We start from the raw sequence: 57,671 nt of genomic DNA, 5'->3' as shown, positions 1-57,671 counted from the left end.
AATATGAATCTCAAATTAAGGTTATTAATACTGGAGGATCAATTCAAGATAAAGAAGATAGAATAAGTGTTGAAAATGCAGATGAAATAACAATAATAATGAGTGCAGGAACAGATTATATAAATGAATATCCAACTTATAAAGGAGAAGACCCACATTCAGCAGTAACTGAAAGAATTAATAATGCTGTAAATTTAGGATATGATGAATTAAAGAGTAGGCACATAGAAGATTATAAAAATTTATTTGATAGAGTAAATTTAAATTTAGGAGAACTTAAATTAGATAAGCCTACTGATGAAATGCTTAATGAATATAAAACAAATCAATCCAATAGCTTAGAAACTTTATTTTTCCAATATGGTAGATATTTGCTTATTTCCTCTTCAAGGGAAGGAAGTTTGCCAGCTAATTTACAAGGAGTTTGGAATAATTCTAATAATCCACCTTGGAGTTCGGATTATCATTTTAATGTAAACATACAGATGAATTATTGGCCAGCAGAGGTTGCTAATTTATCTGAAACTGCCATTCCATTAGTTGAATATATAGAGAGTTTAAGAGAACCAGGAAGAAAGACGGCAGAAATGCATTGTGGAATAGAAGGGGCAATGGAAAATAAAAATGGATGGACAGTAAATACAATGAATAATCCTTTCGGCTTTACAGCTATGGGATGGGAATTTGATTGGGGATGGGCTCCTACTTCTAATGCTTGGATAAGCCAAAATCTTTGGGAGCATTATAATTTTACTGATGATAAGGATTATTTAAGAGAAAATATATATCCTATTATGAAAGAAGCTGCACAGTTTTGGACTCAATTTTTAGTTGAATATACTCATAGTGATGGAAAAACCTATTTAGTTTCTTCACCAAGTTATTCTCCAGAACATGGTCCTAGAACTGTAGGAACAACTTTTGACCAAGAACTTATTTGGCAATTGTTCACAGATACTATAAAAGCTAGTGAAACTTTAGGAATAGATGAAGAGTTTAGAGCAGAACTTGAAAATAAGAGGGAGAGATTATTAAAACCTCAAATAGGTAAACATGGACAAGTTCAAGAATGGAAAGATGATATAGATGATCCAAATAATAATCATAGACATATTTCTCATCTTGTAGGACTTTATCCAGGAACTCAAATAAATCAAAAAGATACTCCTGAACTATATGAAGCAGCTAAGGTTACTATGAATCATAGAGGGGATGGAGGAACAGGATGGTCTAAAGCTAATAAAATAAATCTCTGGGCTAGATTATTAGATGGAGATAGAGCCCATAGATTATTAGAAAATCAATTAACAACAAGCACTTTAGAAAACTTATTTGATACTCATCCACCTTTCCAAATTGATGGTAATATGGGAGCTGTTTCTGGAATGGCTGAAATGCTTGTACAAAGTCATTTAGGAACAATAAATCCATTGCCAGCATTACCAACAGCATGGGAAGATGGAAGCTTTGATGGATTAAAGGCTAGAGGAAATTTTGAGATTTCAGCTAACTGGAATAATAATTCATTAAATCTCCTAAAAATAAAATCTGGTTCAGGAAATGATTGTTATTTAGAATATCCAGGAATAACAGAAGCTATTATAACTGATGCTAATGGAAATAAAATAACTCCAGAGGTTGTTTCAGAAAATGTAGTTAAGTTCCCAACAGAAGTTAATGGAGAATATAAGGTTGAAGGAATGCCTATGGAGAAACCAGAAAAGGTTAATGGATTAAAAGCTTTAAGAAATGGAGATAACTCTGTTTCATTAAAATGGAATAAAACAAAATTTGCAGAAGGTTATGATGTTTATAGAAAAGGTGAAGGGGACTTTGAATTAATAGCTGAAGATGTAAAAACAGAAGAGTTTATTGATGAAAATGCTCCGTTAAATGATAGTTATAGTTATTTATATTATGTAGTGGCAAAGAATTCAGAGGGACTAGGAGAGGCATCAGAAAAGGTTGCAGTTGAAACCAGTGTTTATTTAAGTGAATTAGAATGGAAAAGTGCATCTACTGGATATGGAGAAATACAAAAAGATGCTAGTTGTGATGGAAATACAATAACTTTAAAAGGTGAAAATGGAGAGAAGGTTTCTTATGATAAAGGAATAGGAACCCATGCTCATTCAGAGATAGTATATAGTTTAGAAGGATTAGATTACTATGATTATTTTGAAACCTTTGTTGGGGTAGATCAAGAAATGGCTGGTACTGTAGCATCTATATCCTTTGAAGTTTATTTAGATAATGAGAAAGTTTTTGATAGTGGATTAATGACAGGAGATACTACACAAAAACATGTTAAAGTGCCTATAGCAGGTAAGAATACACTTAAATTAGTTGTAAAAGATGGGGGAGACAGTATAGGCTCAGACCATGGAAGTTTTGGAGACGCTAAGTTAACAAAAGTTCATGCTGCTAGTAATGCAGATCTTAAATCTCTAAATATTAATGGAAATCCTCTAGAAGAATTTAATGGAAGTAAATATGAATATTCTTATGATCTTAAAAAGGGAGAAAACTTACAAAATTTAAATGTTGAAGCAGAAGCTTTTACTTCAGAGGCTAAGATTGAAATTACAAAACCAGAAGAACTCCCAGGGGAGGCAGTAGTAAGAGTTACATCTAAGGATGAAACTATGCATAAAGAATACAGAGTTTTAATAAATCCATATGTAATTGTGGAAGAAAGCATAATTGCTTATTATAACTTTGAAAATTCTTCTAACTTAGGAGAAGATAGTTCTAAAAATAGTTTTCATGGAGAAGTAAATGGTACAGTTACTCAAGGAGAGTCAAAGGATGGAAAAGCTGCTAATTTTGGTGATGGATATATAAGTGTTGAAAGCAATGATTCATTAAAATTAGATGATAATTTAGTTATAGAAACTGAAGTTTATTTAGATGAATACACTAATTATTGGCAAAAGATAGCTCAAAAAATAAATAATGGGACAGGAAAAGGTGGATTCTTAATAGATGTATCTCCTGAAGGAAAATTAAGATTCCATGCTGAAGGGTCAATAACTCAATTTATATCTAATAAAGCAATTCCTTTAAATGAATGGACAAATATAAAAGTTATTTTTGAACATTCAAAGGGTGAAGCATCTATTTATATAAATGGAGAGTTAGATAAGACAGTAAAGCCAAGTTCACCTTTAGAAGTTAGTGATTTACCACTTATTATAGGTGCTGATTCTAATGGCAGTGATAAATTGAAAGGGAAAATGAATAATTTAACTATTTCTTCAATAGAGCGTAGAGTAGCTAGTAGCAATGTTAGTTTAAGTGATATTTCTATTAATGGTGAAACTATGGAAGGTTTTAAAAAGGATGTGTTTGACTATGAAATAGATTTAGAAGAAGGAACAAATATTGTCCCAGAAATAACAGCTACATCAGAAGATTCAAATGCCACTATTGAAATTAAAAATGCTGAAATTTTACCAGGAGTTAGTAAAATCAAAGTTATAGCAGAAGATGGTACAGAAAGTATCTACACAATTAACTTAAATATTAAAGTGAAAAATCCTTTAAAAGCAGATTTTAACAAGAATGGAGAAATAGATTTAGGGGATTTATCTATGGTATCAAAATACTTTGGATCAAATAATAGTGACTTTGATCTAGATGGAGATGGTTTAGTTGGAGAATATGAAATAAACTTTGTATCTAGTGAACTTCTAAAATAAAAATAGAAATAAAATTAATTTAAGGGGGTCTTTATCAAAATTTATTTTGAGAAAGTCCTCTTTATTTATATAAGACATTAAAGTTTATGAATAATAAAATGAATTTTGGAGATAATACTTAAAAGGAGGGATGATGATGGAAAATTTACAAGTAAATCAAAGAGAAAAAAAGACTAGACATTCAAGTAGACAGTGCAGAAGAAAGGGATTAGTTCCTGGAGTTATATACGGAAAAGGAATTAATAATTTCTTATTTGAAATAGGAGAATTAGAACTTAATCATGCTCTTTCTGTAACTGGTGAACATGGACTTTTAAGCATAAATTCACAAGAGGGTTCTTTAAATACTCTTATAAAAGAAGTTCAAAGAGATCCTGTAACTAGAAGGGTATTACATATAGATTTAGAAAAAGTTGAAGGTAATGAAGAAATAGAAACAGCTGTTCCTATAAATTACGTTGGAGAAGAATACATAAATAAATTAGATGCAGTGTTACAAAAGAATCTAGATAGCATAAAGGTAAAGTGCTCTCCATCTAATATTCCAAAGGGAGTAAATTTAAATGTGGGAAGAGCTAAGCCAGGAGATCAATTTAAGATTGCAGATGTAGAATTTGGAAATGAAATAACAGTAGTTGATGATTTAAATTCTATAGTAGCTTCTGTAAGTTATGATCAAAAGATAATAACTCAAGAGGTAGTGGATCAAGAAGTAGCTGAAAATAGAGCTAAAAAGGAAAGTTAATATAAGCTTAATATAAATTAGAGTAAAAATGGGATTATTTTGTTTACAGTTCCATTTTTACTTTTTTTTGTTTTCAAATTTCAAAATATTGTAGTATAATATCTGTGAAAATAAAATATAAAATCCTTATAGAGATTTAAAGGGGAGATAGTGCAGTGTATAGAGAAAAATATGAAGAATGGCTAAATTCTGATATTATTTCTGAGGAAATAAAGGCGGAATTAAGAGACGTAAAAGAAGATAAGGAAATAGAAGATAGATTTTATAAGGAATTAGATTTTGGTACTGGTGGATTAAGAGGTATTATTGGTGCTGGGACTAATAGAATGAATATCTATACTGTAGGAAAAGCTACTCAAGGATTTGCAGATTATTTAAATGATAATTATGCGGGGGAAAAATCTGTTGCAATAGCTTATGACTCAAGAAATATGTCTAAGGAGTTTGCAAAAGCGGCTGCTTTAACTCTTTGTGCAAATGGAATAAAGGTTAATCTTTTTGAATCTTTAAGACCGACTCCAATGTTATCCTTTGCAGTAAGAGAATTAAATTGTAAGGGTGGTATTGTTATAACAGCATCACATAATCCAAAACAATACAATGGATATAAAGTTTATGGAGATGATGGATGTCAATTAACAGATGCTCCTGCAAAAGCTGTTATTGGATATGTTAACAAAGTTACAGATTACGCAAACATAAAGACAATGAGTGAAGAAAAGGCTTTAGAAGAAGGACTTTTAGTTTATATTGGTGAAGAAATAGATAAAAAATATATAGATGATTTAAAAACTTTAACTATAAGAGAAGATTTAGTTAAGAAGCATGCTAAAGATTTAAAAATAATTTATACTCCAATTCATGGTTCAGGAAATGTTCCTGTAAGAAGAATATTAAAAGAGTTAGGATATGAGAATGTGTTTGTTGTTAAAGAACAAGAAATGCCAGATGGAAATTTCCCAACAGCTCCATATCCAAATCCAGAAGATCCAAAGGTATTTAAATTAGCTTTAGACATGGCTAAAGAAATTCAACCTGATATAATATTTGGAACAGATCCAGACTGTGATAGAATAGGTGTTGTTGTTAAAGACAATAATGGAGAGTACCAAGTATTAAGTGGTAACCAAACAGGAATGTTACTAACTAACTATATATTAAGTTCATTAAAGGAAATGAATAAATTACCTGAAAATGGTGCAGTTATAAAAACTATAGTTACTACAGAGTCAGTAAGAAAAATGACTGAGGAATATGGGGTAACTTTAATAGATACATTAACAGGATTTAAATATATAGGTGAAAAGATAAGAGAATTTGAAGAATCAGGTTCAAATGAATATTTATTTGGTTTTGAAGAAAGCTATGGTTACTTAGCTGGAACTTTTGCTAGAGATAAGGATGCTGTTGTAGCTTCAATGTTAATAGCTGAAATGACTTTATATTATAAAGAACAAGGAAAAACTCTTTATGATGGTTTAATAGAGCTTTATAATAAATATGGTTACTTCAAAGAAAGCTTAGTATCAATAGAACTTGCTGGAAAAGAAGGACAAGAACAAATAGCTAAGTGCATAGATGGCTTAAGAAATGATGCCCTAAAAGAAATGAATGGAGTTAAAGTTATTACATCTTTCGATTATAAGTTAAGCAAAGAAGTAAATAACTTAACTGATGAAGAAAAAGAAATAAAACTTCCAAAATCAAATGTTTTAAAATATGTTTTAGAAGATGATTCTTGGTTTGTTGTAAGACCATCAGGTACAGAGCCTAAGATGAAAATTTACTTATCAGTAAAAGGTTCAAGTTTAGAAGATTCAAAAGAAAAAACTGAAAACTTTAAAAATGCAATAATGGAAGTAATTAATGCTAAATTAAAATAGTTTAAGTTAAACAAAGAGCTATGTTAATATAACTTATATAAAACTTATAAGTTATAAATATAGCTCTTTTTATATTTTTAGAGCTTAATTCACAAAAGAGTTAATTAAAGTGTTATAATATATAACTAAAATAAGTGTTATAAGTTATAACTAAATACTAAGATGAACTAATTTTTATTTTGTGATAAAATAAAGTTCGAAATTTATGATATATAATAAAATTTAGGTTTATAAATTTTATTTTTAGATAGAATTAAAATAGTTAGTAAAAGTAGTTAAGGAGATAGATATATGAGTTTTAATACATTTGCAAAAGAAAAATTATCACAACTTTTATTTTTAGAAATAGATGGAGATGGATTTGTTAAAAGCTTAGGAAAAGATCCAAAAGAGGTTAATATAAATGAAGTTTATATCCCAATAGATCCAAAACATTTATCACAGGATGTGAAAAGTGGATATAAATTAGAATCTTTACCAATAAACTATTTAGTTGAAGGAATGTTTTTTGCTTTAGGTGGAGACAAGGATTTTAAATTTAATAAGGAGTATAAAAAATTAATTCCACTAATAGAGGATGCTATTCCATGTGTTAAAAAGATAGTAGCTGATAAGGTTAAAGAAGAAAATATGGTTGAAGCATTTATGCTTTTAAAGGGATTAACTGAAATATCAGATGAAACTGAGGTTTACGAAAATCTTCTTTTAATATGTGAATCTTTAAGAGAAAGAAATAAAGCTTACAATGAAACTCAACTAGAAATTTGTGATAAATGTAAAGCAAATAGAAGTGATTTAGCTCTTCCATATCTTTATTCAGCAATAGCTTACAATGACATGGGACAATATGATAAAGCTTATGTTGATATAAATGAATATTTAGCTAAGGGTGGAGAAAGAAATGAAATAGTTGAGGTTTTATATAATGAGATAAAAGACTCAGCTGATTATGAAGAAGGAAAAGAAGATTTAATAGAAGAACCAGAGGATGCTTTAAAAAGACTTCTTCCTTTAGCAGATAAATTCCAAGATAATGCTATTTTAAGATATTATATTGCAACAGCTTATAGAAGACTTGGAAATTTTGAAAAGGCAGTTTATTACTTAAATGAATGTTTATCAATTGATGATAGTATAGTTGAAGCAGTAAATGAAATGGGAATAAATTATGCATCTTTAGGAATATATGATGAAGCTGTTAAATATTTAAGAAAAGCCTTTGAAAGTACAAGAGATATAGAGGTTTGTACTAACTTAATAGTTTGTTATTTAAATGCAGGAAAAATAGAAGAGGCAAAGCAGCATTTAGATATAGCAAAGGCTATAAACAAGGATGATGAAATAGTAAAAGAAATAGAAACATTTATGAAAAATAATAATATTAAATAGCCTTAGGAGCGGAATATGTATAAGGAGTTATTAGGATATAAAATATTTTCAGATAATAAAGAGGAACTTTTAAAAGAGATTGAAAATAAAAAAAGAGTTAACATAATATCTGGAAATCCAGAGGTTTTATATAATGGTATAAAGAATGAATTTTTAAGAAATAGCTTTACTAAAGAGGATGCTTTAATAATTCCAGATGGAGTAGGAACTTTGCTTGCAGCTAAGATTAATGGAATAGATATTACAGAAAAAATAGCTGGAATTGAAGTTATGAATATGCTTTTAGAGGAAGCTAGAGATAAGAATTTAAAAGTGTTTTTATTAGGAGCTAAGGAAGAGACACTAATTAAATGCAAGGAAAAAATAAAAGAAAGCTATGATGGAATTAATATAGTTGGAAGTAATAATGGCTTTTTTGATTTAGACAATTGTGATGATTTAATAGAAAAAATTAATGAAAGCAAGGCTGATATACTTTTTGTTGCCATGGGAGCGCCTAGACAAGAAGTCTTTATAGAAAAATATAAGGATAAACTTTGTTGTAAGATTTTTATGGGTGTTGGTGGAAGTTTTGATGTGTTTGCTGGAAATGTAAATAGAGCACCACAATTTATGATTAACATAGGTATGGAGTGGCTTTATAGAGTAGCTAAAGAGCCTTGGAGAATAAAAAGATTAGGTAGCATACCAAAGTTCTTAGTTTTATCACTTAAGGAAAGAGGTAAAAGATAATGAAAATTTTATTTATAGCTTGTTATTCTCCTATGATAAATAATTCAGCATCAATTGAAACTCTTATGTACTTAAATAATTTATGTAATATAGAGAATAATGATGTGCATCTTTTAACTGTAGACTTTCCTAAAAACTCTATCTACTATGATGAGGAAATATTAAAGCTTTTAGATAGTAAAGTAAAGGTTCATGCTATTGAAGGTGGAAAATTATTTAATAAGATTATGCCAAAAAAATCTATAGAGGTTAAGGAAGATGAGAAGTCTTCTAACACGAAATCTAGTGGTAAAATTAAGCTTATGAGAAAAATTAAAAATAAAATAATTTTTCCTGATATGTATTATAACTGGAGTTTTAAAGCTTCAAAGTATGGCATAGAACTTATGAATAAAGAAAAGTTTGATGTTATATTTTCTATGCATGAGCCACCATCTAGTCACCTTTGTGCTTTAAGAATAAAAAAGCACTTTAAGGAGATTCCTTGGGTTTTATATTGGAGTGATCCTTGGCTTAAGGATCCCTCAAGAGAGGATATTGGCTTTATAAGAAAATTCATAGAAGGTAGACAAGAAAAATCAGTAGTATTAAATGGGGATAGACATATCTTTGTAACTGAAGAGAATAAAAAAGATTTTATGGAAAAATATAATGTAAAAGAAGATAAAATGTTTATCGTAACTAGGGGGTACAATAAAGCCATATATGAAGAAATTGAAAGGGCAGAAAAGCCAGAACTTTTAAAGGATAATAAGATAAACTTAATTTATGCTGGAGAAATTTTCAGTAAAATTAGGGATTTAAAACCTTTTATAAAAGCTTTAAAAGAATTAGAGAAAAGAGATCAGGAGCTATTTAATAGATTAAACATAATATTTTTTGGAAACATAGATGATGAAAATATTAAAGAAGAATTAAAAAAGTTTTCTAATGTTAGTGTTAATGGAAGAATTGACTATAAGGAAGCTTTAAGATACATGATACATGGAGATGTTCTTCTTGTTTTAGGAAACAAAAATTCTAAGCAAATACCTGCTAAAATATATGACTATTTAGGAACAAAGAATCTTATTATGGTTATATTAGGAGATGAAAATGATCCTATTAAGAATGTTGCACTTAATAAAGAAAAGTGTATAGTTAGTGAAAATAATTATGAGGCTATAATAGATGACTTAAATAAATGTAGGGATTTAATAGATTCAGGTAAGAAATTTAAGGCAAATGAAGAATATGAATGGAGTAGTATAGGTAAGAAGCTAAATAATATACTAAAATTAAAATAGGCAATAAGACATGACGGAGGGGTACACAATGAAAAACGAAAAGATTAAAGACTTTATAGAAGATTTAGGTTCAAGTTCATCAGCACCTGGTGGTGGGGCAGCAGCAGGGATTGTTGGAGCAGTAGGAGTTGCATTAACATCAATGGTTTATAGCTTAACTGTTGGTAAAAAAGCTTACGAAGCATTAAGTGAAGAAAATAAAAAGAAATTAGATGAAAATCTTGAAAATGCAAAAAAATCTTATAATGAAATGTTAGATTTCATGAACAAAGATGAGGAAGCTTTTACTGCGTTAATGGATTGCTATAAGTTACCTAAGGAAACTTGTGAAGAGAAAAGCTTAAGAAGTGAAAAAATAGATGAATGTACTTTAGGGGCAATGATGGTTCCATTAGAATTAAGCAGAAAAGCCTTAAAGTTTTTTGATAATGTAAAATTTGCTTCTAAGTATGGAAATAAAAATTTAATTTCAGATGCTGTAGTAAGTGCTATAATGCTTAGTGCTTGTATAGATAGTTCCATAGTTAATGTAGAAATAAACTTAGGATTTTTAAAAGATAAAAACTTAGTTAATAGTGTAAAAGAAGAAATTTTACATATAAGAAATGAAAGCAATAAATTAAAAGAAGAGATTTTAAAAGAAAGTGGTTTTCTTCAAAATTAAGTAAAAATAGAATAAAAATTATTAGATAAATAATAAGGGGTCTATATCAAAATGTAATAAAAAACTTATAAACATATTTCGAGAATTAATAGATTAAGCTAAATTTAGAGATTCTCTTCATACAATTTGTAAGTTTTATAAAAGTTATTTTGATATGGGCCCCATAATTGATTTAGTATTATTCTTTTTTAGGAGTTAAATCATTTAAGGATTTAAATTCATAACCATTAGATTTTAACTCTTTTAAAATTTCATCTAAAATAGCAGTATTAGTATCTGATACGGCATGAAGCAGAGCTATTTCACCATTATGAACTTTATCTAATATTTTTTTCTTAGCAGCTTCTTTAGAAGGTTGCTCATCAACTAACCAATCTTTATAAGCAAAACTCCAAAAAACAGAGGTATAACCAAGTTCTTCAGTGTAAGCTAAGGATTGTTCACTGTATTTACCCATTGGAGGTCTAAAGAATTTAGGCATTTCTTTTCCAGTAACTTTAGAGTATTCCTCTTCAACTTCAGTAAATTCCTTTGTAAATTTTTCTTTATCAAGTATTTTAGCCATAGATGGATGATGAGAAGTGTGATTACATACAAGATGGCCCTCTTCATCCATTCTTTTTATAAGGTCTGGATAGTCTTTTATATATGGTCTTGTTACAAAGAAGGCAGCAGGAACTTGATTTTCTTTTAATATATCAAGTATTTTTGCTGTATTACCATTTTCATATCCTTCATCAAAAGTAAGAAAAATTTCTTTCTTTGATGTGTCTCCACAATATACAACTTTATGATTGCTTATATAAGGAGTTTCTTTTGGCCCATGAGGAACACCTTCCTCTTTACTAAAAGAATAATACCAGTTAAATTCTTTTGTACAAGGGCTATTAAATTCTTTTGCACTTACTTTTGTGTTTAAAGTAATAGATAGAATCATCATTATTGAAAATAATAATGAAAAAACTTTCTTAATCATAAAATATCACCTCAAATTTAGTATGTGTTATATATTAGGATTAATTTGTATTTTTAAGTGGATAATTAGGAAACATAATACAGTTGTTGAAATATATATTAAGCTAGAGTATAATCATTAAGTATGAAATTAAATATAAGAAAGGGACGTGTACATAGATGAAATTAGGAATGGTTGGATTACCAAATGTTGGTAAAAGTACATTATTCAATGCTATTACAAAAGCAGGAGCTGAATCAGCAAACTATCCTTTCTGTACAATAGAACCAAACGTAGGTGTTGTAAGTGTACCAGATAAGAGATTAGATGTTTTAGAAAAAATATATAATACAAAGAAAAAAGTATATACTGCAATAGAGTTTTATGATATAGCAGGATTAGTTAAAGGTGCTAGTAAAGGTGAAGGATTAGGAAATAAATTCTTATCACACATAAGAGAAGTTGCAGCTATCGTTCATGTTGTAAGATGCTTTGACGATGAGAATGTTGTTCACGTAGAAGGTTCTGTAGATCCAATAAGAGATATAGAAACTATAAACTTAGAACTTATCTTTGCAGACTTAGATGTTCTTGAAAGAAGAATGGAAAAGACTATGAAGTTAGTAAGATCAGGTGATAAAACTGCTAAGTTTGAGTATGATGTAATGGAAAGATTAAAAGCTCACTTAGAAGCAAATAAACCAGCTAGAACTTTAGAAGCTACTGAAGATGAAGAAGCTTTCGTAAAAAGCTTATTCTTAATAACTTCAAAACCAGTTTTATATGCTTGTAACATATCAGAAGATGATATGATGGAAGGAAACTTAGATAATGAATATGTTCAAAAAGTTAGAGCATATGCTGAAACTGAGAATTCAGGAATCATGGTTGTTTGCGCTAAACTTGAAGAGGAATTATCAGGATTAGATGAAGAAGAAAAAGCTGAAATGTTATCTGAGTATGGATTAGAAGAATCAGGTCTTGATAAACTTATACAAGCAAGTTACAAATTATTAGGATTAATGAGTTACTTAACTGCAGGGGTACAAGAAGTTAGAGCTTGGACAATAAAACAAGGAACTAAAGCTCCACAAGCAGCAGGTAAAATTCACTCTGATATAGAAAGAGGATTCATAAGAGCTGAGGTTGTTTCTTATGATGATTTAGTAGAATGTGGTTCAGAAGCAGCTGCTAAAGAAAAAGGTGTTTACAGATTAGAAGGTAAAGAATACGTAATGAAAGATGGAGATATAGTTAACTTCAGATTCAACGTATAATATAAAAGAAAAAAATTATCATCAAATTTAAACAGTATTTTTAGACAAAAAAAGAGCTATTTGAAGTTTTCTTCAGATAGCTCTTTTTCTTTATGGCGGGAATATGTGGGAATCGAACCCACCCATGATGGTATTAGCACCATAACTAGGTTTTGAAGACCTGTAGAGACACCAGCCCCTATCTATTCCCATAATATTTTAAAATTTTACATCAAAATAAGTATAATGTCAAATTTTTTTCTAAGAATATTTTAATTATATAAACTTATAAATCCTGAATATTGAAAGGAATTTTTAATTTTTTATAGAATAATGTATAATAAAATATAATATATAATGGGAAAATGGTTGCAATAGCATTGTATTGTAGTGTAAATTAGTAAGAGGCATAATAATTTACATAATGTTTATAATAAATACGTTTAAAAATGTTTATTAATAAAATTAAGCATGATAAATTAAAGCTATTAAGCTATATTATACAGTATATAATATGATTGAGAAAATCAAATGATGATAAGTAATTAAAAATTTAAGGAGTATTTATATGGAATTTAAACACGTTTCGGTTTTGCTAGATGAGTGCATAAATGCTTTAAATATAAAAGAAGATGGTATATATGTAGACTGCACATTAGGTGGTGCAGGTCATTCAAGTGAAATAGTAAAAAGACTATCAAGTGATGGTAGATTAATAGGATTCGATCAAGACAAAGATGCTTTAAAAGCTGCTGGAGAAAGATTGAAAGACTATAAAAATGTTACATATGTTCATAGTAATTTCTATGCTATATATGATGTATTAACAGATTTAGGCATAGATGGAGTAGATGGTATCCTTATGGACTTAGGAGTTTCTTCTTATCAATTAGATAATGGAGAAAGAGGATTTAGTTATATGCAAGATGCTCCTTTAGATATGAGAATGAATAGAGAAAATGAATTCTCAGCATATGAAATAGTTAATACATATTCAGAAGAGGAATTATATAGAATAATCAAAGAATATGGAGAAGAAAAATTTGCTAAAAGAATAGCGAGTTTCATAGTTAAAAATAGAGAAGAGAAAAATATAGAAACTACTTTGGAATTAGTTGAGATAATTAAAGCCGCAATTCCAGCAAAGGCTAGAAGAGAAGGACCACATCCAGCTAAAAGAACATTCCAAGCTATAAGAATAGAAGTTAACAAGGAACTTGAAATTATAAGTAAGACTATTTTAGATGGAGTTAAGAAACTTAATAAAGGTGGAAGAATGGCAATAATAACATTCCACTCATTAGAAGATAGAATTGTTAAAAATACATTTAAAGAATTGGCTAATCCATGCACATGTCCAAGTGAGTTTCCTGTATGTGTTTGTAATAGAAAACCAGAAGTTAAGCTTATAAGCAGAAAACCTATTGAAGCTAGCAAGGAAGAGCTAGAATTTAATCCAAGAAGTAGAAGTGCTAAGTTAAGAATAATAGAAAAATTATAAGATGATATATTTAGATAGCTTTATTAGATTTTTAAGTAAGGGGAATAAAAATAATTGGAGAGGGATTGTAGATGATTGTAAAAGAGTTTGATTATAATGGTAGTTCAGCGCTTAAACCACAGAGAAAAGAACAAACTATACCAAGTAAAGAAACCTATGACAAGAAAAAGAAAAAAATCGAACAACAAAGAAGAAAAAAGCAAAAAGATAAAAAAATAAAAAAAAGTGTATATCAAATAGTACTTCTAATATTAGTTGTTGGTGGGATAACAATAAGTAGAGATGTAAAAGTTTATAAAACTCAGCAACAATTGGACTCATTAAATAAAGAAATAAATTCTGTTATAACGGAAAATGAAGCTTTGAAGGTTCAAATATTAAAGGCAAGTTCTTTAGACAAAATAGAGGAAACTGCTAAAAATAAATTAAAAATGATATTACCAACTAAGGAAAATATGATTAAGTTAGGCGAAAGCCAAGCTACTGAAGGTAAGCAATAGGGGAATAAATTAGGATGTACTTTTATTATTATTTTAAGAGTACATCCATAATTTTTTATAAGGGCTACAATTTTATAAATTTAATTTTAATTAGATAATATGATAAATTTAGTAGAACTTTAAAGTTTCATAAAGTGAATTTCAAAGAGGGAACTCAGTTTATTTAACTTACTACGGAGGGCTAAGGGTGAAAAAGAAGAAAAACAAAGGATTTAAAGATTATAAAATAACAAAATCGCTTAGATTTGGAAGAACATATTGGACCATGATAGTAGTATGGGGATTACTAGGAGTATTAACCTTAAGATTATCATACGTAATGATTTTTAAGCATAAAGAATATGGTTCAATGGCAGAAGAACAATGGAAAAATGAAATAAAGATAGGTGCTAAAAGAGGAGAAATACTAGATAGAAATGGAGCTCAATTAGCTGTTAGCGCTAATGTTTATAGAGTGGATTTAGATCTTAAAACTTTAAGAGAAGATACATTTACTAAAGATGATACAGATGATACAAAAAAAGAAAAGCTTAATAAAATTGCAGGGGAGCTAGGTACTGTTTTAGATATGCCTAAAGAAGAGGTATATGATAAGATAAATAGCACTTTACCATCAGGATTGCCAGCTACTTCTGTTACTTTAATTAGAAAGATAGAAAAAGATAAAGCTGATAGTGCTAAGAATTTAAAGATAAGAGGAGTAATAGTTTCACAGGATACAAAGAGATATTACCCAGATAATAATTTCTTAGCTCAAGTATTAGGAAGAGTTGATGCAGATGGTATAGGTCAAGGTGGTATAGAGCGTGAATATAATGTGGAGTTATCAGGTTTACCAGGAATGAGAATATCAGAAGTTGCAAGAAATAGTAGTGGAATACCTTATTCAAATTCTGAATTTGCAAAGCCTGTGGATGGTAAAGATGTCACACTAACCGTTGATGAAACTATACAATATTTTGCAGAAAAAGTTGCAGAAGAAGGAAAAAAAGAATATAAAGCAGATGGGGTTAGTATAATAGTTATGAATCCTAAAAATGGAGAAATATTAGCTATGGCTAATAAACCAGATTATAATCCTAATGAACCTTATAAAGGGTATGAAAATTTCCCTGGTAAAGATAAAACTGAAAAGATGGAAAATATGTGGAAAAATGATGCCGTATCAAATTCATTTGAGCCAGGATCTATATTTAAAATGGTAACATCTTCAGCTGCCGTACAAGAAGGGATAGCAGGTGGAAATGAAACATATTTTTGTCCAGGTGGAAAAAATGTATCTGGAACTTATATAAAATGTTGGAAGCCAGATGGGCATGGAACTGAAACTTTTGACCAGATATTAGAAAACTCTTGTAACGTTGGGTTTATGGACATAGGTCAAAAACTTGGAAAAGAAAAATTAAATGAATATATAGAAAAGTTTGGATTTGGTAAGCAGACAGGAATAGATTTACCTGGAGAAACAACAGGTATAGTATTGCCAAATGATAAAATAGGTCCAGTAGAACTTGCAACCATATCATTTGGTCAAACAGATAGTGCTAGTTCAGTTCAAATGATGGCAGCTATGAACACAATTGCTAATGGAGGAACATGGATACAACCTCATATAATGAAGGAAATAAGCCATGAAGATACAAGTGGAGCAAGAGTAGTGGATAAAACTTTTGTACCTAAAAAGATTGATAATATAATAGATCAAAAAACAGCTATGAGAGTTTCAGAGGCTCTAGAAAAAACTGTTCATTTTGGATCTCCTAAGAGAGCTTATATAGAGGGATATGGAATTGCAGGTAAAACTGGTACAGCTGAAAAGGTTAAGGCTAGTGGAGGATATGGTGCAGGGTATGTAGCGTCCTTTGCTGGATTTGCTCCATATAATGATCCACAAGTTTCAGTTTTAATATCTGTAGATAATCCAAAGGGGGAATACTTTGGAGGATTAGTAGCGGCACCATTAGCTCATGATTTATTTAGTGATATATTTAACTATATGGAATTAGATAGTTCAAAGATAGACAAAAATAAATCAAAAGAAGAGATTCTGCCAGAAGTTAGAGGTATGAGTTTAGATAAGGCTAAAGCTATTTTAGATAAAGATAATATAAAATATTCTGTAGAAGATGGTGGGAATTCTGTAGTTGATATGAATCCTAAGCCGGGATATACAATCAAAGAGGGAGATGAAATTAAACTTTACACTAAAACTACTTCAAATTATAATAAAGATGTTGTAGTACCAGATTTTAATGGACTTTCCATGGAAAAAGCAAAGGAAATTTTAAACAAAATTGGCTTAAAGGGTACTTTTGCAGGAGAGGGAGTTATTAAGGAACAAAGTGTAGCTCAAGGTGATGTAGTTAAAAGTGGTACATCAATAGAATTTAAATTAGATAAGAAATAATGATAGTTAAAAACTAGCATGTGAGTAATTTCACATGCTAGTATTTTGTGAATTTAACGCTTGTTTATTGCATAGTATTTAAGGAGTGAGAAAAATGATTCTTAAAAGTTTATTAAAGGGCTTAGATTATGAAGTTATAAAAGGTAATGAAGAGTCAAAAGTACAAAATATAAGATATGATAACAGAAAAATAGAACAAGGGGATGCCTTTGTTTGTGTAAAAGGCTTTAAAGTAGATGGACATTCCTTTATTGGTGATGCTATTAAAAAAGGAGCTAAGACATTAATAGTTCAAGAAGATGTAAGTGTTCAAGAAGACATAACAATAATAAAGGTTAGAGACACTAGAAAAGCCTTAGCAATAATGTCTTCAAATTATTTTGGAAATCCAAAGGATAAACTTAAAATAATAGGAATAACAGGAACTAACGGTAAAACCACTTCTGCTTTTATTATTAAATCTATCTTAGAAAAGGCAGGATTTATGACAGGTTTAATAGGAACCATAGCAAACTATATAGGAAATAAAAAAGTAGACGCAGTAAGAACTACACCAGAATCTTACGAACTTCATGAGCTATTTAAAAATATGGTTGATGCTGGAGTAGAATATTGCGTTATGGAAGTTTCATCCCACTCTCTAGAGTTAGATAGAGTATATGGAATTCAATTTGAAGAAGGAATTTTCACTAATTTAACTAGAGATCATTTAGATTTTCATAAAACCTTTGAAAACTATTATAATGCTAAATTTAAGCTTTTTGAAAGAAGTAATCATAGTATCATAAACTTAGATGATCCATATGGAGCTAATATAGTTAAGGATATAGAAGAAAGAGGATTAAAGACTAAGGTTTCTGCTTTTTCAATTGAAAAAGAGTCAGACTTTAAGGCTTTTGAGATTAAAAGTCACTCAAATGGTTCAGAATTTAAGGTGAATTTAGAAAGTATAGAAGAATTTTCTATAAACATTCCTGGAGAATATAATATATATAACTCATTAGGTTGTATAATATGTGCATATAACTTAAATATTCCAATGGATAAAATTAAAGAAGGATTAAGTGATGTGGTTATACCAGGAAGATGTGAGTTAGTAGCAAAGGAGAAAAATTTACCTTATAGCATAATAATAGATTATGCACACACACCAGATGGATTAGAAAATATTTTAAGTACAGTAAAGGCCTTTACTAAAAATAGAATGATTTCTGTATTTGGTTGTGGAGGAGATAGAGATAAGGTTAAGCGTCCTCAAATGGGTAAAATAGGATGTGAATTATCAGATATTGCAATAATTACTTCAGATAATCCAAGAAGTGAGGAGCCTATGGATATAATTAATGACATAGTAAAACCACTTAATTATGATAACTTTGTTATTGAAGTTAATAGAAAAGAAGCTATAAGAAAAGCAATGAATATGGCTTTAGAGGGAGATGTTATTGTTATAGCTGGTAAAGGACATGAAACATATCAAATACTAAAGGATGAAACAATACACTTTGATGAAAGAGAAGTTGTATATGATATTTTAGAAGGCAAGTAGAGGTGTTAAAAAATGCTAGAGTTAAATTTACAAGAGATTGTAAAAGCTACTAAGGGAGCTTTATTAAAAGAAGCTGATGTAAAAGAAATAAAGGCTGTATCAACAGATACAAGAAAAATTGAAGAAGGAACTATGTTTATTGCCTTAAAAGGTGAAAATTTTAATGGAAATAACTATGTTTTAGATGCATTTAATAAAGGTGCTAAAATTGCTATAGTTGATGAAGTTAAATGTGACTTAAATGAGTTAAAAGAGGATGTGGCTTTAATTAAGGTTCAAAATACTGGAAGAGCCTTAATGGATTTAGCTAAGTTTTATAGAGAAAAATTAGGATTAAAGGTTGTTGGTATTACTGGTTCAGCGGGAAAGACTTCTACTAAGGATTTAGTGGCTGCTGTTTTAAGTTATAAATATAAGGTTTTTAAAACAAAGGGAAACTTTAATAACGAAATAGGATTACCTCTAATGATATTAGAATTAGATAGCACATATGATGTGGCTATTTTAGAAATGGGAATGAGAGGTCTTGGACAAATTAAAGAGCTTGCAGAAATAGCATCACCTGATTTAGGTATTATAACTAATATAGGTATTTCTCACATAGAAATATTAAAAACTAGAGAAAACATATTAAAAGCTAAGATGGAAATAGCAACTTTCTTTGATAAAAACAATACCCTTGTTGTTTGTGGAAATGATGACTTTTTAGGAGCCTTACCTGAGGCTGAATATAAAATAGTTAAAACTGGAGTTGGAGAAAATTTTAAGATAGGAGCTAAAAATATAGCTTTAGAAGAACTTTCATCTAAATTTACAGTTTATGATGGAGAAAAAGAAGAAGAGTTTTCTTTAGATATGCCAGGAGAACATAATATAAGCAATCTAATGTTAGGAATTGCTATAGCAAAAGAATTAGGTGTTTCCTTTGAAGAAATGAAAAGGGGATTAAAAAATATTGAAGCTACTTCAATGAGATTAGAGCTTATAAAAAAAGATGGATTTTCAATTTTAAATGATTGCTATAATTCAAGTCCAGTAGCTGTTAAATCAGCTATAGATGTTATGAAAAACATAGAAGGAAAGAGAAGAATAGCAGTTTTAGGAACAATGAGAGAACTAGGACATAAATCAGAGGAAGCTCATGAGGAAATAGGTAAATATGCAAAGGAAAATGGAATAGAAAAAGTACTTTGTTTTGGTGACTTCTCAGAAAATATTAAAGAAGGATATGGAGAAGGATGCACTGTATATGAAAATAAAGAAGAACTAATAAAAGATTTACTTAACATTATATGTGATGGAGATATTATATTAGTTAAGGCATCTAGAAGTTTAAAATTTGAAGAAATAACTAAAGCATTATTAGAAAAGTAAATGGAACTAAGGAGGTGAAGCTGCTTAATAGTTTAAGTAGCAGAATTTTATGGAAATTTTAAAGTCAATGATAGATCCAAAGATAGTAATGGCAATAGTAATAAGTTTTATAGTAGCATCAATATTAGGACCTATTATAATTCCACTACTACATAAACTTAAATTTGGACAAAATATAAGACAAGAGGGACCAAAGAGTCACTTAAAAAAAGCAGGAACTCCAACTATAGGTGGATTAATATTTATTTTTGCAACTATTATAACAATGTTTATTATGGTTGGAAATCCAACAGATGAGGCTATGATAGCTTTATATTCTTTCGTAGGATTTGGTTTTGTAGGATTTTTAGATGACTTACTAAAGATAATCAAGAAGAAAAATGAAGGATTAACATCAGGACAAAAAATGATTTTATTATTAATCGTATCAGGATTTTTAACTTGGTATGCTTATAAATATATAGGAACTAGCATTAATATACCATTTTTAAATGGGCAAATTAACTTCGGATTATTCTATATACCTTTTGTAATGTTCTACTTTGCAGGGGTAACAAATGCGGTAAACTTAACAGATGGATTAGATGGATTAGCTACATCAGTTACTGTTTTAGTAACTACATTTTTAGGGATAATTAGTTATAATTTAGGACACATAAGTTTAGCAATATTCTGTGTTGCTTTAGCAGGTGCATTACTTGCCTTCTTAAGATTTAATGCATTCCCAGCTAGAGTATTTATGGGAGATACAGGTTCTCTTGCTTTAGGAGGAGCTGTAGCAATGGTGGCATTAATACTAAAAATGCCTTTAATACTAGTGTTAATAGGAATTATCTACGTAATAGAAACACTTTCAGTTATATTACAAGTTGCTTCATTCAAGCTTACAGGTAAGAGAATATTTAAAATGGCTCCTATACATCACCATTTTGAGCAACTAGGTTGGAGTGAGACAAAGATAGTTTCTGTATTTTCTATAATAACAGTAGTATTTTGCTTCATTGCTTTTGCTTCACTTTAGAAAATTCCTAAAATAGGAGGTTTTTAAATGAAGAAAAAAAAGACTACTAAAAAGAGTAATATTAACCCATTGGATTATGGACTTTTATATACAATAGTTATTTTATTAGCTATTGGGGTGGTCATGGTTTATAGTGCCAGTTCATATTTTGCTATGGTTAACTATAATGATAGTACAGCTTTTTTGAAAAAGCAGGCTTTATTTGCAGTAGTTGGTTTCATAGCTATGATATTTATATCAAGATGTGATTATCATAAACTTAAAAAATTAACAGGAATACTACTTATTATAACTCCTATATTATTGGTTGCTGTTTATGCATTCCCAGCAACCAAGGGAGCACAAAGATGGATAAAGTTAGGTCCACTTTCTTTCCAACCATCAGAACTTGCAAAATATGCGGTAGTTATAATCTTAGCTCATATGATTACCAATAAAGGTGAGAAGATTAAGGAGTTTTGGAAGGGAATAGTTCCTTGTTTCGTAATAGGGGGAGGATTTGCAGCTCTTATACTTGCTCAGAAAAACCTTAGTATAGCAGCTGTAACTGGCTTTGTTACATTTATAATGGTTTTTGTTGCAGGTGCAAGAAAAAGATTTATGTTTGGAGTAATAACTCCAATAATTTTATTTGCAGGTTCATTCTTTACTTTATTTGAGGATTATAGAAGAAGAAGACTTTTAAACTTTATTAATCCTTGGAAAGATCCAGCTGGTGATGGATATCAGCTTATACAATCCTTTTATGCTTTAGGAGCAGGAGGAGTTACTGGACTTGGAATAGGACAATCAAGACAAAAAACTCTATACATGCCAGAGCCACATAATGACTTTATATTCGCAATAATAGGAGAAGAGTTAGGGTTAATAGGGTGTACAGTAGTAATATTATTATTTGTAATATTTGTTTATAGAGGAATAAAAATAGCAATGAGTGCTAAAGACGAATATGGAACTTTATTAGCAGTAGGAATTACTTCTATTATAGGATTACAAGCCATAATTAATATTGCCGTTGTAACAGGTTCAATGCCAGTTACAGGAGTTCCACTTCCATTTATAAGTTATGGAGGAACTGCACTTGTATTTAACTTAATGGCTATGGGAATTCTTCTTAATATATCAAGACAAAGAAATAAAAAGATTGATTAAAGGCGTTTTATACGCCTTTATTTTTTATTAAATTGTATTCATAATTTTAATAGTAATTTTTTACTATTAGTAATATTTTCTTAAAAACTTAATGAAAAAAATCTAGTAAAATGATATTATTGTTATTGAAATGCAAAATAAAGAAATAAGGAGTAATATGAGTACGAACATAAATGAATATATACAAAAAAAGAAAAGAAAAAAGACAAGAAAAAAAATTATCTTAGTTAGTATAATACTTATTGTTATATTAGGATTAATTTTAATTAAGACACCTTATTTTAATATAAAAAAGGTTAATGTTAATAATAATAATGTTATAACTAAAGAGAGTGTAATAGGAGAAAATGATATTTTAAATCAAAATATATTCTTGCTTAATACTTCTGCTCTTAAGAAAAAAATATTAAGTAATCCATATGTAAAAAGCGTTAAAATATCAAGAAAGCTTCCAGATCAATTAAGTATAAATGTAGTTGAAAGAAATGCTACATTTATTGTTAATGAGGGTACTGATTTTTATGTTTTAAATGAAAATTTAGTCATAATGGAGAAGAAAAATTCAGAAGAAGGGCTACAATTGCCTACAGTAACTGGATTAACTGTAGAAAACAGATTCTTAGGGGAACCTATGAGTACAGATAAGGATAAAGTTGAGGTTTTAAAAGAGATTGGAGAAGCTTTAAATAAAAGTAAAATAAAAGTAAACTCTGTAGATATATCTAACCTTAATAATATTGTTATAAATAAGGGCGAGGTTCAAATACTTTTAGGAAATTCAGATAAATTAAGTGATAAGTTAACTAAGATGGTTAATATATTAAATGATCCAGCAGGAAATTTTGAAAAGGGATATATAAACATAAGCTTTAATGGGAATCCTGTAATATATAAAGAAAAGTAAGGAGGAGTGCTTTTTGAAGAAGTTGTCTTCACAAATTATTATAGGTATAGTTTGTGCTTTGTTAGGGTTTTTATTAACCTACCAATTTAAAATTATAAATAATAAAGAGAAAAATATAATAGAAAATTATAACCAAAATGACATAATGGCAGAGATAGACGGTCTTAAGAAGGAGAAAGAAGAGCTTCAAAAGAATAATGATTCTTTAAATAAGAGGCTTAAAGAAATGGAGGATGCAGCAGCATCTAAAGGGGATGTAAATAATAAAATAAAAGAGCAATTAGATAAAACAAGAATGATTTTAGGAACTGAAGAGGTTAAGGGGCCAGGAATAATTTTATCCATAACACCTAAATCTCCATTGCTTACTTCAAAGGATCCTGAATATATAAGTGAAAAGGAGATAATTCATATATTAAACTTATTAGCTTTCTCAGGTGCAGAAGCTATTGCAGTTAATGATATTAGAATAACTCCTCAGACAGGAATAAAGAATGCTAGCAACTTTATATGGATAGGAAATAATGAAAGAATTTCTCCAAAGGAGAAGCTAACAATAAAGGTTATTGGTAATCAAGATAACTTAATAAAAGGAATTGATTTCCCAGGGGAAATGGACTATGGAGTATTAGGAGGTAATTATGATTATAAATATGAGAAGAAAGATTCAATTACAATACCTAAGACTACTCAAAACCTATCTTCTGAATATTTAAAAAAGGTTGATTAGGAAGGTGATTGAATGATAGTATTTATTGGGCTTTTAGTAGGTATAATAATAGGAGTTATATTTCCAGGAAGCATACCAGATAAGTTTTCCCCATATTTATCTATAGCCATAGTTGCATGCTTAGATTCTGTTTTTGGAGCTATAAAGGCTAGTTTAAAGAAAGAATTTCAAGCTGATGTTTTTATATCAGGATTCTTTGGAAATGCAGCTTTAGCAGCTTTACTAGCATATCTAGGTGATAAACTTGGGATACCACTATATTTTGCAGCTGTAATAGTATTTGGTAGTAGAATATTTAATAACTTTGCAGCTATAAGAAGGATATTGTTAGATAAAAGCAAAGAACGATAAAGAGGTGATGCTTTGAAAAATAGAGAATTTACTATTTTTATATTTACAGCTTCCGTTATAGTTGGACTTTTAATATCTATGAATATAAGTTTTGATGGAATAGAAACTACAAAGGTGTTAAATGCTAAAGAATATCAAGAGGCATATAATAAACGTAACAATCTTTATAATGAAATATCAAAGTTAAAGGAAAATAATAGAGAACTACAAAAGAAGATAAATAATTATTCAAAGAATGATGAGGATAGCAATAAAATTTCAAAGGATATGATAGAAGAGTTAAATAATAATTTAATGCTTTCTGGATTAGAAGAGGCTAAAGGACCAGGTTTAAAAATAGTTTTAGAGGATGGTGGAGAAGCTTTTAGTGGAGAAGTAGTTGATGATTTCATGAGACTTTTAAGAACTATTCATGATGATGATATGATAAAAGTTATAAATGAACTTAAAGCTGCAGGCGCAGAGGCAATATCTATAAATAACCAAAGAATAATATATAATACAGAGATATATTGTGGAGGACAGTTTTTACGAATGAATGGAGTTAAAATACCAGCTCCTTTTTATGTTAATGTTATAGGTGATCCAGAAAAAATGGAGAATCAAATTATGAGAGACGGAAGTTATATTAAAACTCTTATGAATAGAGGAATAAAGGTTCAAATAACTAAGAGTGACGACATAACTATGCCAGCATATATAAGTGATATGAATTCTAAGTATATGGAACCTAATACAAAGTAAAAGAACTATGTTTTGTAAAAAATTTGTACAAAAAAGAAGGATTTTCTATTCCTATAAAGAAGAATATAATGTAATATATAATTAAAGGAGACAGTAAAAGTGGATATAAAAGAAAATTTAACAAAATTTACAGAAAAAATTCCAAGTAACGTTCAACTTATTGCTGTATCTAAAACAAGAACTATTGAAGAAATGGAAGAGGCCTATGAATTTGGTATTAGAAAATTTGGTGAAAATAAGGTTCAAGAAATAATAAGAAAATTTGATGAGTTTCACCAAGATGTAGAATGGCATTTAATAGGACATCTTCAAACTAATAAGGTGAAGTATATAGTTGATAAAGTTCATCTTATACAATCATTAGATAGTATTAAATTATTAAAAGAAATAGAAAAGGTATATGGTAAACATAATAAAATTGCCAATACTTTAATTCAAGTTAACATAGGAAGAGAAGAACAAAAGTATGGTATCTTGGAAGAAGAGTTAGATGAACTTATAGAAGCTATAGAAGCTTGTAACAATGTTAATGTTTTAGGTATTATGACTATAATTCCAAAGGGAACAGAAGAAGAATGTAGAAAGTACTTTAGCAAAACTCATAAGCTTTTTTGTGAATTAAAAGAGAAAAAGTTTAAGAATATAAAAATGGATATACTTTCAATGGGAATGTCAGGTGATTATGAGATTGCTATTGAAGAAGGCAGCAATATGGTTAGAATTGGCCAAGGAATTTTTGGCAAAAGATTATATAAATAAAATTAGGAGGATATGTGTATGTCAAAAGTAGTTAGTAAAATGAAAAGTTTTTTAGGGTTTGATGAATTCGAAGATGAAGATGAAGTAATGGAAGAAGAAGAGGTAATGGAGGAAGAAGAATCATTTGCTCCAGTATTATCTTCTAAGAAAAATGGTAAGGTTGTAAATATTCATACAGCTAACACAGCTAAATTAATGATAACTAAACCATTAGTTTATGATGATGCAACTGAAATATGTACTGCATTAAAAAATAGAAAGATTGTTGTTATAAACACAACTTCATTAGAGCTTAGAACAGCTCAAAGATTAATAGACTTTGTTGGTGGAGCTTGTTATGCATTATGTGGAGAACTTCAAGAAGTTGAAAAAGGAGTATTTATAGTATCACCTTCAAATGTTGAAGTAAGCAATGAATTAAAGAGTGAATTAAGCAACAAAGGAATGTTCAACTGGGCTTCAAAATAATATGAATAAAAAAGATTTTATAAATTTATTAAATTTAGAAGAGTTTGAAGCGTTAAAACTCTTTGAGAGATTTAATTTAGCTAGGACAAAAAATATTTCAGTATTTACTGATGAGTTTTATACTCCAGATGTATGGAGCACTCTTCAAGAAATGAATTTATTTGATGTAAATGTTGAAAGTTTTGGATTTTTTGAGGATGGAGAAAGAAGAGTAATAGCCTTTAATAAGGAAGAATATGATTTGTTTCCAATAAGTCTTTTAAGGATTCAATGCAATACTAAATTTTCAAAATTAGAGCACAAGGACTATTTAGGATCTATTATGGCTTTAGGCATAAATAGAAATAAAATAGGTGATTTAATTTTAAGAGATGATGGATGCTATGTTGCTGTTCATCATAGTATAATTGACTTTTTAATTAATAATTTAAATAAAATAAGAAATCTTAATTGTAAATGTGAAATAATTTATGATTTAGATGAAATACCTAAACCTAGCTATGAAGAAAAAAATATAATAGTAACTTCTAAAAGGTTAGATTGTATAGTTGCAGCCTTGGGGAACATATCAAGAAGTAAAGCTTTAGATGCTATAAATTCAGGAAGTGTTCTTCTAGACTATAGAATAACAAAAGATAAAAGCAAAGAAGTTTCAGAAGATTCAAGACTTACCATAAGAGGTATTGGAAAGTTTAAAATAAGTAATATTTTTGGGACAACGAAGAGTGGTAGATTAAAATTGACAGTATTTAAGTATACATAGGAGTGTGATTATATGAAATTAACCCCAATGGATATTAACAACAAGGAGTTCAAAAGGGTTTTAAGAGGTTATTGTCCAGAGGAAGTAGATGAATTCTTAGACCAAATAGTCGAAGAATATGAGATTCTTTTTAAAGAAAACACTGCTTTAAAAGAGAAACTTGAAAATTCTAACGATAAGATAGAGCATTATAGTAAAATTGAGAATACAATTCAAAATACTTTATTATTAGCTCAAAATACAGCTGAGCAAGCAAAAGCTAATGCTCAAAAGGAAGCCGATGTAATAATCAAGAGTGCTAATGACACAGCTCAAAGAATATTAGATAAGGCTCACAATGATGTTATACAAATCAATGATGAGTATGACAGAGTTAAACAAGAGTTTACAAAGTTTAGAGCTAAGTTTAGAAGCTTTATGAACTTCCAAATAGATACTTTTGATGATTTAGAGAAAGATTTTATTAAGAATTTTAACATAACTAAGCCAGAGGATCAAACTGAAACAGAAGAACCACAAGGCATACAGATTGATTTTGAAGAAGAGAAAGAAGAAAAAACTGAGCTTAAAGACATCTATGAAGTGGAAACACATTTTGATGATGTAAATGAAATTAAAAGTTTCTTTGCTGAAGAGTAAAGAGCTATTAAAAAATCTCACTTTGATTAAGGTGAGATTTTTCTTTTTGTTTAATTAATTGTTGAAATTTAATATTTTATTATATAATATTTAAGATATAGCTTTAAATATTTACTTTAGAATGGAGCAAATAAACTATGAGTTTAAGTAAAGAAGTAATAAAAATAACTGAAGAAGAAAAAGGAATAAGAGCAGATAAATTTTTAGCTCTTAAAATAGATGGAGTTTCAAGAAACTTTATTCAAGGGCTTTTTGATGATGGAAAAATTTTAATTAATGGAAAAGCAGAAAAGGGAAAATATAAGCTTTCAGTTGGAGATTGCGTTGAGGTAGAAATACCAGAACCAGAGGAATTAAAAGTTGAAGCTGAGGATATCCCATTAAATATAGTTTATGAAGATGAAGATGTAATAGTAGTTAATAAACCAAAGGGAATGGTAGTTCATCCTGCACCGGGAAATTATACTGGAACTTTAGTTAATGCATTATTACATCATTGTGATGATTTATCAGGAATAAACGGGGTTATAAGACCTGGAATAGTACACAGAATAGATAAAGATACTTCTGGAATATTAGTTGTTGCAAAAAATGATAATGCTCATCAAAAACTAGCAGAACAATTTAAAGATCATAGCATAAAGAGAGAATACTATGCTATTGTTGAGGGAAGATTTAAAAAAGAAGGTGGCACAATTGATGCACCTTTAGGAAGACACCATAGAGATAGATTAAAGTATGCTGTGGTTAAAGATGGAAAGAGAGCAGTTACTCATTATGAAGTTCTTAAAGTATTTAATTCATGTTCCCTTGTTAAATGTACTTTAGAAACAGGAAGAACACATCAGATAAGAGTTCATATGGCCTTTATAGGGCATCCATTACTTGGAGATACTGTTTATGGCTTAAAGAAACAAAAGAAATTAAGTCAAGAGGGGCAAGTTCTTCATGCTAAAACATTAGGATTTATTCATCCTACTACTGGAGAATATGTTGAATTTGACTCAGAATTGCCAGAGTACTTTGAAAAAATTGTAGAGAAATTAGGAGGGTGTTAGAATATGCATCTTAAGGCAAGTTTATTAGATGAAAATGCTATAAGAAGAGCGCTTACAAGACTTTCACATGAGATAATAGAAAAGAATAAAGGGGTAGAGGATATAGTTCTTGTTGGAATTAAGAGAAGAGGATATCCTTTAGCAGAGAGACTTTCAGAGTTTATAGAAAAGTTTGAAGGTGTTAAAATTCCTGTTGCTAGTGTTGACATAACATTATACAGAGATGATTTAACTAATGTTAGTGATACACCGAATTTAAATGATCCTAAAATAGATGTGGATATAAGAGGGAAAAAGGTTATTATAGTTGATGATGTTTTATATACTTGTAGAACGGCTAGAGCAGCTATTGATGCAATAATGGATCAAGGAAGACCAGAATTTATACAGTTAGCTGTTTTAGTAGATAGAGGACACAAGGAATTACCAATAAGAGCTGACTATGTTGGAAAGAATATTCCTACATCAAAGGATGAAATAATAAAGGTTCAAATCAAAGAGATTGATGGAACTGATTCAGTTGAAATATATGAAAATTAGAACTAAGGAGTAAATTTTTATGGATTATAATTTAATAGCCACTGCAACTTTTGGCTTAGAGGCTGTTGTTGCAAAGGAATTAAAAGAGTTAGGATATGAAGACCTAAAAACTGAAAACGGAAGAGTTCATTTTGAAGGGGATGAAATGGATATTGCCATAACAAACCTTTGGCTTAGAACTGCAGATAGAGTTTTAATAAAAGTGGCTGAATTTAAAGCTGAAAGCTTTGAAGAGTTATTTAATAAAACTGTAGAGATTGATTGGAGTAAGTATATACCTGTAGATGGTAAGATGCATGTTGTTGGTAAATCTGTTAAGTCAAAACTTTTTAGTGTTCCAGACTGCCAGTCAATAGTAAAAAAAGCCGTAGTTAAGAGTATGAGCAGAAGTTATGGTCAAGATTGGTTCACAGAAGATGGTCCAGTTTATAAAATAGAAGTTGGACTTTTAAAAGATGTGGTTACCTTAACAATAGATACTTCAGGAGAGGGATTACACAAAAGAGGATATAGAGAACACTCAGGGCAAGCTCCCCTTAAGGAAACACTAGCTGCAGCTATGGTTTTACTTTCAAAGTGGAGAGGAGAGCAAACTCTTATAGACCCATGTTGTGGATCAGGAACAATATTAATAGAAGCTGCTATGATAGCTAAAAACATAGCTCCAGGATTACATAGAAAATTTGTTTCTGAAACTTGGCCTTCAATGGATAAGGAAATTTGGGATCAAGTTAGAGAGGGAGCAGAGAAATCTATAAAGAAAATTCCTTTAGATATAACTGGTTATGATATAGATAGTTGGGTATTAAGTACAGCTAAAAATAACGTAAGAAAAGCAGGATTAACTGATTGTATAACTATAGAAAAAAGAAACTTTTTTGATTTTTCAACTAAGAAAAAGTATGGATATATGATTACAAATCCACCATATGGTGAGAGAATAGGTGAAAAAGAAATAGTTTCAAAATTAAATAAACACTTTGGAGAAGTTAAAGAGAAGTTAGATACTTGGGATTTTAATATTCTAACAGCATGTCCAGATTTCCAAAAAGAGTTTGGTAGAAAAGCTACTAAAAACAGAAAGCTTTATAATGGTAGACTTTTATGCTACTACTATCAATATTTAGATAATAATTTAAAGAAGTAATTTAAAAAGAATATAATATATAAAAAGTTACAAATAGAATGAAAAGATAACTGTATAAATTATTAGTTTAGTACAGAAGTTAGTAGAATCTATTTGTAACTTTTATTTTATTACTTAAGTTTTTCTAAAGTTATTTCCTTTGGTGAATCCATATAAACTGTCTTGTTAGTTGAGTATATTACCATTCCAGGTTTAGAACCAGAAGGTTTCTTTACATTTTTAACTAAAGTATAGTCTACAGGAATTTTAGTGCCACCTTTTCCTTTACTATAGAAAACAGCTAAGTTAGCAGCTTCTTCTAAGGTTTTATCAGGAATATTTGAACTTTTAACAATTACGTGAGAACCAGGTATATCCTTAGTGTGAAGCCAAGTATCATTTTTGTCAGCAAACTTTAAAGTTAAATAATCATTTTGGATATTATTTTTACCAACATAAATATCTATTCCATTAGAAGAAACATAGTGATAAGGCTTAGATTGTTTTTCTTTCTTTTTACCATTATTATTTCTTCTAAATCTTATATATCCTGTTTCTATAAGTTCATTTTTTATAGCATCTATGTCTTCATAGTTATCTGCAACCTGTATGCTTGAGGAAACTGAATTTAAGTATTTAAGCTCATCTTCATTTATAGCTAATTGTTCTAGGGCAGATTCTTCAGCTTTTTTTAATTTGTTATATTTTTTAAAGTAAAATTGAATGTTTTCAGATGGTGTTTTATTTTCATCAAGTGAAATAGTTAGGTATTCTTCATCCTCACTATAATAATTTAAAAGGTCAACAGATTTATCTCCTTTTTTAATACTATAAATATAAGAGGTTAAAAGCTCACCTTTAATCTTAAATTCCTCTTTTTTATCACATTCTTCTAAGGTTTTTTCAAGAACCTTAATTTTTTTTAAGCATCTGTCTATATTAGTATTAACTAATCTTTGAATATCTGCACTTTTTGCATGTAATCTATCTTGTTTATCCTTATTAGCAAAAAAGGCATCTAAAAGTTCACTACTATTATCATAAATTTCTTTAGTACAATGGTCTAAAATAGATAGATCTTTAAAATAAAAATCTATAATTTTTTCATTCTTGTAGAATATAATATTTTGTATATCTTTAAATATGTTATTAAAGTAATTACATATAAAATTGAATATATCATCAAAAACATATGAATCTCCAAATTGTGATTTAAATAATGAATACATTTCAAGAGAAAGATTTTTACCAACACCAGTTAGTAGCTTTGAAAAGATCTTTTCATCTAATTCATTATTATTTTTGCTTAATTCTATCTTTAAATCTTCCTTTGAAAAGTCAAAAGGATTTAATTTTTCAGATGCAGGAGGGAATACATAGCTTACACCAGGGTATAGAACTCTAAAACTATTTTTATTTGCTGTTATATGTTTTATTGATTCCATAATTTTATTATCTCTCTTTCTTACAAGAGAAATATTACTGTGTCTAGCCATTATTTCTACTACTAAAGTATATACACTATCAAAACCCATTTCATCTTTATTGGCTATATCAATTGAAACAATTCTATCTGTAGATTGTTGATATATGTCAATTATTCTTCCACCTGTTAAATATTTTCTTAATACCATACAAAAAACAGGAGGTTGTAATGGATTATTCTTACTTATTGTAGTAAAATGTAATCTAGGGTACTTGGAACTAGAGGAAATTAAAAGTTTTTTATTTTCCTTTCCACGTACATTTATTATTATTTCATCCTTTTCAGGTTGATTTATTTTGTCAATTCTAGAATTTATTAATGAATCTTTTAATTCATTTATTAAGTTATATAAATAAATACCGTCTAAAGCCATGATTTTCTTTCCTTTCTAAATTGATTGAACTTACAGTTAGTATACATCTTATAATAAAAAGTATCAATAATAGGTAATTTGAGGTGATAATATGAAGTTTTCAAAAATGCATGGAAATGGAAATGATTTTATAGTTATAGAAGATTTAAACAATGAGTATTTAGGTAAAGAGGGAGAAATTGCTCAAAAAATGTGCCATAGAAGATTTGGAATTGGCGCAGATGGGATTTTAATAGTTAGAAAGAATGAAAATTGTGATATAGAAATGGTAATAATAAATTCAGATGGATCTTATGCTGCTATGTGCGGAAATGGAATAAGATGTTTTGCTAAGTATGTCTACGAGAAGGGAATAGTAAAGAAAGATGTGCTAGATGTTTTAACAGGTGATGGAGTTAAAAGAATCTTTTTAGAAATTGAGAATGATAAGGTAAAAAGTATCAATGTAAATATGGGATTTGGAGACTTTAAACCAAAGAATATTCCAGCATTATGTGATGAAGAAATAATAGAAAAAAAAGTAAGTGTAGGAAATGGAAATTTTGAAATAACATCTTTACTTATGGGTGTTCCTCATACTATTATATTTGAGGAGGAAAAATATCCTATAGAATGTGGTAGGGATATAGAAAAGTATGAATTATTTCCTCAAGGAACAAATGTTAACTTCTGCAAAGTAATTGATAGAAATACAATGGAAGTTAGAACTTGGGAAAGAGGTGCAGGCCCAACCTTAGCATGTGGAACAGGAAATTGTGCTTCAGTTATAGCTGCTAATAAATTAGGTCTTGTAGATAAAGAAGTAAAGGTAATAGTTCCTGGTGGAGAATTAAAAGTTAATATTGAAGATGATGGAGTAAAAATGATAGGTAATGCGTCATTTATTTGTGATGGCACATATTTATTTTAGAGAGGGAAGTAAGTAAATGAGGAAAGCTGCTGCTTTAAGTTTATTAGTATTAGTTATTTTATCAACAACCCTTGCGGGATGTAATTTCGGTAAAGGGTCTAATGAAGAGGACAGTAAGGGAACAAACTTAAAACTTCCTTGTAGTATTGTGTCTACAATTTCAGGGGAAGATGTTTTGTATTACGAAATAGAAGGGGATTCACTAAAAAAACTTGATTTAGATCTTAAGGGTCATATGGAAGTTTATAGTGAGGAATTAGGTTTAGCTGTTTATAGGGAGTTTGCTGATAAGGGAACAAACTTAATAATAACTAATGGAGTTAAGGAACATAAGATATCAGTAGATGGAAATATAGAAGAATTAATTATTAGTCCAAAGGGAACTAAACTTCTATATAGATATAATTCTGGGGATAAAATAGGATACAAAGTTTTAGACTTACAAAATTTTAAGGAATTTGATTTTAATGAGAATTTAGCTATTTCAGGGGAAAATGTTAAATTTGTTAATGAGGATCAATTAATTCTATATGGTGTTGACCTAGAAAAAAGACAAAGTGGGCTATATATTTATAATATTAAAGATGGAAGATATACTTTAGAAAAGCAAATTGTTAAGGCTTTTATAGATTATATTGATTTAGTTGAAGATCAAGTTGTTTTATATACTCAAAGCAGTATTGATGGCAAGAAAAATTGCTATATATATAATTTGGATAGTAAAAAAGAATCTGTTATTTCAAATGAGGTTGGAGAAATAGAATCTTTATGTAAAATAGGAAATGTAGTGTATTTTATTGGTACAAAGGGCGAAGGATTAAGAAGCTTGTATTCAATTGATATAACAAATAATAAACTTGATAGATTAGTGTATGATTTTCCTAAAAATATATCAGAGAAATCAAAGTTAATTGTTGCTGGAGATAATATATATTTTCTTGGATTTAATGATAGTAAAGAAAAAAATGCACTATATAGATATAATCTAAAGGATAAGAGTATTAAACTTATAGATAGCAATAAAGGGCAGTATATTATTATAAAATAGTTAAAAGTTCTAGATTATTAAAAATTTTTAATAATCTAGAATTTTTTTGTTTAAAAAAGAAATGCCTTGTCAATTATTACTGATGAGGAGGTTGATATATGAAATATACCATTAAAGATATAGATATGAAGCTAATGGAGAATATATCTAAGAATACAGCTTTAGAGATGAATTTAATTGCCTTAAAAGAAAGTTCAGGTAAGATATTTTTTTATACAAGTAAGGAAGAATCAAAGAAAAGGGAGTATTTATCCTTATTATTTAGAGAAAAAGAAATAAACTTTGTAATTGGAAATAAGGATGAAATAGAAATTTTAATTGAAGATTGTTATGGTGGAAAAAGTTTTTCTAAGGATAAATTTATTGAGGAAGAATTAATAAGTCTTATATCTTTAGGTATAGAAAAAAATACTAGTGATATTCATATTGAACCCTTAGAAGAATATGCTAACATTCGCTTTAGAATAGATGGAACTTTAGTTTTAGTTAAGAGAATAAAGAAAAATCTTTATGAAAATTTAGTCAATAAGATAAAGTTAAAAGCTGATATGGATATAAGCGATAAATTAAGATGCCAAGATGGGAAGGTGTCATTTAAAAATTATGGATATGATTGTGACTTAAGAATATCAAGTATTCCAAGTACTTTTGGTGAAAAGTTAGTAGTTAGAATTTTATATAAGAAAAATGAGTTTATGAATATTGATAATTTGAGTTTAATGGAAGATCAAAAGAATAAAATAAATAAACTTTTAAAATTAAAACATGGAATGGTAGTTATAAATGGTCCTACAGGAAGTGGAAAATCAACAACTCTATATGCATTATTAAATTCAATAGATAAGGAAGGGATAAATATAAGTACCATAGAAGATCCCGTTGAGTTTACCATAGAAGGAATAACTCAAACAAATGTTAATGATAAGGTTGGATTAACCTTTGCTAATGGATTAAAGCATATATTAAGACAGGACCCTGATGTTATATTAATTGGAGAAATAAGAGATGAGGAAACGGCTAAAATTGCCATAAGAGCTTCTATAACAGGGCATAAAGTATATTCAACAATACACGCTAACAGTGGTAATGAAGTTTTTAATAGATTATTAGATATGGGAGTAGAAGGATATTTAGTAAAGGAAGGAGTAAGTTCAATAATAACTCAAAGATTAGTAAGAAAAATTTGTGAAAAGTGTAAAGTGAAGATAGAGCTTAAAAATGAACTAGTTGAGAAATTAAAAGGGGAAGAGTTAAGTTTAAAAGCTTACTATAAGGGAACTGGATGTGAAATGTGTAATTGGACAGGTAATAATGGAAGAAAAGCAATTTGTGAAATTATATTTCCAAGAGAATATAAAAGTACAGAGGATATTACTTGGGGAGAAGAACTATTAAAGGCATGTTTTACCTTAGTTAAAAAGGGAGAAATATCTTTAGAAGAATATTACTTATTAAAAGAATGTGAGGGGTTAGATGTTTGGGTTTAAAGATGAAGCTTCATACATATGCTTAAATTTAAGCACATATGTAAAATCAGGAATGCCTATAGGACGATCATTAGACTTAATAAAGAATACTGTAAAAGATAAAAAATACAAAGAATCCCTAAAGAGAATTGAGAAAAAGGTTTTAAATGGAGAAGCTTTATCAAAGGCTTTTAAAGAGGAAGGTAACTTATATCCAGATTTAATGAAGGATATGATGAAGATTGGAGAAGAAAGTGGAAACTTAGAAGAGGTTTTAGAAAAGTGTGCTAGAAATATATTAGCTGAAAAGGAAATAAAGAATAAAATTATTAAATCTCTTAGATATCCAATTTCACTTCTTATAGGTTTAATTATTATGATTTTTGGTTATGTAACTTATATTTTGCCACAGTTTGTAGATATGTATGAGTTAAGGGGAATTGAAGGTTCTAAAATTATGACTTTATTAAATAATTATATTAACTTTGTAGAAGAAAATCCTAATGTTGAAGTAATAGTTTTTTGCTATTTTTCCTGTGTATTAATTTCGCTTTATCTATTCTTTAAAGTAATACCCTCTGAAAAAATCTTAGAAAAGATAGAAGTATACAGAATGTATTATGAAATTAGAATATTATTTTTAATAAGCATGATATTAAATAGTGGAATATCCCTAAATAATTCTTTAAGTGTATTTGGAGAAAGCTTAAGTGATGTAAAGCTTAGAAAATATATTAAAAGCATAAATGAAGAATTAATAAAAGGGACTACTTTAAGCAGTAGTATATGGAAAATAAATGTTATTTCTCATGTATCAAAGGGATTTTTAATAACAGGAGAAGAAAGTGGATTGTTTAGTAAAAATATTGAAGAGCTTTTAAAAATAAGAGAAAAAGATTTTGATAGGGCACTAAATAAAACTGTTGGGAAAATAGAGCCAGCAATGTTTATTATATTAGGTTTTGTTATTTCAGCTATGATGCTTTTAGTTTTAGTACCGACCTTTGAGGGCATGAAATATGTATAGGAAAAGAAAAGGATTTACCCTTAGCGAAGTAATAATATACCTGGCAATAACTTCTCTTATTTTAGCAATACCAACATCATTTATGATTATAAAAGATAGGGGGTATGAATTAAAAGTTGAAGGAGAAATAAGTAAGATTCATGATTTTTTAATGGAAGCAAAACAGTTATCTAAGAAAGATAATTTATATGGAGAAATAATTTTTGATATTTTAGACAATAAATTAATTTATGAAAATGCTCTTAGAACTACCTCTTTAAAGTTAAATGAAGTTAAAGTAAGTTTTAATAGAGATAATTTAATTACTATAAATGAGACTGGGATGATCAGTATATCTGGAACTATAACAATAATTGATAAAAATAATAAGCGAAGAGAAATAACCATAGTTCCAGGCATATGGAAAATTAATGTTAAGTGATTTATGAGGAAATATAGCTATGGAAGATAAGATTAATAAAAAGAAAGGATATTTACTAGTAGATATGGTTTTAGCATTAGCATTAATATCAATACTTTTCTTAGGAATAGGAAAAAGTTATAGCACTTATATTAAAAACAACTATTATATTAAAGAAAAAATAAAAGTAGCAGAAATTATTAATTCTTTGGCTATGGAGCTAAAACACAATATATCCTTTGAAGATTTAAGAAGTATTAATAGTGGAACATATAAAATAAGTAGTTTAAAGATAAATGACTTAATAAATAGTGATATTAAAGAATTTCTTAGAAAAAATTTAATATTACATAATAAAAATCATAATGATTTGGGATGGACTATTAATATAAGCCACTTTGATCAATATGAAAGTATTATTAATATAATTTATAAAAATGAAAAACCATATATAAGTGAAAATAAGGAGGTGAAAATATACAAATTTTTAGAAAAATCCTTTCAAAACTTAGAAAATCCACCGCAAAAAGAAGAAGAAAAGCATATTTATTAATTGAACTATGTATTTATTTAGGTGCTTTAGGAATCATAACCTTAAGTTTAACAAAGAATTTGATTTTTTATGTTAAGGAATATAAGAGGTTTATTCCAAAAGAGAAAGAATTAAACTACTTGTTGGATGCAGAGATGTACTTAAATCACAGGTTTTGGGATAATATGGTTGAAAATATAAAGATAAATAAAGATAAAAACTATATTTTAGTGAAATTTTGGAGAGATGGTATAGTAGCAGAAGATAAAATAGAGAAAATAAAAAATAAACTATATGTTTATTATAATTATACAGGATATGGACGAAATTACTCACCTGCACTCATAGAAGATGTTGAAAAATTTGATTTGATGGAAAAAGGAAATTTATTTTATATAAAATTAAAGGTTAAAAATCAAGAGGAGAGGATCTATTGTTATGAAAAGGCGTAAAGGTTTTGTGTCTATAGAAGTTATGTTAGTTTCACTAATTTGTAGCATGATAGTTACTATACTTATGGATAATTCATTTCAAAGGAGAAAGGAACTTGATAGAAGTTTTAAAATAATAAGTTCTAATATAGATAAAAATAATTCAGAGGAACAGTTTTTAAAGTACATGTTAAAAGAAAAAATTTTAAATATAGATAATATTAATAAGTTAGATTTTACTTTAAATAATATGAATGCAACTTATATTGAGGATAAAAAAGCTATACATATTAAAAGTAAAGATAAGATAAGCGGAGTTTTTAAGGATACTTATTATGGTATAGATTTTAGAAATGATGATATTATCTTGTCAAAAAGGGGAAATTATGAGTTTGTTAATAAAGACCTTAGTAATTAATGATACAAATGATATTTCAAAACTTAAGGAGTTGAAGGATAAGAGAGTAAAAATTATTCTTTTAAATGAAAAGATATTTATAGAAACACTTAGAGTTGATAAAAAGTGTAATATTGAAGAAAAAATAGAACAGCTTATAAGAGATAGATTTTTTAATTACACACCCTTAGTTCATTATGAGGTATTAAAATATAAGAAAAGTTTATTTTTAATAGTGTATTTTATTGGATGTGATGAAAGATTTAAAAGTTTATTATATGAAAGAAAGGATTTTGCTTTAACATTTCCTGAACTTAAAAATAAGAATATATTATCTTTTAAGAAAGCTACTTTTGAACTTAAAAATTTAAAAATAAGTATTTATATAAAAGGTAAACTAGTTTTATTAAAGAGTGTAAAAGATTCTAATATTATTGAAGTAATAGAGGAAAGTCTTAAAGGTTTAGAAAAGGATTTTGGAGTATCTTTAAAAGACTTTACTTTTAAAATTCAGAAAGAGTATTTAAAGGAAGAAATAAAAGAATGGTTTAAAGGTTTAAAATTAAATGAGATTAGAGGTGAGGAGAATTTATATCAAAAAATATAAAAATTTTTTACCAATTGAATATGTAGAGGAGTATAACAGAAAAATAAAGAAAAAGCTAAATATATACATATTGCTTTTATTATTATTTAATCTATTTTTTTATGGGAAAATTAAGACTGAAAATAATAAAATAAAAAATTATTTAAGTGAAATAAAGGGAGTTAATAGGGAAAGATCTTTAGACAAGGAATTTTTAGAAGATATAAATAAGTTAAAGGAAATAATTAAAGATGAAAAGATATTAAATTTAAGTCTAGAGAGAAAAAGTTTTGAAGTAGAAGTAAATAGTATTTATAAAAATTCTCTTATTAATTATATTAATAAAATTAATGGAAGAGTTTATGATATAAGTTTAAATGAATCTAATAATACTTATAGATTAAAAGGAGAATTAAGGTGAAAAAATTAAAATTAGATGTAACTTTAGCTACTATTTTTATAGTTATACTATTAGTACAAGGTATAGAGCTTTTTCAATTAAGAAATTATGAAATTCCAGTTTTAACAAACTCTATAGGAGAAATGGATTTAAATACAGTATTAAAAAATATAGAAAATAAGGATTGTACTGTTTTACAATTAGAATATAAAGAGGGATGGATAGGTAAAGTTTTATTTACAGGCTCTTTAGAGGATTTAAGTAATTATGTTAACTTATTAAAAAATAATAATATTAATATAAAAAATTATAAAATAGAAAAATCAGAAGAATTAAGGTGTTTTTTGGATCTTAAGGTTGTATAGTCTTGTAAATTTAATGAAAATAATTGCATTTATTATTAGCTTTTGATAAAATATGATTGTTGTTTTACACTTTAAATAGTAAATAAGTAACAAGGTAACTCTAGAGGGTATTAATTTATCTTAAAGGGTTATAATATAAAATGAATTAATAGATTTTGGAGGGATACTTAATGATATCAGGAAGTGATTTAAGAAAAGGAACTACTTTTGAACTGGATGGACAAGTATACACAGTTATAGACTTCTTACACGTTAAACCAGGAAAAGGTGCTGCTTTCGTTAGAACTAAATTAAGAAACGTTATAATGGGTGGTGTTACAGACAGAACTTTCAACCCAACTGATAAATTACAAGAAGCTATAATCGAAAGAAAAGAAATGCAATACCTTTACTCAGATGGAGAATTATACTACTTCATGGATCAAGAAACTTTCGAGCAAATTCCTTTAAACCATGAAAAAGTTGAAGATGCTATAAAATTCTTAAAAGAAAACATGAACGCTGTAATCAAATTCTACAAAGGAGAAGCTTTCTCAGTAGAAGCTCCAAACTTTGTTGAGTTATTAATCACTGAGTGTGAGCCAAGTGTTAAAGGAAACACTGCTACTACAGCTATGAAAACTGCAGTTGTTGAAACTGGTGCAACAGTTATGGTTCCTATGTTCGTTGAAGAAGGAAACACTATAAGAATAGATACTAGAACTGGCGAGTACATGGAAAGAGTTTAATAAAAACTTGATTTAAATGTATTTAAGTCAAATTTATCTAGTGAATATAGATAAAAATAAATTTATGCTAAGCTTAAAAAGCTTAGCATATTTAATATAAGGAAGTGATTTCAGTGAAGGATATTAAAAATAACATTAGCAACTTACTTAAAGCTATGGATAAAAACACTGAGTTAGATAAAGAATTTAAGGATTCCTTACTTAATGTAATTTCATCTTTAGTTGATAAGATTGAAGAGTTACAAGTTAATGTTGAAACTTTAGATGAAAATGTAAATCTACTAAATGATGATTTAAGTGGAGTACAGGATGAACTTTTTGAAGAGCTAACTTTAGAAGAGCTTGAAGAATATGATGATGAATACTGTGAAGTAGTTTGTGATAAATGTCATAAGCCTATATACATAGAAAAAGATATATTAAACAGATCTGAAAGTATACCTTGTCCTTATTGTGGAAATGAATTTGAAGTTTAATAAACTGTGCCTTATAAAAGGTACAGTTTATTTTTTTGCTCAAAATTAGAAAATACTTAGAATAGTTTTTTATGTAAAGTAATAAATTTAAATAGAAGAGAAGAAGAGGTCTCCAAAAAAGATTTATTATTTTAAAAATAATTAGAATAATTTCTTATGTAAAGTAATAGATTTAAATAGAAAGGAGAGGAGGTACTTTGAAAGAAATATTTGATGTATTACCAGATAAGATAAATTCTTGTTTAAAAGATAAAAGTAATTTAAATAAATTACAAGAAATTAGAGTTAAGGTTGGAAAGCCTCTTAACATAGTTTTAGATAATACAGAAACAATTTTTAACTATGTAATAAGGAGAGAGGATGTTAAAGCCATAATTCAAAAAATAAGTAACTACTCTTTATATGCCTTTGAGGAAGATATAAGACAAGGATATATAACTATCCAAGGAGGGCATAGAGTTGGATTAGCAGGTCAATGTGTAATAGAAGATAATTCTATTAAAACTATTAGAAATATAACTTCTTTAAATATTAGAGTTTGTAGAGAAATAGTAGGCTGTTCAAATAGTTTAATGAATAGCTTAGTAGAAAATAACAGGGTAAATAATACTTTAATAATATCTCCACCTAAATGTGGAAAAACCACACTTTTAAGAGATATTACAAGAAATATATCTAATGGAATTTCTCAAATTGGTTTTAAGGGAAAGAGAACAGTTGTAATTGATGAAAGAAGCGAAATAGCTGCTTGTTACAATGGAATTCCCCAAATGAATGTAGGAATGAGAACTGATGTATATGATAACTGTATAAAAAGTGAAGGTATGATGATGGCTGTAAGAGGGCTTTCTCCAGAGGTTATTATATGTGATGAAATTGGAACTTATAAAGATATGGAAGGATTAATGATGGCATATAATTCTGGAGTTAGTATTATAGCTACCCTGCATGGAAGAAATGTTGAAGAATTGTATAGAAGACCTGTTTTTAGGGAGATTGTTGAAAATAATATAATAAATAAAGTTGTAGTTCTTAGTGGTAAAAAAGGAATTGGAACAATTGAGGGTATATATAATGTTTAACATAATAAAATTATCTTTAAATTTTCTAGTAGGTTATGAAAAATAAGATACCTATTTTCAATTGGTGCTACTGAATTTATTAGAATTAATAAAAGGTATAAAAATAACAAATCTACTAGAAAAGTTATCTTTAATAGGAGGAGGAAATGAAAGTTTTTTTTCTGCTTATTATAGTTCTACTTAGTTCTTTAATTGGATACCTGTATGGAGAAGGATTTAGAAATAGACTTTCCCAACTTAGAGAGTTAAAAAGAGCTTTAATAGATTTTGAAAATGATATTGTTTATACTTACACTCCTTTACCAGAGAGTATAGAGAGTATAGCTTTAAAAGCTAAAAGCCCAATAAAAGAATTATTTAATGAAATTTCTTTTAAATTAAAAAATAATGAAGTAGAAAATGTATATATGGCTTTTAAAGAAAGTATAAATGAACATAAGAAAGAAATGAATCTAAGGAATAAGGATTTTGAAATTTTATTAGATCTTTCAAAGTCTTTAGGAGAAACCAATGTAGAGGGACAAATTAAGATATTTAATTTAGCAAAGGAAAAGCTAGATATAGAATTAGAGATTGCTGAAGATGAATGTAATAAAAATACTAAGGTATATAGGTATTTAGGGGTTGCAGTAGGTGCAATGATAGCTATTTTTCTTGTTTAGTCTAATAGATTTTTAGAAAAGAAATTTTACTTTTGGACTATTTAATAAGAGTTAAGTTTTAGGGGGAGGCCATATATGTCGGATTTATCTTTGATTTTTCAGATTGCAGGAGTTGGTATAGTGCTTGTTATACTAGATAAAGTTCTTGATCAAAGTGGTAAAAAGGAGTATGCAACTTTAGCTAATATAGTTGGAGTAGTAATAATACTTACCATGATGATTCAACTTATAAGTAGATTATTTTCTTCTGTTAAATCTATGTTTTTATTTTAATAGATTTATGAAATACATTGAGAAGGAGGTGTCTATGACAGTAATCTAAGGTCTAAATAAAGCAAAAGATTACTGGCAAAATGAAATATGGATGTAGTTATACAAGTAATAAGCTTTGTACTAATAAGTTTATTTTTATATCTAGTTTTAAAAGATAATAAGAGCACCTTTGCAGTTTTTCTTCTTTTAGGAGCTGGCATAGTAATTTTTCTTTTTGTAATGCCTTATGTTAATGAAATAATAGCATTTATGCAGGATATAGCAAGGGAGTCTGGAATGGATTCATCATATATTGCTATAGTCATGAAAATTATTGCCATAGCATATCTTTCAACTTTTTGTAGTTATATATGTAATGATGCAGGGGTCACAGTATTAGGTAAGAAGGTAGAGTTTACAGGAAAAATTATGATTCTATTATTAGCTATACCAATAATGGCTAATATTTTGAATTCTATTTTAAGTATAATGTAGGAGCTAAGATATGAAAAAGTTGATAAACATAATATTATTATCTCTTATCTTTGTATTTTGCTTTAACTTAAAAGTTTTGGCGAATGATAACTTAGAGAGTTCAAAAGAAAAAATAGACAATGACTCAAGAATAGAAAGATTTTATGATTATATAAATAATTTAGAAACAGAAGAAGATATATTAGGCAATATGTCTGCTAAGGAATATATAATGAATTATTTAGAAAGTGGAGAAGATCCAATAACCTTAAAGAAAATAGGTGCTTCAATACTTAGTTATATATTTAGAGAACTTAACATAGTTTTAAAGTTTATCGCTTCAATATTAGTAATTGCTCTTTTAAGTGCCTTACTTAAAAATTTACAGGATGCTTTTAATATTGAAGAGGGAGTAACACAGATAGCATTTTTTGCTTGCTATGCCCTACTTATAATGCTTTTAACTAAAAGTTTCTTTATATCTCTTAACTTAGGAAAGGAAGTCTTAACTTCAATTATAGATTTTATGAATGTTATTGTTCCAGTTATTGTAATGCTTATAGCTACCTCAGGGGGAGTAACATCAGCTGTTACCATAGACCCCATAGTACTAGGGGCAGTTTCTATAACTCCTAGAATTTACACATACTTTTTATTCCCACTAATATTAGCATACTTTACATTACAGTTTGTTAATAATCTTTCTAGCGAATTTAAAATAGATAGAATGTGTAAGTTCATAAAACAGGTTGTTATGATATCTCAAGGGTTTATATTAACAATATTTGTTGGAATATTAACTTTAAGAGGAATGACGGCAGATACCTTAGATGCAGTGGCTGTAAAAACAGTAAAGTTTGCTGTAGATAATTTTGTGCCTATAGTGGGAAAGGCATTTTCAGATGCAATAACCACAGTAGCAGGATATTCCTTAGCTATGAAAAGTGTAATAACTTCTTTGGGAGTAATAGTTATCGTTGTAATTGTAATTTATCCAATAATAAAAATAGGCCTTATGGCTATATGTTTTAAACTTACATCAGCGGTTATTGAGCCTGTTGTTGATTCAAAGATTTCTAGCAGTGTGGAAACCGTTGGAGAAGCCTTATTTATGATAATGTCATGCATAATAAGTGTCAGCATAATGTTCTTTATTATGGCATCTATGATGGCTACAGCAGGTAATTTTATAGTAGGAGGATAGAAATAAGATGGAACTTTTAAAAAATTGGATTTCAACTCTTTGTGTTGTTATAGTCATCATATCTATTGCTCATATAATTTTACCTAATTCTTCAATAAAAAAACATGTTAAATTTGCATTTTCATTAATAATACTTTCTGTAATGCTATCACCAATAATAGGGCTTTTAACTATGAACAAGGATATAGATGAAACTGTTTTTCAGGAAAAAATAAGTGATGTTACAAGATCTGATGAGGAAAAAAAGTCATTATATGATGAAGAAGCAATTTTAAAAAGTGTTGAGAAAAACTTAGAAAAGTCATTAAAAGATGAATTCTATGAGAATGAGTTTGAGGTTAATTTAATTGGGAAAATAGATTTTGATGAAGTGAAATTTAATATAGAAAAAGCAGAAATTACAGTTTTAGATGAAAAAAAAGTAAAAAAAGTAGATAAGGTTGTTGTTGGAAAAGAAAAGGTTAATAAAGAAGAGAAAAAGGATTCTTTTTTAGAAAAAATTGAAAAGTTTGTTGAAAAGGAACTTGAAATTTCTCATGAAAATATAATTGTTTCATATGCCTAGGAGGGGGTATAAAGGTGCATGAGTTAAAGGAGAAAATAGCTAATCTTTTTAAACAGAAGAATATTACTAATTTAATAATATTACTTTTATTAGTTATAATGTTTTATTTAGTTGTGTCATATTTTACAGGTGTAAACAATATAACTAAAAGTGAGAAAACTAATTTAGAAAAAGTATCAAAAGAGGATATGAATAGTAATAGCCAAAAAGATTCAGAAGTTTTAAGTTATCAAGAAAAACAAGAAAAAGATTTAGAGAGGATATTAGGAAAAATAAATGGAGTAGGATCAGTAGATGTAGTAATAAACTTTCAAAGCAGTGAAGTAAAAGTACCAGCTGTAGATAATTCTTCTCAAAAAAGCACTACAGAAGAAACTGATAGTGAAGGAGGGACAAGGGTTAATTCACAAGAGACTGATGGAGATAAAATAGTTATGTCAAATAGCTCAAATGGAAGTGAACCAGTTATATTAAAAACAGAAAAGCCAGAGGTTTTAGGAGTCATGGTTGTGGCTGAAGGTGCAGAAGATAGCAAGATAAAGTATGAAATAACAAAAGCGATATCAAGCTTATATAACATAAGTGTTGATAAGGTAAATGTATTAGCAATGAAAAAATAAAATTAAAATTTATGGGGGGTTCATTATGAACAGAAAACAAGCAGGGATAATTTTAACACTTTTAGCATTAATAGTTTGTACTGGCGTTCTAGCAACTAGAGTTAACAATCAAATTAAAGAGAGCATGGGAGAAGTTCCTACAGCTTTTGGAGAAAATGATGACAATGCAACTGAAACATCTTCAAATTATTTTTATGAATCAAGAAATTTAAGAGAACAAAAAGATTCTAAAACTATCGATAACTTAAAAGCTATAGTAGAAGATAAGAACACTTCAGCAGAACAAAAAGAAGAAGCTGAAAAAGAATTAACTGAAAAAACTATGGCAAGAGATTATGAAACAAGAATAGAACTTAGTATAAAGAGCAAAGGTTATGAAGATGTAATATGTTTTATAGATGGTGATAATGCTAAGGTTGTAGTTAAGACTAATGAAGAGTTAACTCAAGAGAAAATGGTTGAAATCCAAGATATAGTTATGAATGTATCAAAAGTATATGACGTTGATATAGAAAAAAAATAATTAATTGTATTGTAATTAGTTATTTGCTATAATGAACCTATAACTAATTAAGTTTCGTGAAGATTAGTAGGAGGGTTCAGCTTTATGAATGAAATGAATAGAGATGAAGCTAACTTAGGTATAGTTAATATATCTGATGAAGTTATCGGTGTCGTAGCTGGTATAGCTGCATCTGAGATAGACGGAATACTTGAGATAAATCACAATAATAGCACTGGAATAGGACATAAATTTTCAAAGAAAAGTTTAGGTAAGGGCATTAAGGTTAATGTGGAGAATGGTGAAGCAGTTATAGAAATTGGTGTTACTGTTCAATACGGAATTAAGATCCCTGATGTAGTTTCTCAAGTGCAGGAAAACGTAAGAAGGACTGTTGAAGCTATAACTGGACTTAAGGTGGCACTAGTGAACATATATGTGCAAAACATAATTATCTTAAAAGAAGAAGATAAAAATGAAATATTAAAAAAATAGTAGTCACCCTCTGATTTCAGAGGGTGTTTCATTGTGTTAAATCATTAACTATATGATTAATAATATAAATTAAGACAATAATACTAAATAGAGTATTTTCAAAACATAGGAGGATATAATGAATAGAGTAAAATCAAGAGAATATTTATTACAATTAGCTTACCAAATGGAAATAACTTCAGAAACTGCATTAGAAACTTTCAATTCTTTTATGGAGAACGAGGACATTTCTAAGGATGATTTAGATCTAGCATACATAAAATCAGGATTATTAGGAATAGAAGAAAATAAGGAAAAGTTAGATTCTTTAATAGAAAGTCAACTTGTAAAATGGAAATTAAACAGAATTTCAAAGGTTAACTTATCAATTTTAAGAATTTCTACATATGAAATATTATTTGCAGAGGATGTACCAGGAAAGGTATCAATAAATGAAGCTATTGAATTATGTAAAAAATATTCAGATAATAAATCAGTTTCATTTATAAATGGAGTTTTAGATAAAGTATATAAGAATATGCAATAGGGGCTAAATTTATTTTTACTAGAATTATAAGATTTGGAGGGGCAGGTAATGGATAAAATTTTAAGCGGAAAAACAGTGGCTATAGACATAAAGGGGCAAATTAAGAATTATACAGAGGAATTAAAAGCTTCTGGAAAGTCTTTAAAAATATCGTCTATACTAGTTGGGGATGATGGAGGCTCAGTATATTACCAAAACTTCCAAGAAAAATTAGCTAATAATTTAGGAATAGACTTTGAGAAGATAAAATTAGATGAAAGTATTTCAGAAGAAAATCTGAAACTTAAGATAGAAGAGTTAAATAAAGATGACAGTGTAAATGGAATAATGCTTTTATTACCTTTACCAAAGCATATTGATGAGAGAGCAGTTACAAATTTAATAGATGCAGATAAAGACTTAGATTGTCTTTCTGAGGTAAGTGTAGGTAGATTCTATAAGGGTGAGAAGTGTTTTATGCCATGCACACCAAACAGTGTAATAACTCTTTTAAAAGCTTATAACATTGAAATTGAGGGAAAAGAAGTTGTTATTATTGGAAGAAGTAATATAGTTGGTAAACCTCTTTTTCAAATGTTTTTAAATGAAAATGCTACAGTAACAGTATGTCATTCAAGAACTAAGAACTTAAAAGAAGTTTGTAAGAGAGCTGACATATTAGTAGTAGCTATTGGAAGGGCTAATTTCATAGATTCTTCTTATGTTAGAGAAGGAGCGGTTGTTATTGATGTAGGAACTAGTGAGGTTAATGGTAAAATAACGGGAGATGTTAATTTTGATGATGTTTATGAAAAGGCATCATTAATTACACCAGTTCCAGGAGGCGTAGGTTCTTTAACTACGACTCTTCTTTTAAAAAATGTTTGTAAGGAGTTAGATTAGAATGAAACTAAAGACATTATCTGTTGGTGAAGTTAATAACTACGTTAAAAAGTTAGTTGAAAATGACTTTATATTAAAGAATCTTAATGTCAAAGGTGAAATATCTAATTTAAAATTCCATTCAAGTGGTCATATTTATTTTTCATTGAAAGATGAAAATAGCAAGGTTAACTGCATTATGTTTAAAAATAATGCAGTTAATTTAGATTTTAGACTAGAAGAAGGAATGAAGGTAGAAATAAAGGCTAGATTAGGTGTTTATCATAAAGAAGGAACTTATCAGCTTTACTGCGAAAATATTAAAAAAGCAGGAATTGGAGAACTTTTTGAAGAATTTCATAAATTAAAAAAAGAACTTAGTGAAGAAGGAATTTTTGATGAAAAATACAAAAGAGCCTTACCAAAATTCCCTAAGAGAATTGGAATAATTACAGCAAGGACTGGAGCAGCAGTAAGGGATATAATAAACGTAATACAAAGAAGAAATAAATCTTTAGATATTATTTTATATCCAGCTAAGGTTCAAGGAGAAAATGCAGCAGATTCAATAATTGAGGGTATTAGATATTTTAATAATGAGAAATCAGTTGATGTTATCATCTTAGGTAGAGGTGGAGGATCTATTGAAGAACTTTGGACTTTTAATAATAGAGACTTAGCATATGAGATATTTAATAGTAGAATACCTACTGTATCAGCTGTTGGACACGAAGTAGATTTTACTATTAGTGATTTTGTAAGTGATATGAGAGCACCTACACCATCAGCAGCAGGAGAGTTAGTATCACCATCATTACAAGAAATGATAAATGATTTATTAAATAAAAAAGAGTTCTTACATAGAGCTATTGACAGAAAATTTTTAAATGCAAAGAAAGATGTAGATTTATTACACAAAGGATTAAAAGGTAATAATCCTAAGCATATAATTGAAAAAAGAATAAAAGAAGTAAATTCCTTAGAAGAAAAGTTAAACTTTTTAGGAAAAAGAAAAATTGATAAGGCAAAAGATGAACTTATTGCTTTAAATAGCATATTACAAACCTTAAATCCATTAAACACCTTAGGAAGAGGGTATTCAGTAATAATGGATAAAAAAGATAAAGTAATTAACGAAGTAAGTGAATTAAAAAAGAACGATATGGTAAAAGTGATAATGAAGGATGGTTCCGTTAATATAGATATAAAAATTATTAATGAATAAGGAGCAAAGAGAGATAAAATGGCTAGAAAAGAAACTAATTATGAAAGTATGGTTAGTGAATTAAATGAAATCGTAAAGCAACTGGAAAATGGAGATTTAACCTTAGAAGAGTCTATAAAAAGCTATGAAAATGGCGTTAAAATAGTAAATAAACTATATAAGAAGCTAAGCACTTTAGAAGGCAAAATAAAGGTTGTTGAAGATGAAAAAGAGGAAGACTTTGGAGGATACAGCAATGAATATTAATAGCTTAAAAGAGGAAGTTGATCAATCTTTAAAAGCTTATTTTAATAAAGATAGAGAATACAATAAAGTTTTATATGATTCAATGGCATATAGCATAAACGTAGGAGGAAAAAGAATAAGACCAATCTTAATGCTTTTATCTTACTATATTTATAAAAGTGATTATAAAAAAATATTAACACCTGCAATGGCCATAGAAATGATACACACTTATTCTTTAATACATGATGATTTACCATGTATGGACAATGATGATTTAAGAAGAGGAAAACCTACAAATCATAAGGTTTTTGGAGAAGCTATTGCTGTTTTAGCTGGAGATGCTCTTTTAAATGAAGCTATGAAAATTTTAGTTGATTATTCTTTAGAAGAAGGAATAAGTGCATTAAAGGCAACTAAAATAATTGCAGATGCAGCAGGATCAGATGGAATGATTGGTGGTCAAATTGTTGATATAATAAATGAAGATAAGGAAGAAATTTCTTTAAAAGAATTAGATTATATGCATTTAAAGAAAACTGGAGAACTTATAAAAGCTTCAATAATGTCTGGAGCGGTTTTAGCAGAAGCTTCAGAGGGAGATATTAAAAAATTAGAGGATTTTGGATATAAGTTAGGCTTAGCATTTCAAATAAAAGATGATATATTAGATGTAGTGGGAAATGCAAAAGATTTAGGGAAGAATGTTCACAAAGACCAAGAAAGCAATAAAAATAATTATATAACCATTTTTGGATTAGAAGAGTGTAAGAAAAAATGCGTGAATATAACTGAGGAATGTATAGAGATATTAAGTTCAATAGAAGGAAATACAGAGCCTCTAAAAGTTTTAACCATGAAACTTTTAGAGAGAAAATTTTAATAATAAAGGATTTGGTTTAAATGAGTGAAGTTCTACAGAGAATAACTGATCCTAAAGAAATAAAGGATTTAGATGAGAAAGAATTAGAAATATTAGCTGAAGATTTAAGAGAATTTTTAATTGAAAGTGTTTCAAATACTGGGGGACATTTTGCTTCAAACTTAGGAGTTATTGATTTAACAGTAGCTTTGTTTAAAAATTTTGATTTTAGTGAAGATAGAATAATATGGGATGTTGGACATCAATCTTATGCTTATAAGATATTAACAGGAAGAAAAGATAAATTTAATACTTTAAGACAATATGGTGGATTGTGTGGATTTCCTAAGAGAACAGAAAGTGAATATGATTTTTTTGCCACTGGACATAGTAGTACATCACTATCTTCAGCAGCAGGTATGGCTAGAGCACAGAGGCTACTTGGAAAAGATAATAAGGTTATAGCAGTTATAGGTGATGGAGCCTTAACTGGAGGTATGGCCTTAGAAGCCTTAAATGATATTGGATATAGAAAAGATAATCTTATAATAATATTAAATGATAATCAAATGTCTATATGTAAAAATGTTGGAGGACTTGCAACCTATTTAAATAAGCTTAGAATGGGTGTAGGTTATAATAAATTAAAATCAGATATTGGATCAACTTTAGATACAACTTCTTTTGGGAAAAGAGTAAAGAACTCTCTTTCAAAATTAAAAGATGGTATTAAAAAAATTGTTGTACCAAGTATGTACTTTGAAGATATTGGATTAAAATATTTTGGTATAGTAGATGGACATAATATTAGAGAATTAAATGAAGTTTTAAGCATAGCTAAAAATATAAAAGGACCAGTTATAATACATACAGTTACTAAAAAAGGAAAAGGCTATGAATTAGCAGAAAAAAATCCTAATAAATATCATGGAGTATCTCCTTTTGATTTAGGGGAAGGAGTAATTTCAAAGTTTGCAAGTAGAAATTATTCTTCTACCTTTGGAGAAGAAATGATTAAATTAGCTAAAAATGATGACAAAGTTGTTGCAATTACTGCTGCTATGCCAGATGGAACAGGGTTAAAGGAATTTAGAGAAGAATTTCCTGATAGATTTTTTGATGTAGGAATAGCAGAACAACACGCTGTTACCTTAGCTGCTGGAATGGCAGCAGAGGGTTTAAAACCATTTTTTGCGGTTTATTCCACTTTCCTACAAAGAGCTTATGACCAAGTTTTACATGATGTATGCATACAAAAGCTACCTGTTACACTTTGTTTAGATAGAGCTGGCTTAGTTGGAGAAGATGGAGAAACTCATCAAGGTATATTCGACATTTCATTTTTATCTCCAATGCCTAATATGACTATTGTTGCACCTAAGTGTATAGATGAAATGGAAGTTATCTTAAAATGGGCAAGTAATTTTAATGCACCTTTAGCTATAAGATATCCAAGAGGTGGAGATATTGATGTTAATTTAAAACCATTAAGTAAAATAGAATATGGAAAATGGGAAAAGGTTCAAGAGGGAGATAAAATAGCAATAGTTGCTACTGGTAAAATGGTTCAACATGCTATGATTGCTGCACAAAAAATAAAAGAAGAAAAAAATATAGATATTTTAATTATAAATGCAACCTTTATAAAACCAATAGATAAAGAATTATTAAATTCCTTATCAAAGGATGGATTTAAGATTGTAACTATTGAAGATAATATTAAAAAAGGTGGCTTTGGAGAAGGCGTTCTAGAGTATTTAAATGAAATTGGACATAAAGAAAAAATTGTTACATTAGCATTTAATGATAAGTTTATAGAACATGGTAAGCCTGATATTTTATATAAAATTAATGGGTTAGATGCAGAGGGAATAAAAAACACATTAATTGAATTACTTTAAAGGAGAAAATTATGGCAGAAAAAAAAGAGAAAAAAGAAAGACTTGACGTACTTCTTGTTGAACAAGGTATTGCTGAGTCAAGAGAAAAAGCTAAGAGATATATAATGGCAGGTATGGTATTCATAGGAGAAAAGAGAGTTGATAAGGCTGGAGAAAAGGTTCCTGTAAGCTCAAATATCATATTTAGAGGAGAAAAACTACCTTTTGTTAGTAGAGGTGGATTTAAACTTGATAAGGCAGTTAAATCCTTTGGAATAGACCTTAAAGGAAAGAGATGCTTAGATATTGGAGCATCAACTGGTGGATTTACTGACTGTATGCTTCAAAATGATGCTTCAAAAGTATTTTCAATTGATGTTGGTTATGGACAATTTGCTTGGAAACTTAGAGTAGATCCAAGAGTTGTTTGTATGGAAAGAACTAACGTAAGATATGTAACCCCAGAGCAAATAGGAGAATTATGTGATTTTGCATCAATAGATGTATCTTTTATATCACTAACAACAGTTTTGCCAGCTGTACTTAATCTTTTAAATGATAAGGGAGAAGTTATGGCACTTATTAAGCCTCAATTTGAAGCTGGCAGAGAAAAGGTTGGCAAAAAAGGTGTTGTAAGAGAAGCTTCTACTCATAAAGAAGTAATTAAGAAAATTGTTGATTTTGCTTTATCACACAAATTAAATATATTAGGTCTTGATTTCTCTCCTATAAAAGGACCAGAAGGAAATATAGAATATTTAATATATTTAAAGAAGGATAACAATACAGAAGAGTTTGATTATAATATTATAGATGAAGTTGTAGATAAATCTCATAGTGATTTATAAAAATTAAATTATTAAATAAGAAATATTAATTTTATAATTACTTTAGATAAACTTCATAGTTAAAGTAAAGGTGTGTTTTGGGGCATGAGAAATATAGGAATTATAATTAATAAAGAAAAAGATAAAGAAAATGAAATTTTAAATTTGGTTATTTTAAAGGTTAAAGAATATCTAAATCCTGATGAAATAAAAGTTATAGACCAATTTTATAAGGGAGATTATAAAGATTTAATGGCTTTAGATCTTTTAATAGTACTTGGTGGAGATGGAACGCTTTTAGGTGTGGCTAGAAAATTCTCTACAGTTATAGATACTCCAATTTTAGGAATTAACATTGGAAATTTAGGCTTTTTAGTTACAGCTGAGATAAGCGAATTAGATGAAGCTTTATATAGAATAAAGGTTGGTGATTATAAAGTAGAGGAAAGAATGTTACTTTCTTGTACTATAGAAGGGGTAACTTGTTCAGAGGAAAGGGCTTTAAATGATATTGTTGTTGCTAGGGGAACATTATCTAGAATGGCACAATATGAGGTCTTTATAAATGATGAACTTTATGCTACTTTTAAAGGGGATGGAGTTATAATTTCTACTCCAGTTGGATCAACAGCCTATTCTTTTTCAGCTGGAGGCCCACTTATAATGCCAGATTTACAAATAGTATCAATAGTCCCTATATGTCCTCATACACCTAATTCAAGACCTATGATAATAGATGGAAATAACAAGGTAAGAGTTAAGCCTCTTATTAATGAATCAGATGTCTTTGTTACAATAGATGGTCAAAAAGCATTAAAGTTAGAAAAACACAATGAAGTTTTAATAAAAAAAGCAAAAGAGTTTTTTAGAATAATTTCATTTGATAATAAAAGTTATTTTAAGGTACTAAGGAAAAAATTGTTTAAGATAGAATAAATATTATGAAGGTGAGTTGAAGATGAAATCTAAGAGACATTCTAAGATAATTGAAATTATAAAATCAACAGCGATAGAAACTCAAGAAGAGTTAGCGGAAGAATTAAAAAAAGCTGGGTTTGATGTTACTCAAGCTACAGTATCTAGAGATATAAAAAATTTAAAACTTGTTAAAAAACAAGATAATAAAGGACACTATAGATACACAATCATAGAAGAAGAAAAAAATGAAATGGTTGATAGATTAAGCAATATATTAGCCAATACTGTAACTTCAGTAGAAAATGTTGATAAGATGGTTGTTGTTAAAACAATATCAGGTTCAGCATCTGCAGCAGCAGAGGCAATAGATACCCTTCATTTAGGTGAAATTGCTGGTACTATAGCAGGAGATAACACAATATTTATATTAGTTAGAAGCTTAGAAAAAGCAGAAACTCTAGTTTCTAGGATACTGGAAATGATAGAAGGATAGTTAAGGAGGAGAAGTATGCTTTTACAATTAACTATAAATAACTTTGCTTTGATAGAAAAAGCATCTTTAGATTTTAAAGAAGGATTCACTATTTTATCAGGAGAAACTGGAGCTGGTAAGTCTATTCTTATAGATGCGATAAATTATGTTCAAGGAAGTAAGTTTAACAAGGACTTAATTAGAACTGGAGAAGAAAAGACTTTTGTAGAGGCTATATTTTCAATAGATGATAATGAGAGGCTTAAAGAAATTTTAGATGATTTAGAAATAGAGTATGATGATACTTTAATAATTTCTAGAGAAACTTTTATAAACGGTAGAAGTAATATAAAGGTTAATGGAAGAAGTATAATAGTAGCTACTTTAAAAAAAATAAGTAGCACACTTCTAGACATACATGGTCAACATAACAATCAAAATTTATTAAATAAAGAAAATCATATAATGTATTTAGATGATTTTGGAGATTCTAAGTTAAGTGAAGATTTAAAAGAATATGGAGAAAAATTCTCAGAGCTTAAGGATATAGAAAGAAAAATAAGTGAATTAAGCAATGAAGGAAAAGATGAAAAACTTTTAAATTATTTAGAATATCAGTTAAATGAAATTGAAGAAGCCAAGCTTAGAAATGGTGAAGAAGAAGAGTTAACAGAAAGATTTAATGTTTTATCTAATGCAGAAAAAATAAAAAATTCACTGGGAATATCATATAATCTATTAAATGGTATTGAAAGCAGTGTAGTGGATTCTTTATCAGTAGTAAATAGGGAGCTTTCAAATGTTGAAGAGCATTTAGAAAAAATCAAAAATATAAACTCTAAAATAATGGAAATGTACTATGAAATACAAGAAATGGCTAGAGAAATTAGGGATATATGTGATGAAAGTGTTTATGATGGCAATGAATTAGAAGAAATAAATAGCCGTATGTTTAAGATTGCTGCATTAAAGAAGAAGTATGGAAATAGTATAGCCGAAATCTTAGAATATAAAAATAATATTTTATCTCAAATAAATAATATTAAAAACTCAGAAAAAATAATTGAAGATCTTTTAAATGAAAAAAGTAAAGTTGAGAATGTTTTAAGTGAAATAGCTAATAGAATTCATAATAAGAGAATAGAACTTTCAAAAGTTTTAGAAGAAAATATCCATAAAGAACTGGCCTATGTTGGCTTAGGAAAATGTAGATTTGAAGTTCTTATTGAGGAAGATGAAACCTTTAACTTTAAAGGTAAGGACAAAGTACAATTTCTTATATCAACAAATCCTGGTGAACCATTAAAGCCTATGGAAAGAATAGTTTCTGGAGGAGAACTTTCAAGAATAATGTTAGCTTTAAAAGCTGTGTTTATAGATAAGGATAAGATTCCTACAGTTATATTTGATGAAATAGACACCGGTATAAGTGGAAGAGTAGCTCAATCCGTTGGAGAAAAGATGTATGAAATATCAACAAAACATCAAGTTTTTTGTATCACACATCTTCCTCAAATAGCAAGTATGTCGGACAATCATTATATGGTTAGAAAAAAAGTAATAGATAATAAAACTTTTTCAAAGGTTGAACCTATAACTTATAATCAAAAAATTGAAGAGGTTGGAAAAATGCTAGGTGGCGTTGAAATGACAAGTAATACATTATTAAATGCTAAAGAGATGATAGAGCTAGCTGATACAAAAAAAGAAACAATTAAGACTTTTCATACATAATAAAGTGATTTTTAATACAAAATAGAACTGTTAAACAGTTCTATTTTTTTTTATTTTAAAACTAATATGAGAATTTTAGTATATTTTAAATTGATTTGGCTAGAATAACAAAGTTAATACAGGATATTATTTTTTTGAAAGGGGCAAATTAAGAATAGAAAAGGAGGAGATAGTTAATGAAAAATATGAACAAAAGAATAAAGATTATATCAATAATAATGATGTCTTTAATATTACTTTTATCCTCTGTAACATTTGCAAGGGATTATTGTGAGAGTAATAATGTTTTTGCAAGTAGCAATTTCTATTCTTTAAATTCTAAGAGTAGTAATGATGAAAAGTTTAAGAACAGATATGGCGTAGCTCTTGTAAATAGTGAACAGGAAAAGAAAGATATAGAGCTTTATGCTGGAGGAAATTCAGTAGGTGTAAGGGTTTCAACAGATGGTGTATTAGCAGTAGGTTATTCAGACTTAACAACAGGAGAAGGAGAAGTAGAGAGTCCAGCTCAAAATGGTGGAATACAAATTGGTGATAGACTTATAAGTGTAAATGGAAATAAAATAAAAAATTCAAAAGATTTATCAAAAAAAATCAACGAGAGTAAATCAGAAAATGTTGAAATATTAATTGAGAGAAATGGTGAAGAAATAACTAAAAATATAAATTTATCAAAAAATGCAGATGGTGATTATAAAATAGGTCTTTGGGTAAGAGATTCTACTGCTGGTGTAGGTACACTTACTTTCTATGATAAAGAAAGTGGAAAATATGGAGCAATAGGTCATCCAATAACAGATAGTGAAACAGAAAAAATTCTTTCAATAAAAAATGGAGATCTTTTAAATTCTTCAATAATAAGCATAAAAAAAGGTGTTAAAGGTAATCCAGGAGAATTAAGAGGAATTTTTTCAAGTGATAAGAAACCAATAGGAAATGTTACAGGAAATACACAATGTGGAATATTTGGTAGCATGAATACAGAAAATTTAAAAAATATTAATAATAAAACTTATAAAGTTGGTTGGAGAGATGAAATTCAGCCAGGACCAGCACAAATTATAACTACTATTGATGAAGAAGGTCCTAAGCTTTATGATATTGAAATTGTAAAACTTGCAAAGCAAGATAGCATTAGTACAAAGAGTATGGTAATTAAGATTACAGATGAAAGATTATTAGAAAAAACTGGTGGTGTTGTCCAAGGAATGAGTGGAAGTCCAATTATACAAAATGATAAAATAATTGGTGCTGTGACACATGTTTTGGTTAATAAACCTGAAGTAGGATATGGAATTTATATAGAGTGGATGTTAAAAGATGCAAAAATTATATAATAGAAAATAAGTGTGATTAATGTAAATATGTGTTATAATAAATACTAGAAAATTAAATGAATTTTTTAGTATTTATTTTTTTTAGAAGGAAATAAATAAGTTTTGTCGAATATAGTTAAAGTAGAA

Annotated in this window: 61 protein-coding genes and 1 tRNA gene (1 of these 62 cut by a window edge); 59 read left to right on the top strand and 3 right to left on the bottom strand. The window is 28.4% G+C overall.

What is annotated here, in order from left to right; translation table 11 throughout:
* From CPF_RS10355 to CPF_RS10325, 7 genes are all read left to right on the top strand, one after another.
* Positions 1-3,701, top strand: partial view of a glycosyl hydrolase family 95 catalytic domain-containing protein gene (locus CPF_RS10355; protein WP_011590976.1) — the 3' portion only. 739 nt of this gene lie to the left of the window's left edge; the window shows 3,701 of its 4,440 coding nt (coding positions 740-4,440); the start codon falls outside the window, past its left edge; it ends in the stop codon at positions 3,699-3,701.
* A gap of 133 nt (positions 3,702-3,834) precedes the next feature.
* Complete coding sequence (locus tag CPF_RS10350; RefSeq protein WP_003469843.1) at positions 3,835-4,446, top strand: 50S ribosomal protein L25; 612 nt, start codon at positions 3,835-3,837, stop codon at positions 4,444-4,446.
* Positions 4,447-4,601: 155 nt separating this feature from the next.
* Positions 4,602-6,329 carry a phospho-sugar mutase gene (locus tag CPF_RS10345; protein ID WP_011590974.1) on the top strand — a complete coding sequence of 576 codons (1,728 nt, stop codon included), beginning with the start codon at positions 4,602-4,604 and terminating at the stop codon, positions 6,327-6,329.
* A gap of 291 nt (positions 6,330-6,620) precedes the next feature.
* Complete coding sequence (locus CPF_RS10340; protein WP_003460180.1) at positions 6,621-7,718, top strand: tetratricopeptide repeat protein; 1,098 nt, start codon at positions 6,621-6,623, stop codon at positions 7,716-7,718.
* Between the two features lie 15 nt (positions 7,719-7,733).
* Entirely contained in the window at positions 7,734-8,450 is a 717-nt protein-coding gene (locus tag CPF_RS10335) for a WecB/TagA/CpsF family glycosyltransferase (protein WP_003481897.1), read from the top strand.
* Positions 8,450-9,736 carry a glycosyltransferase gene (locus CPF_RS10330; RefSeq protein ID WP_011590973.1) on the top strand — a complete coding sequence of 429 codons (1,287 nt, stop codon included), beginning with the start codon at positions 8,450-8,452 and terminating at the stop codon, positions 9,734-9,736. Before CPF_RS10335 ends, CPF_RS10330 begins: the two co-directional genes overlap by 1 nt.
* A gap of 28 nt (positions 9,737-9,764) precedes the next feature.
* Positions 9,765-10,400 (top strand): cyclodeaminase/cyclohydrolase family protein, encoded by a 636-nt coding sequence (locus tag CPF_RS10325; protein ID WP_011590972.1) that lies wholly within the window; start codon positions 9,765-9,767, stop codon positions 10,398-10,400.
* 178 nt (positions 10,401-10,578) lie between these two features.
* Here CPF_RS10325 and pdaA read toward each other — a convergent pair whose 3' ends face one another.
* Entirely contained in the window at positions 10,579-11,376 is a 798-nt protein-coding gene (pdaA, locus tag CPF_RS10320) for a delta-lactam-biosynthetic de-N-acetylase (protein ID WP_011590971.1), read from the bottom strand.
* Between the two features lie 158 nt (positions 11,377-11,534).
* Here pdaA and ychF point away from each other — a divergent pair, with 158 nt between their 5' ends.
* Entirely contained in the window at positions 11,535-12,632 is a 1,098-nt protein-coding gene (gene ychF / locus CPF_RS10315; RefSeq protein ID WP_003451384.1) for a redox-regulated ATPase YchF, read from the top strand.
* 93 nt (positions 12,633-12,725) lie between these two features.
* Here the strand turns inward: ychF and CPF_RS14865 are convergent.
* Positions 12,726-12,822 (bottom strand) — tRNA-Sec (locus CPF_RS14865).
* A 357-nt stretch (positions 12,823-13,179) separates the two neighbouring features.
* Here CPF_RS14865 and rsmH point away from each other — a divergent pair.
* From rsmH to CPF_RS10225, 18 genes are all read left to right on the top strand, one after another.
* The gene (gene rsmH / locus CPF_RS10310) at positions 13,180-14,112 is read left to right on the top strand and encodes a 16S rRNA (cytosine(1402)-N(4))-methyltransferase RsmH (RefSeq protein ID WP_003451137.1); all 933 of its coding nucleotides are present in this window, start codon (positions 13,180-13,182) and stop codon (positions 14,110-14,112) included.
* A gap of 71 nt (positions 14,113-14,183) precedes the next feature.
* Positions 14,184-14,612: a septum formation initiator family protein gene (locus tag CPF_RS10305; RefSeq protein WP_003458745.1), complete on the top strand. Its 429-nt coding sequence runs from the start codon at positions 14,184-14,186 to the stop codon at positions 14,610-14,612.
* A 187-nt stretch (positions 14,613-14,799) separates the two neighbouring features.
* Positions 14,800-17,019 carry a stage V sporulation protein D gene (locus CPF_RS10300; RefSeq protein WP_011590970.1) on the top strand — a complete coding sequence of 740 codons (2,220 nt, stop codon included), beginning with the start codon at positions 14,800-14,802 and terminating at the stop codon, positions 17,017-17,019.
* A 94-nt stretch (positions 17,020-17,113) separates the two neighbouring features.
* Entirely contained in the window at positions 17,114-18,568 is a 1,455-nt protein-coding gene (locus tag CPF_RS10295; RefSeq protein ID WP_011590969.1) for a UDP-N-acetylmuramoyl-L-alanyl-D-glutamate--2,6-diaminopimelate ligase, read from the top strand.
* A gap of 12 nt (positions 18,569-18,580) precedes the next feature.
* On the top strand, positions 18,581-19,942 hold the full coding sequence (gene murF / locus CPF_RS10290; RefSeq protein ID WP_011590968.1) for a UDP-N-acetylmuramoyl-tripeptide--D-alanyl-D-alanine ligase: 1,362 nt from the start codon (positions 18,581-18,583) through the stop codon (positions 19,940-19,942).
* 49 nt (positions 19,943-19,991) lie between these two features.
* Positions 19,992-20,963, top strand: coding sequence for a phospho-N-acetylmuramoyl-pentapeptide-transferase (gene mraY, locus CPF_RS10285; RefSeq protein ID WP_003458662.1), 972 nt, complete (start codon positions 19,992-19,994; stop codon positions 20,961-20,963).
* Between the two features lie 27 nt (positions 20,964-20,990).
* Positions 20,991-22,115, top strand: coding sequence for a stage V sporulation protein E (spoVE, locus tag CPF_RS10280; protein WP_003451300.1), 1,125 nt, complete (start codon positions 20,991-20,993; stop codon positions 22,113-22,115).
* A gap of 157 nt (positions 22,116-22,272) precedes the next feature.
* The gene (locus tag CPF_RS10275) at positions 22,273-23,019 is read left to right on the top strand and encodes a cell division protein FtsQ/DivIB (RefSeq protein WP_003458747.1); all 747 of its coding nucleotides are present in this window, start codon (positions 22,273-22,275) and stop codon (positions 23,017-23,019) included.
* A gap of 13 nt (positions 23,020-23,032) precedes the next feature.
* Positions 23,033-23,749, top strand: a complete 717-nt coding sequence (locus CPF_RS10270) for a DUF881 domain-containing protein (protein WP_003451626.1) — start codon at positions 23,033-23,035, stop codon at positions 23,747-23,749.
* Positions 23,750-23,761: 12 nt separating this feature from the next.
* Positions 23,762-24,100 (top strand): small basic family protein, encoded by a 339-nt coding sequence (locus CPF_RS10265; protein ID WP_003451069.1) that lies wholly within the window; start codon positions 23,762-23,764, stop codon positions 24,098-24,100.
* Positions 24,101-24,112: 12 nt separating this feature from the next.
* The gene (locus CPF_RS10260; protein WP_003458728.1) at positions 24,113-24,844 is read left to right on the top strand and encodes a DUF881 domain-containing protein; all 732 of its coding nucleotides are present in this window, start codon (positions 24,113-24,115) and stop codon (positions 24,842-24,844) included.
* Positions 24,845-24,943: 99 nt separating this feature from the next.
* On the top strand, positions 24,944-25,603 hold the full coding sequence (locus CPF_RS10255; protein WP_003458739.1) for a YggS family pyridoxal phosphate-dependent enzyme: 660 nt from the start codon (positions 24,944-24,946) through the stop codon (positions 25,601-25,603).
* Positions 25,604-25,621: 18 nt separating this feature from the next.
* A complete protein-coding gene (locus CPF_RS10250) occupies positions 25,622-26,071 on the top strand; it encodes a cell division protein SepF (protein ID WP_003451474.1) in 450 nt (149 codons plus the stop codon).
* 1 nt (position 26,072) lies between these two features.
* Positions 26,073-26,834, top strand: coding sequence for an RNA-binding protein (locus CPF_RS10245; RefSeq protein ID WP_003475151.1), 762 nt, complete (start codon positions 26,073-26,075; stop codon positions 26,832-26,834).
* A gap of 12 nt (positions 26,835-26,846) precedes the next feature.
* Entirely contained in the window at positions 26,847-27,473 is a 627-nt protein-coding gene (locus CPF_RS10240; protein ID WP_003451394.1) for a DivIVA domain-containing protein, read from the top strand.
* Positions 27,474-27,610: 137 nt separating this feature from the next.
* A complete protein-coding gene (locus CPF_RS10235; protein WP_003458700.1) occupies positions 27,611-28,531 on the top strand; it encodes an RluA family pseudouridine synthase in 921 nt (306 codons plus the stop codon).
* A 3-nt stretch (positions 28,532-28,534) separates the two neighbouring features.
* Positions 28,535-29,071 carry a bifunctional pyr operon transcriptional regulator/uracil phosphoribosyltransferase PyrR gene (gene pyrR, locus CPF_RS10230; protein ID WP_003451681.1) on the top strand — a complete coding sequence of 179 codons (537 nt, stop codon included), beginning with the start codon at positions 28,535-28,537 and terminating at the stop codon, positions 29,069-29,071.
* Positions 29,072-29,090: 19 nt separating this feature from the next.
* On the top strand, positions 29,091-30,218 hold the full coding sequence (locus tag CPF_RS10225; RefSeq protein WP_003451545.1) for a THUMP domain-containing class I SAM-dependent RNA methyltransferase: 1,128 nt from the start codon (positions 29,091-29,093) through the stop codon (positions 30,216-30,218).
* A gap of 110 nt (positions 30,219-30,328) precedes the next feature.
* Here CPF_RS10225 and CPF_RS10220 read toward each other — a convergent pair whose 3' ends face one another.
* The gene (locus CPF_RS10220; RefSeq protein ID WP_011590967.1) at positions 30,329-32,056 is read right to left on the bottom strand and encodes an Rqc2 family fibronectin-binding protein; all 1,728 of its coding nucleotides are present in this window, start codon (positions 32,054-32,056) and stop codon (positions 30,329-30,331) included.
* 91 nt (positions 32,057-32,147) lie between these two features.
* Between CPF_RS10220 and dapF the strand changes: the two genes are divergently transcribed.
* The 33 genes from dapF (at position 32,148) to spoIVB (ending at position 57,545) form a co-directional block, all read left to right on the top strand.
* Positions 32,148-32,966 (top strand): diaminopimelate epimerase, encoded by an 819-nt coding sequence (gene dapF, locus CPF_RS10215; protein WP_003458678.1) that lies wholly within the window; start codon positions 32,148-32,150, stop codon positions 32,964-32,966.
* Positions 32,967-32,982: 16 nt separating this feature from the next.
* Entirely contained in the window at positions 32,983-34,014 is a 1,032-nt protein-coding gene (locus CPF_RS10210; RefSeq protein WP_003458660.1) for a DPP IV N-terminal domain-containing protein, read from the top strand.
* Between the two features lie 98 nt (positions 34,015-34,112).
* Complete coding sequence (locus CPF_RS10205; RefSeq protein WP_003458669.1) at positions 34,113-35,501, top strand: GspE/PulE family protein; 1,389 nt, start codon at positions 34,113-34,115, stop codon at positions 35,499-35,501.
* The gene (locus tag CPF_RS10200; protein WP_011590966.1) at positions 35,488-36,507 is read left to right on the top strand and encodes a type II secretion system F family protein; all 1,020 of its coding nucleotides are present in this window, start codon (positions 35,488-35,490) and stop codon (positions 36,505-36,507) included. Before CPF_RS10205 ends, CPF_RS10200 begins: the two co-directional genes overlap by 14 nt.
* Entirely contained in the window at positions 36,500-36,928 is a 429-nt protein-coding gene (locus CPF_RS10195; RefSeq protein ID WP_003458702.1) for a prepilin-type N-terminal cleavage/methylation domain-containing protein, read from the top strand. Before CPF_RS10200 ends, CPF_RS10195 begins: the two co-directional genes overlap by 8 nt.
* Positions 36,929-36,947: 19 nt before the next feature.
* Positions 36,948-37,460, top strand: a complete 513-nt coding sequence (locus tag CPF_RS10190) for a type II secretion system protein (protein ID WP_003458656.1) — start codon at positions 36,948-36,950, stop codon at positions 37,458-37,460.
* A gap of 119 nt (positions 37,461-37,579) precedes the next feature.
* Entirely contained in the window at positions 37,580-37,891 is a 312-nt protein-coding gene (locus tag CPF_RS10185) for a hypothetical protein (protein ID WP_233419454.1), read from the top strand.
* Entirely contained in the window at positions 37,878-38,288 is a 411-nt protein-coding gene (locus tag CPF_RS10180; RefSeq protein ID WP_011590964.1) for a hypothetical protein, read from the top strand. The genes CPF_RS10185 and CPF_RS10180 overlap by 14 nt, the downstream gene beginning before the upstream one ends.
* Complete coding sequence (locus CPF_RS10175) at positions 38,263-38,874, top strand: hypothetical protein (protein ID WP_003458726.1); 612 nt, start codon at positions 38,263-38,265, stop codon at positions 38,872-38,874. Before CPF_RS10180 ends, CPF_RS10175 begins: the two co-directional genes overlap by 26 nt.
* On the top strand, positions 38,834-39,274 hold the full coding sequence (locus CPF_RS10170; RefSeq protein ID WP_003481876.1) for a hypothetical protein: 441 nt from the start codon (positions 38,834-38,836) through the stop codon (positions 39,272-39,274). The genes CPF_RS10175 and CPF_RS10170 overlap by 41 nt, the downstream gene beginning before the upstream one ends.
* Positions 39,271-39,618 carry a hypothetical protein gene (locus CPF_RS10165; RefSeq protein ID WP_011590962.1) on the top strand — a complete coding sequence of 116 codons (348 nt, stop codon included), beginning with the start codon at positions 39,271-39,273 and terminating at the stop codon, positions 39,616-39,618. The genes CPF_RS10170 and CPF_RS10165 overlap by 4 nt, the downstream gene beginning before the upstream one ends.
* 170 nt (positions 39,619-39,788) lie before the next feature.
* Complete coding sequence (gene efp / locus CPF_RS10160; protein WP_003451649.1) at positions 39,789-40,346, top strand: elongation factor P; 558 nt, start codon at positions 39,789-39,791, stop codon at positions 40,344-40,346.
* A gap of 113 nt (positions 40,347-40,459) precedes the next feature.
* Complete coding sequence (locus tag CPF_RS10155; RefSeq protein ID WP_003458718.1) at positions 40,460-40,822, top strand: CD1247 N-terminal domain-containing protein; 363 nt, start codon at positions 40,460-40,462, stop codon at positions 40,820-40,822.
* A 197-nt stretch (positions 40,823-41,019) separates the two neighbouring features.
* Positions 41,020-41,904, top strand: coding sequence for a stage III sporulation protein AA (gene spoIIIAA / locus CPF_RS10150; RefSeq protein WP_003451516.1), 885 nt, complete (start codon positions 41,020-41,022; stop codon positions 41,902-41,904).
* 146 nt (positions 41,905-42,050) lie between these two features.
* The gene (spoIIIAB, locus tag CPF_RS10145; protein WP_003458670.1) at positions 42,051-42,566 is read left to right on the top strand and encodes a stage III sporulation protein SpoIIIAB; all 516 of its coding nucleotides are present in this window, start codon (positions 42,051-42,053) and stop codon (positions 42,564-42,566) included.
* A 75-nt stretch (positions 42,567-42,641) separates the two neighbouring features.
* Positions 42,642-42,839 carry a stage III sporulation protein AC gene (spoIIIAC, locus tag CPF_RS10140; protein ID WP_003451671.1) on the top strand — a complete coding sequence of 66 codons (198 nt, stop codon included), beginning with the start codon at positions 42,642-42,644 and terminating at the stop codon, positions 42,837-42,839.
* Between the two features lie 87 nt (positions 42,840-42,926).
* Complete coding sequence (spoIIIAD, locus tag CPF_RS10135) at positions 42,927-43,313, top strand: stage III sporulation protein AD (RefSeq protein ID WP_003451406.1); 387 nt, start codon at positions 42,927-42,929, stop codon at positions 43,311-43,313.
* Between the two features lie 10 nt (positions 43,314-43,323).
* Positions 43,324-44,496, top strand: coding sequence for a stage III sporulation protein AE (spoIIIAE, locus tag CPF_RS10130; RefSeq protein ID WP_003458684.1), 1,173 nt, complete (start codon positions 43,324-43,326; stop codon positions 44,494-44,496).
* Positions 44,497-44,503: 7 nt separating this feature from the next.
* Positions 44,504-45,061 (top strand): stage III sporulation protein AF, encoded by a 558-nt coding sequence (spoIIIAF, locus tag CPF_RS10125; protein WP_003468981.1) that lies wholly within the window; start codon positions 44,504-44,506, stop codon positions 45,059-45,061.
* Positions 45,062-45,075: 14 nt separating this feature from the next.
* Positions 45,076-45,681, top strand: coding sequence for a stage III sporulation protein AG (spoIIIAG, locus tag CPF_RS10120; RefSeq protein ID WP_003451336.1), 606 nt, complete (start codon positions 45,076-45,078; stop codon positions 45,679-45,681).
* Positions 45,682-45,706: 25 nt separating this feature from the next.
* Positions 45,707-46,204, top strand: coding sequence for a SpoIIIAH-like family protein (locus CPF_RS10115; RefSeq protein ID WP_003451536.1), 498 nt, complete (start codon positions 45,707-45,709; stop codon positions 46,202-46,204).
* Between the two features lie 84 nt (positions 46,205-46,288).
* Entirely contained in the window at positions 46,289-46,678 is a 390-nt protein-coding gene (locus tag CPF_RS10110) for an Asp23/Gls24 family envelope stress response protein (protein WP_003451410.1), read from the top strand.
* Positions 46,679-46,796: 118 nt separating this feature from the next.
* Positions 46,797-47,204 (top strand): transcription antitermination factor NusB, encoded by a 408-nt coding sequence (nusB, locus tag CPF_RS10105; protein ID WP_003451187.1) that lies wholly within the window; start codon positions 46,797-46,799, stop codon positions 47,202-47,204.
* Positions 47,205-47,252: 48 nt separating this feature from the next.
* Complete coding sequence (locus CPF_RS10100) at positions 47,253-48,086, top strand: bifunctional methylenetetrahydrofolate dehydrogenase/methenyltetrahydrofolate cyclohydrolase (protein WP_011590961.1); 834 nt, start codon at positions 47,253-47,255, stop codon at positions 48,084-48,086.
* 1 nt (position 48,087) lies between these two features.
* A complete protein-coding gene (xseA, locus tag CPF_RS10095) occupies positions 48,088-49,290 on the top strand; it encodes an exodeoxyribonuclease VII large subunit (RefSeq protein ID WP_003458744.1) in 1,203 nt (400 codons plus the stop codon).
* Positions 49,291-49,308: 18 nt separating this feature from the next.
* Complete coding sequence (locus tag CPF_RS10090) at positions 49,309-49,536, top strand: exodeoxyribonuclease VII small subunit (protein ID WP_003451121.1); 228 nt, start codon at positions 49,309-49,311, stop codon at positions 49,534-49,536.
* On the top strand, positions 49,526-50,398 hold the full coding sequence (locus CPF_RS10085; RefSeq protein ID WP_003458680.1) for a polyprenyl synthetase family protein: 873 nt from the start codon (positions 49,526-49,528) through the stop codon (positions 50,396-50,398). Before CPF_RS10090 ends, CPF_RS10085 begins: the two co-directional genes overlap by 11 nt.
* A 20-nt stretch (positions 50,399-50,418) precedes the next feature.
* Entirely contained in the window at positions 50,419-52,278 is a 1,860-nt protein-coding gene (dxs, locus tag CPF_RS10080) for a 1-deoxy-D-xylulose-5-phosphate synthase (RefSeq protein WP_003458746.1), read from the top strand.
* A gap of 11 nt (positions 52,279-52,289) precedes the next feature.
* Positions 52,290-53,105 (top strand): TlyA family RNA methyltransferase, encoded by an 816-nt coding sequence (locus tag CPF_RS10075; protein ID WP_003458690.1) that lies wholly within the window; start codon positions 52,290-52,292, stop codon positions 53,103-53,105.
* 84 nt (positions 53,106-53,189) lie between these two features.
* Positions 53,190-54,020: an NAD(+)/NADH kinase gene (locus tag CPF_RS10070; protein WP_003458666.1), complete on the top strand. Its 831-nt coding sequence runs from the start codon at positions 53,190-53,192 to the stop codon at positions 54,018-54,020.
* A gap of 22 nt (positions 54,021-54,042) precedes the next feature.
* A complete protein-coding gene (locus CPF_RS10065; RefSeq protein WP_003451580.1) occupies positions 54,043-54,495 on the top strand; it encodes an arginine repressor in 453 nt (150 codons plus the stop codon).
* Between the two features lie 15 nt (positions 54,496-54,510).
* Positions 54,511-56,208, top strand: a complete 1,698-nt coding sequence (recN, locus tag CPF_RS10060) for a DNA repair protein RecN (protein WP_003458741.1) — start codon at positions 54,511-54,513, stop codon at positions 56,206-56,208.
* Positions 56,209-56,384: 176 nt separating this feature from the next.
* Entirely contained in the window at positions 56,385-57,545 is a 1,161-nt protein-coding gene (gene spoIVB / locus CPF_RS10055) for a SpoIVB peptidase (protein WP_003451227.1), read from the top strand.
* The last annotated feature ends 126 nt before the right edge of the window (positions 57,546-57,671 follow it).

Source organism: Clostridium perfringens ATCC 13124 (assembly GCF_000013285.1).
GTDB lineage: Bacteria > Bacillota > Clostridia > Clostridiales > Clostridiaceae > Sarcina > Sarcina perfringens.
This window is presented reverse-complemented; position numbering and strand designations above follow the sequence as displayed.

What these genes read in the sequence shown, in the direction of transcription:
- CPF_RS10350 (WP_003469843.1), top strand. Translation starts at nt 3,835, where the DNA reads ATGATGGAAAATTTACAAGTAAATCAAAGAGAAAAAAAGACTAGACAT.
- CPF_RS10340 (WP_003460180.1), top strand. Translation starts at nt 6,621, where the DNA reads ATGAGTTTTAATACATTTGCAAAAGAAAAATTATCACAACTTTTATTT.
- CPF_RS10335 (WP_003481897.1), top strand. Translation starts at nt 7,734, where the DNA reads ATGTATAAGGAGTTATTAGGATATAAAATATTTTCAGATAATAAAGAG.
- CPF_RS10330 (WP_011590973.1), top strand. Translation starts at nt 8,450, where the DNA reads ATGAAAATTTTATTTATAGCTTGTTATTCTCCTATGATAAATAATTCA.
- CPF_RS10325 (WP_011590972.1), top strand. Translation starts at nt 9,765, where the DNA reads ATGAAAAACGAAAAGATTAAAGACTTTATAGAAGATTTAGGTTCAAGT.
- pdaA (WP_011590971.1), bottom strand. Translation starts at nt 11,376, where the DNA reads ATGATTAAGAAAGTTTTTTCATTATTATTTTCAATAATGATGATTCTA.
- ychF (WP_003451384.1), top strand. Translation starts at nt 11,535, where the DNA reads ATGAAATTAGGAATGGTTGGATTACCAAATGTTGGTAAAAGTACATTA.
- rsmH (WP_003451137.1), top strand. Translation starts at nt 13,180, where the DNA reads ATGGAATTTAAACACGTTTCGGTTTTGCTAGATGAGTGCATAAATGCT.
- CPF_RS10305 (WP_003458745.1), top strand. Translation starts at nt 14,184, where the DNA reads ATGATTGTAAAAGAGTTTGATTATAATGGTAGTTCAGCGCTTAAACCA.
- CPF_RS10295 (WP_011590969.1), top strand. Translation starts at nt 17,114, where the DNA reads ATGATTCTTAAAAGTTTATTAAAGGGCTTAGATTATGAAGTTATAAAA.
- murF (WP_011590968.1), top strand. Translation starts at nt 18,581, where the DNA reads ATGCTAGAGTTAAATTTACAAGAGATTGTAAAAGCTACTAAGGGAGCT.
- mraY (WP_003458662.1), top strand. Translation starts at nt 19,992, where the DNA reads ATGGAAATTTTAAAGTCAATGATAGATCCAAAGATAGTAATGGCAATA.
- spoVE (WP_003451300.1), top strand. Translation starts at nt 20,991, where the DNA reads ATGAAGAAAAAAAAGACTACTAAAAAGAGTAATATTAACCCATTGGAT.
- CPF_RS10275 (WP_003458747.1), top strand. Translation starts at nt 22,273, where the DNA reads ATGAGTACGAACATAAATGAATATATACAAAAAAAGAAAAGAAAAAAG.
- CPF_RS10265 (WP_003451069.1), top strand. Translation starts at nt 23,762, where the DNA reads ATGATAGTATTTATTGGGCTTTTAGTAGGTATAATAATAGGAGTTATA.
- CPF_RS10250 (WP_003451474.1), top strand. Translation starts at nt 25,622, where the DNA reads ATGTCAAAAGTAGTTAGTAAAATGAAAAGTTTTTTAGGGTTTGATGAA.
- CPF_RS10245 (WP_003475151.1), top strand. Translation starts at nt 26,073, where the DNA reads ATGAATAAAAAAGATTTTATAAATTTATTAAATTTAGAAGAGTTTGAA.
- CPF_RS10240 (WP_003451394.1), top strand. Translation starts at nt 26,847, where the DNA reads ATGAAATTAACCCCAATGGATATTAACAACAAGGAGTTCAAAAGGGTT.
- CPF_RS10235 (WP_003458700.1), top strand. Translation starts at nt 27,611, where the DNA reads ATGAGTTTAAGTAAAGAAGTAATAAAAATAACTGAAGAAGAAAAAGGA.
- pyrR (WP_003451681.1), top strand. Translation starts at nt 28,535, where the DNA reads ATGCATCTTAAGGCAAGTTTATTAGATGAAAATGCTATAAGAAGAGCG.
- CPF_RS10225 (WP_003451545.1), top strand. Translation starts at nt 29,091, where the DNA reads ATGGATTATAATTTAATAGCCACTGCAACTTTTGGCTTAGAGGCTGTT.
- CPF_RS10220 (WP_011590967.1), bottom strand. Translation starts at nt 32,056, where the DNA reads ATGGCTTTAGACGGTATTTATTTATATAACTTAATAAATGAATTAAAA.
- dapF (WP_003458678.1), top strand. Translation starts at nt 32,148, where the DNA reads ATGAAGTTTTCAAAAATGCATGGAAATGGAAATGATTTTATAGTTATA.
- CPF_RS10210 (WP_003458660.1), top strand. Translation starts at nt 32,983, where the DNA reads ATGAGGAAAGCTGCTGCTTTAAGTTTATTAGTATTAGTTATTTTATCA.
- CPF_RS10205 (WP_003458669.1), top strand. Translation starts at nt 34,113, where the DNA reads ATGAAATATACCATTAAAGATATAGATATGAAGCTAATGGAGAATATA.
- CPF_RS10200 (WP_011590966.1), top strand. Translation starts at nt 35,488, where the DNA reads ATGTTTGGGTTTAAAGATGAAGCTTCATACATATGCTTAAATTTAAGC.
- CPF_RS10195 (WP_003458702.1), top strand. Translation starts at nt 36,500, where the DNA reads ATGTATAGGAAAAGAAAAGGATTTACCCTTAGCGAAGTAATAATATAC.
- CPF_RS10190 (WP_003458656.1), top strand. Translation starts at nt 36,948, where the DNA reads ATGGAAGATAAGATTAATAAAAAGAAAGGATATTTACTAGTAGATATG.
- CPF_RS10180 (WP_011590964.1), top strand. Translation starts at nt 37,878, where the DNA reads ATGAAAAGGCGTAAAGGTTTTGTGTCTATAGAAGTTATGTTAGTTTCA.
- CPF_RS10170 (WP_003481876.1), top strand. Translation starts at nt 38,834, where the DNA reads ATGAGATTAGAGGTGAGGAGAATTTATATCAAAAAATATAAAAATTTT.
- efp (WP_003451649.1), top strand. Translation starts at nt 39,789, where the DNA reads ATGATATCAGGAAGTGATTTAAGAAAAGGAACTACTTTTGAACTGGAT.
- spoIIIAB (WP_003458670.1), top strand. Translation starts at nt 42,051, where the DNA reads ATGAAAGTTTTTTTTCTGCTTATTATAGTTCTACTTAGTTCTTTAATT.
- spoIIIAC (WP_003451671.1), top strand. Translation starts at nt 42,642, where the DNA reads ATGTCGGATTTATCTTTGATTTTTCAGATTGCAGGAGTTGGTATAGTG.
- spoIIIAD (WP_003451406.1), top strand. Translation starts at nt 42,927, where the DNA reads ATGGATGTAGTTATACAAGTAATAAGCTTTGTACTAATAAGTTTATTT.
- spoIIIAE (WP_003458684.1), top strand. Translation starts at nt 43,324, where the DNA reads ATGAAAAAGTTGATAAACATAATATTATTATCTCTTATCTTTGTATTT.
- spoIIIAF (WP_003468981.1), top strand. Translation starts at nt 44,504, where the DNA reads ATGGAACTTTTAAAAAATTGGATTTCAACTCTTTGTGTTGTTATAGTC.
- CPF_RS10115 (WP_003451536.1), top strand. Translation starts at nt 45,707, where the DNA reads ATGAACAGAAAACAAGCAGGGATAATTTTAACACTTTTAGCATTAATA.
- CPF_RS10110 (WP_003451410.1), top strand. Translation starts at nt 46,289, where the DNA reads ATGAATGAAATGAATAGAGATGAAGCTAACTTAGGTATAGTTAATATA.
- nusB (WP_003451187.1), top strand. Translation starts at nt 46,797, where the DNA reads ATGAATAGAGTAAAATCAAGAGAATATTTATTACAATTAGCTTACCAA.
- CPF_RS10100 (WP_011590961.1), top strand. Translation starts at nt 47,253, where the DNA reads ATGGATAAAATTTTAAGCGGAAAAACAGTGGCTATAGACATAAAGGGG.
- xseA (WP_003458744.1), top strand. Translation starts at nt 48,088, where the DNA reads ATGAAACTAAAGACATTATCTGTTGGTGAAGTTAATAACTACGTTAAA.
- CPF_RS10090 (WP_003451121.1), top strand. Translation starts at nt 49,309, where the DNA reads ATGGCTAGAAAAGAAACTAATTATGAAAGTATGGTTAGTGAATTAAAT.
- CPF_RS10085 (WP_003458680.1), top strand. Translation starts at nt 49,526, where the DNA reads ATGAATATTAATAGCTTAAAAGAGGAAGTTGATCAATCTTTAAAAGCT.
- dxs (WP_003458746.1), top strand. Translation starts at nt 50,419, where the DNA reads ATGAGTGAAGTTCTACAGAGAATAACTGATCCTAAAGAAATAAAGGAT.
- CPF_RS10075 (WP_003458690.1), top strand. Translation starts at nt 52,290, where the DNA reads ATGGCAGAAAAAAAAGAGAAAAAAGAAAGACTTGACGTACTTCTTGTT.
- CPF_RS10070 (WP_003458666.1), top strand. Translation starts at nt 53,190, where the DNA reads ATGAGAAATATAGGAATTATAATTAATAAAGAAAAAGATAAAGAAAAT.
- CPF_RS10065 (WP_003451580.1), top strand. Translation starts at nt 54,043, where the DNA reads ATGAAATCTAAGAGACATTCTAAGATAATTGAAATTATAAAATCAACA.
- recN (WP_003458741.1), top strand. Translation starts at nt 54,511, where the DNA reads ATGCTTTTACAATTAACTATAAATAACTTTGCTTTGATAGAAAAAGCA.
- spoIVB (WP_003451227.1), top strand. Translation starts at nt 56,385, where the DNA reads ATGAAAAATATGAACAAAAGAATAAAGATTATATCAATAATAATGATG.